The following is a 57671-nucleotide window of genomic DNA, read 5'->3' as shown; positions in this document are numbered from 1 at the left end:
GACCGCCGCCTCACCGGCATTGTAGGCGGCAAGAACATAGATCGGATTATCGTATTTCTGCTGCAGGACGCGCAAATAGCGCACGGCGCCCCGCACATTGTCTTCCGGGTCGCATGGGTCCACCGAAAACCGTTTGGCCGTTTCGGGCATGAGCTGCATCAGCCCGATGGCGCCCGCGCTTGAGACGCTGTTCATCCGGAACCCGCTTTCCCGCCTGGCGATCGCCAGCAGCAGGTCCTTGTCGAACCCCTCCTCGGCCGCGATCTTCTCGATCACGGCCCTGCCTTGCGCCGCATCGTCGTTCGGGTCGAACCGGCAAGGCTTGCCGGTCGCCGGCTCCGGGAGGGGCGCTTCCGGCATCACGGTCACCTTGATCGCCGGCCGCGCGGGTTCCGCCGCCGCGATGCCTGCGACGAACAATGCGCAGATCGGTATCAGGCTGAAGATATGACGGCAGAAGTTCATCGCTGCAGCCTCCGCCCATCGCCGAAGACTTGAACGACCGGATGCGGGCTTGCGTCGCCTTGCATGTCGGCCCAGCGCAGGAACGGCTCATAGAAAATCTCGGTGACGACGCCCGGCCGGCCGCCAACCCGCGCGATCTGAACCGTGAGCGGGAGGGCCTGCTGCAGCGCATTGATCATGTCTGTCTGATTGAGGCCTGCGCCACCGCTGGCCTGCATGATCAGCAGCGCTAGCCGCAGATAGGCGCCTTTGGGCGAATTCGCATGGACGGTCGAAAGCGAACCGGGGTGACCGGTATTGATCGCCTGCAGGAAATCCATCGCCTCGGAGCCGCGGATTTCACCCAGCAGCAAACGGTCCGGGCGCATGCGCAGCGAAGCTTCGACAAGATGGCACGGATCGACATTCGCGATGTTCTGCTGTCCGCGCGTCGCGATCAACCGCACATGATTTGGCTGGGCATGGGAAATTTCAGGCGTATCCTCGATGGTGATGAGCCGCTCGGAACGCGGAATTTCCTGCAGCAGCGCGTTGAGGAATGTGGTTTTTCCCGAACCAGTGCCCCCTGAAACGAGAATCGAGACGCGTCGCTGCACCGCTTCCGAGAAGAATCGCTCCAGGTCACCCTTGTCGAGCAGATGGCAGAGATGGGCTTCGTCCTGAGTGAGGATTTCGGCGCTGTCGATGATGCGCGCCCCGGCAAGCGCGCCGGTTCTGCCATAATCCGCGAGCGTCAGCCGCGACGAAGTCTGCCGCCTTATGACGATTGCACCGCCATCCAGCGCCGCGGGCGGCAGCACGGCCTGGACCCGCTCGCCGTCCGACAGGGACGCCGAAAGTATAGGCTCCTCATCATTGACGAATTGGTGGCTGGCGGCGGCAATGCGTTCGGCCATGAACCGGATTCGTTCGGCTGTAAGTTCCGGGATGGCGTGTTCTTCCATGCCGGTCATTTGCCCGGACGAGCGTTCCACGAACACGCAGCCGGGCCTGTTGACGCAGATTTCCACCACATCCGGTGATTGGAGGAAAGGATTGAGCGGGGCGAAAGCCATGCCGACAAGATCGGGCAGCGATGCGGCAAGCGTCATGACACGCCTCGCCATGACCTATTGGAGAGAATGCTATTCGCCATGACCGCGCCCTCCGCGCTTCAACTCGCGCAGCTTCTGTGCGACGGGGTCGGGGTATAGATCGGAGAAATCCAGATCGCGCCGAACGAAGATCGCGACGGCCGTCCCTTGGCGGATACGGATCGTCGGCTGAATGGCGATCGACGATTTCAATGCCTCTTGCGCCACATTCGATAGACCTTGTGCCAAGGCGGCGGCGCCTTTCCCGCCGAGGTCAGCGCCGATCGCGTCGTCCTTCTCGTCTGGATCGATCGTCGTCTGCGTCGTCTTACCCGTTGCAGGATCGGTGGTTATGGTGGTGATTGGGCCGGATCGCCTGCGCCTGCGCAATTCCGGCCGCGGATCGGCCGCCAGTTGCGCACCGGCGGACAGTGCAGTCAGCATGATCGCCGAACCGAACCGCTGCAGATGATGATTGTCGACCTTGCCGCCCGAACCGGAAACGCCAAGTTCGTCCGTGCCCGGCGATGCAAGGTTCAAGGAAACGCCGTCGGTGCGCAGCAGGCGCGTCCAGACGATGAATGCCCGCTTCTGGCCCTGCATCAGCCCGGCATTATACTCGCCGACGATGCGCGAGCCGGCGGGGATGAGGATTCTCCGCCCATCGAAGGACCAGATATCATCGGTGGTCACCGCCCGGACCATGCCGGGCAGATCGGTCTCGACAGCTGTTTCCAGGACGCCGCGTATCATGGTGCCCTGCGGCACCAGTGCGTCGATCCGCTCGTTCTTCTGCGCCTTGGCGACTTCCACGGCTTTGGCGGACAAGGCACCCAGGAACTGCGTGTTTGCGTTGGATTCCTGGAACGTCGCGTCGCTTTTTTCCGCCTGTTCGGCCGATTTTGTTTCACCTTGTCCGAGATCGACACCGTCAGTCGGGCTTGATTCGGAAACGACCATGGGGGAACGGTATCGCTGCCATTTCTCCTCATCCGTGCTCCCGGCATCAGCCTCGGCGCGGAGCTTCTGTGCCTCGAGATCGGCAATTCTCTGCTGCAGGGCCTGCAACTCGGCCTGATCGACGGACGAGGCATTGGTGGTGCTGGCGTCAGGTTGAGTTGCGGATGGATCAGGCAGCGCAAGCCGGACGTCCGGGACCGCCAGCGTTTCGTCGCTCCGTACCAGCTCGGCCGCCGGTGCAGGCGTGTTCGGCCGCCAGTAGGCGATAGCGAGTGCCGCTTGCACGATCAGGGCGAGGCCTATCGCAAGCGGCCAGATGCTGCGCTTGCGCTTGCTTTCGGCCAGCGCCGAATGCGCACCGGCTTCGAGCTCTCCGTGATGACGAGATGCGCTGCCGATATCACTCATGATCGGCAACCAGTTTCGGCGCTGCGCTCCGCTGCAGATTGAAGAGGCACAATGCCTGTTTTCCGCGTCGCAGCATCCATTGATCGGCGATCTTGTCGACCACGATATAATCGCGCTCACGGCGGAAATTGGCGAGGATCTCGGTCTTCCCGCCTTCGACGACGAAGATGGCCGGAATATCGCCATCGAAGCGGAACCAGGTCTTCACGCCATCGTCGAAGGCGTTTCGTGGCTTCAAGCCTGCATCGCCGCGAAACCGGTAATCCGTGTTGGATCGGGTGAAGTCGAATGCGTCGCGGTTCGGCTCGGAAACGAGCTTGCGCGCCTTGGCCAGCAATTTGGCATCGACCTCCTCTTCCGGATAGCGGAATTTGACCATGAATGTCTGCTCGCCGGCGGATTCGGGATGGGCGCGCAGGATGAATGTATAGACGTGCTTGTTGCTGACCACATTCATGTTGGTGACGGTCTTCGGCTCGACCGGCTTCAGGAAGATGATATTGCCGCGCTTGTTCGGTTCGATCTTCCAGGACATGCTGTCGCCGACGGCCACGGTCTCGATCTTCTCGTCATCGCCGAGGACGACCATCGTCGATACGCCGTAGGTTGCATCAACCGAGACGACATTGGTTGCATTATAGCTGACCGATCGCACCCGCGGATCGGCAGTGCCCGGACGTGGCGCGATTTCGGCATGCGCGCTTGCGCAGAACAGCGTTGCAAGCAGCAGCAGGACGAGGTGAAGGAGAGCATTGCGCGGGCGTATCATCCACCACCGCCTTCCGACACGAGTTCCTGGTCGCGCCGGTAGTCCGTCACCTGGAAGCCGAGCGGATTGTCGAAGCGCAGCTCGTTCGACATTGCACCCTGCGAATAGCGAAAATGCATCAGCGCCACCCAATGCGTATCGGGCGCGGCCTTCTGGCCAATATTCCGGGTGGAAAAACGTATGATCGCCGTGCGGTCGTCGGGAACCTGCACCGACTTTATGACCGGCAGGACCTTCGTATCGCGGCCGTAGAGATTGACGGGATTGGCGGGATTGGACGAACCATAGGCGGCAAGGATGTCGCGCCCGGCCTCGCCGGTGGACAGGAGCCTGGCCAGATCGAAATTCTGCTGCACGGCATTGGGATCGTAGGTTTCGCGAGCCCGCAGGAACCGGACCACATTCATCCGGGTGATCGCTTCATTCTGGGTCAGGTCGCCATCGGCCAATGGCCGTTTGATCTCCATGAAACCCGTCGTCTTGTCCACTTCGATGACATAGGCCTCGAAGCTCTTCAACGGAACCAGCATCAACAGGCAACCCATGGCCATGGCGGCGAGGGTCGCGCTGATGGCGGCGACGATCCAGGCCGTGGCACGCGATCGCTTCACCGAGCGGATGACGTCATTTTCCCAGCGCACTGCCTCGCTGAAGTAGCGGCCGTCGGTGAATTCTTCCCGCGCATCATCCTGCATATCTCAGCACCGGCCGGACTTGCGGACTTTTAACGTGATTGATGAGGAAAATGATGCGATACGCAATACAATGCTTTCAAATACTTGCAGTTGAACAATAATTCGGAAAAATATCGATGGCGCCGAGAAATAATTCGGCCTTGGTCACATAGAGCCACCGCCTCTGCCGAGTGTCAATGCTACTTAAGTTTGAGGAACGCTACGAACAGGGGACGAGTTTTCCAACGGGGCCAAACGTGATACGCCTTCGCCAACGATCGCGAGCACTCCCATGGACGATTCCAAACTGGTTGAAATTGAGGCCTGGCTCGATACGCAGGGTCTTTCGGGCACGAGCGAAACGGACCTGATGAACGGGTTCTGCGCGCGCTGTCTCGATGCGGGCATAAGGCTGGAGCGCGCGAATTGCTTCGTCGACACGTTGCATCCGATCTATGAGGGACGGGTGTTCCTCTGGCGCCGTGAAGGGCAGGTCGAGCGCGCCATCATCGAATACGGTTCGTCGCAGCAGGGTGAAAGCGCGGATAACTGGCAGAGTTCGACGTTTTATCGCATGCTTCAGCGCAACGAGGACGAGATGCGCCAGTTCATCGGGCAGATAGACACGCCGGAATTCCGCCACCTCGTGACGCTCAAATCCGAAGGCTGCACCGACTATCTCGCCTTGATACACCGCTTCTCGAGCGAGGGCAGCATCGGCGAAATGGATTGTTTTTATTCGCAATGGTCGACCGATGCGCCGGATGGCTTCAGCGAGGAGGAACTGGCCGCAATCCGGCGTCTGGTGCGAGGCCTCGGCCTCGCCATCAAGTGCACGTCGCTTTCCCGCATCGTCCAGACCCTCGCGGACGTCTATCTTGGCCATGATGCCGCGCGCAGGGTCCTCGCCGGTCGCATCAACCGCGGCGCGGCCGAGCGGATGGAAGCGGTGCTGTGGTATTCCGATCTGCGTGGCTATACGCGCATATCCGATACGGCTGCCCCGGACGAGATCATCCCGATGCTGAACGACTATGCCGAGGCCGTGATTTCTTCCATCCATGAGGCCGGTGGCGATGTGCTGAAGCTCATCGGCGACGGCACATTGGCGATCTTCACCAATCCGCGCTCGGCCGCTGCCTGCGCCGCTGCACTCAAGGCGGAGAGGCTGCTGCGCAAGAAGTTGAAGATTTTGAACCAGAGGCGCCGCGCAGCAGGCTTGCCCGCCACCGACGTCTATCTCGGCATGCATATCGGCGAAGTCTTCTACGGCAATATCGGCAGCGATACGCGGCTCGATTTCACGGTCGTCGGGCCGGCGGTCAACGAGGTGAGCCGCATCGCCTCGATGTGCCGGTCAGTCGACCAGACGGTGCTCGTATCCGATAGTTTCGCCGCAGCGCTGCCGGCGAAGAAGCGCCAGGCCCTGGTGTCGGTCGGCCGCTTCGCCCTGCGCGGCGTCGGCAGGGCCCAGGATTTGTTCACGCTCGAACGAACTGTTGCCAAGCCCGCCGGATGATGTAGCCTCGAACCGGATAGCGCGCCGCCGGCCGCCCGAAAAGGAGAGTACCATGGATGCAGTCACCGTCCTTGCAAGCATAATCGCGGCGATCGCGGTCGGGGCGATCAGTCCCGGTCCGAGCTTCGTTCTGGTGTCCAGGATGTCGCTGTCCACAACCCGCTCGCACGGCCTTGCCGCAGCGCTTGGCATGGGCACAGGCGGATTGATATTCGCCACGCTCGCGGTGCTCGGGCTCACGGCTCTGCTCATGAAGTTCGAATGGCTTTATTTCGCCTTCAAATTCGTCGGCGGCGCCTATCTGCTCTACATGGCCTACGGAATATTCCGGGGTGCGCGCCAGCCGATAGAGGCCACGGGGAGTTCTCGCGGGTGGAGCGAACTGAGCCTCGCGCGTGCGTTCGGCATCGGGCTCATGACGCAGCTCAGCAATCCCAAGACCTCGATCTTCTATGCGAGTATCTTCGCCGCGATCATGCCGCCGGCTCCGTCGCTCTGGTTGCTGCTGGTCTTGCCGCCAACGCTGTTTCTGGTCGAGGCGGGCTGGTATGCCATCGTCGCACTGGCCTTTTCCGGCGGCCGCGTGCGCCGTGTCTATGCCCGGCTGAAGCAATGGCTGGATTACACGGCGAGCGCGGTCATGGGCGCTCTCGGCGCCAAGCTGATCATGGAAGCCGTGCAGAGAAAGCTCTGATCCCCGGCCGAAACGAAAGACGGGACGGGCCGTGGCCCATCCCGTCGCCCCTCAGCGCTATCGCCGTTATTATTTGCCGCCAGCCTGTGCCGAATAGACATAGCTGTCATAGCTGTATTCGGCGACGCGGAACCATTCGAAGGATTCATCGCGGAATTTCTTCCAGGCCGGATAGATCTTCGACCAGCTCGGGTGCTTTTCGCCATATTCAGCGTAGAGCTCGAATGTCGTCTTGTAGGCGGCGTCCATCACGTCGCGCGGCAGCGGGCTGAGCTTGACGCCCTTGCCGACGAGCGAACGGATCGCCGCGGTGTTCTTGACGTCGTAGAGAGCCTGCATGTTGACGTTTGCAGCCTTGCACGCGGTGTCGAGTGCCACCTTGTACGCTTCCGGCAGGCCTTCATACTGCGCCTTGTTGATGAAGAAGTGGATCGTGAGGCCACCTTCCCAATAGGCCGGATAATAGTAATAGGGCGCGATCTGGTAGAAGCCGAGGCGTTCGTCATCATAGGGACCGACCCATTCCGCCGCGTCGATCGTGCCGCGCTCGAGCGCGGGATAGATGTCGCCGCCCGGCAATTGCTGCGGAACGACGCCGAGACGCGACATGACCTCACCGGCAACGCCGGCAATGCGCATCTTCACGCCCTTCAGATCGGCAAGGTTGGTGATCGGCTTGCGGAACCAGCCGCCCATCTGCGCGCCCGTGCCGCCGCCCGGCTTGGCCACCATTCCGTAGTCTGCAAGGAACGCGTCATAGAGTTCGTTGCCGCCGCCGTGATAGAGCCAGGCGTTCTGCTGGCGCGCATTGAGACCGAAGGGGATGGTCGAGCCGATGGCGAATGTCGGGTCCTTGCCGGTGAAATAATAGCCGCAGGTATGCGCGATCTCCACCGTGTTCGCCTTCACCGCGTCCAGGGCCTGCGGGCCCGGCAGAAGTTCGCCGGCCTGGAACACCTGGATCTGGAACTTGCCCTCGGTCATCTTCGACAGGGCCTCTGCCATGACGACCGCGCCGCCATAGATGGTGTCGAGATTGTTCGGGAAGCCCGAGGTCAGCCGCCATTTGATGGTCGGCAGTTCCTGGGCGATGGCCGGCTTGGCCAGCGCCGCGCCGGCGACTGTGGCGGCGCCGCCGATCGCCCCCTTGGTCAGGAAGTTACGTCTGTTGAGACCGTTCGTCATTATTTCTCTCCTCCGGATTATCGATTGCCCGTGCCGCTACCGGCACCGGGTTTAGTTTTTCGGTGCCTCTTGCGGTTGAGCACCAAAGCTGGGTGTCGGCGAACCGAAATCGGGGGCAGGGGGCGCGCCGAACGAGGGGGCTGCGGGCTGTCCTTCAGAGGGTTCGGGCGCTCCGAAGGGCTGTGCCGGGGTGCCAAAAGGATTGGCGCCATCCGCTCCGGGCATTGGAACATTCAATTTGATCGATGCGGGGTCGACGATGGTCTGGCCCGACTTGTAGTGGGTCACCAGCGGCGGGAAGGCGATCACCAGAGCAACCATCGCCAGCTGGATTCCAAGGAACGGCAGGGCTCCCATGTAGATCTGGCCGGAGGTCACTGGCTTGATCGTCTCGCCGGTCACGCGGTCCTTGTAGGGGCGCGTCGGAGCAACCGAACGCAGGTAGAACAGCGAGAAGCCGAAGGGCGGGTGCATGAATGACGTCTGCATGTTGATCGCCAGCATGACGCCGAACCAGATCAAGTCAATGCCGAGACTGTCGGCGACCGGCGCCAGCAGCGGAATGATGATGAAGGCGAGCTCGAAATAATCGAGGAAGAACGCCAGGAAGAACACGAGAAGGTTGGCGACGATCAGGAAGCCGACTTCGCCGCCGGGTATCGAGGTCATCAGATGCTCGACCCAGACATGCCCGTTCACGCCATAGAACGTCAGCGAGAATACACGGGCGCCGAGCAGGATGAAGATGACGAAGGAGGAAAGCCGCGCCGTGGAATAGAGGGCGGATTTCACCATGGTCAGGTCGAGGCGGCGATTGACAGCGGCGAGCACCAGCGCTCCGACCGCACCCATCGCGCCGCCTTCGGTCGGCGTGGCGAGGCCGATGAAGATCGTGCCGAGCACGAGGAAGATCAGCACCAGTGGCGGCACCAGCGAGGTCACGACCCGGCCGGCGAGTTTCCAGCCCCGCAAGGTGCGGGCCTGCGCCGGCAGTGCCGGGACGCTGGCGGGTTGCAGCATCGACATGACGATGATGTAGGCCGCATAGAGGGCAACCAGCAGCAGGCCGGGAACCAGGGCGCCCTTGTACATGTCACCGACGGAACGGCCGAGCTGGTCGGCGAGAATGATGAGGACGAGGCTTGGCGGTATGATCTGGGCGAGGGTGCCAGAAGCTGCGATCGTGCCGGCGGCGACGCGCCTGTCATAGCCGTAGCGCAGCATGATCGGCAGGGAAATCAGGCCCATCGAGATGACCGAGGCGGCAACCACGCCTGTCGTTGCCGCGAGAATGGCGCCGACGAAGATCACGGCGAATGCCAGGCCGCCCCTGATCGGGCCGAACAATTGGCCGATCGTATCGAGAAGGTCTTCCGCCATGCCGCTTCGTTCGAGCACCAGGCCCATGAAGGTGAAGAACGGAATTGCCAGCAGCGTTTCGTTCGACATCTGGCCGAAGATGCGGTCGGGTATGGCGCCGAAGAGATTGATCGGCAGCAATCCCATTTCGATGCCGATAAGGCCGAAGGAAAAGCCGACAAAGGCGAGCGCGAACGCCACCGGATAGCCGAGAAGCAGCACGACTATCAGCGAAAGGAACATGATAGGCGCAAGGTTTTCCGCGAAGAATGCGAACATGACTGGGGTTCCCGGCTTAGAGTATCTGGGCTTCGGCGTCTGCGATGGCGATCGCATCGGGCATGTCGCCCCGAAGTATCGCAACGCGTTTTATCAGTTCGGAGAGGCCCTGGAGAGCCAGCAGCCCGAAGCCGATGGGAATGCACAGCCAGACAGGCCAGAGGACCAGGCCGCCGGTATTGTTGGAGATTTCTCCGCTGACATATTTTGCGACGACGATCGGCCAGGAGAGGTAGATGGTGATGAGGCAGAACGGGAAGAGGAAGAAGATGGTGCCGAGAACCTCGATCCAGAGCTGCGTGCGGCGGCTGAGCCGGCCGTAGACAAGATCAACCTTCACGTGTTCGCTGTGCAGGAGTGTCCAGGCGGCCGCAACGAGGAACGCTGCGGAGAACAGGTACCACTGCGCCTCCAGCCAGGCATTGGAGCTGAGATTGAACAGTTTTCGCGTTGTCGCGTTGATGGCGCTGATCAATACGGCGGCCAGCAACAGCCAGGAGACGGCCTTGCCGAGAAATGTATTGATGGCGTCGATGGCGCGCGACAGGGACAACAGACCTGACAATGTGAAATCCTCCCGAGATCCAGCTGTTCGACAGCCGTGTCATTAGTTCCGCGTGTTATGGCCAAACGGCCGTTCCGCGCAAGCCCGCTCTTACGTCTATTTACAATACTCTACCCACTTGTGGGTATATGTAATTTTCAGGATTCCGGCCGTGACAGGCCCTTTTCCAGGGCGAACCGTATCAATCCGGCGGTACTTGCGATCCCGAGCTTCTTCTTGATGTTCTTGCGATGGGTTTCGGCGGTCGCTTCCGTAATGGCAAGGGAACTGGCGATGTCGCGGTTGCTCTTGCCACCGGCCAGCAGCAGCAGAACTTCCTGCTCGCGTGCGGTCAGGTGAACATCGCCCTCGCTCTCCTGGCGCTCCAGCAGCACTTCCGAGACGCCCGAGGAGAAGAAACTCTTGCCCGCGGCGACCGTTTCTATCGCCGTCACGATTTCGTTGGTGGAGACATCCTTGAGCAGGTAACCCGATGCGCCGCGCATGACCGAAGTCGAGATATATTCCTTGCTGTCATGCATGGACAACATCAGGATGCGAGAATTCGGCAATTCGTTGCGGAACAGTTCTATGGCATCGATGCCGCTGAGCTTGGGCATGTTGATGTCCATCAATATGACCGCCGGCCGGGTTTGCCTGGCGATTTCAAGCCCCGTCTGCGCCAGCGCGGCGGTTCCGACGATCTCGATGTGGCCGAAGGTTTCGAGGACGGCGCGCAGCCCGTCGAGAACCAGCGGATGGTTGTCGATCAGCAGGACCTTTATCTTGTTGCCGTCCGTCATGCCGCCTCCAGCCCGACATCCGCGCTTGCGGCCGCCGATCTTGGCAAGGTTGCGATCAGCGTCGTGCCCTGCGCTGCCGTCTTGACCACCAGCAATCCGTCGAAATGAGCCATTCGTTCCTGCATGTTGCGCAATCCGAGACCGCCGCCGGCGTTCCTGTCCTTGCCCGCAACCTCCTCGAAACCATTGCCATTGTCTTCGATGGTCATCCTGATACGGCCGCGGTCGCTCCACAGCCGGATGGCAGCGCGCGAAGCACCCGAATGCCGCTCGATATTGTTCAGCGCCTCCTGCGCAACGCGATAGAGCGCCGTGCTCGCTTCCGCCTTCGGTCGGGTGTCGAAGGCGGAAGCGTCCAGCGATGTCTCGATCCCCGTCCGCTCGGCGAAATTGCTGCTGAGCGCCTGCAGTGCGGAAGTGAGGCCGAGATCGTCGAGCACGCGCGGCCGCAAATCATGCGAAAGACGGCGAACTTCCTTGATGGCGACGTTCAGCGCATCCGCTCCCTTGTCGATGGCGCCGGCGGCATCATCGCCGCCATTCCTGACCTTGCGGCTGGCAAGATCGATCGCATAGCGGACACCGACCAGGTTCTGCGAGATGCCGTCGTGAAGTTCCCGCGCCAGTCGCGCTCGCTCTTCCTCCTGCGTGTCGATGATACGCTGCGTCAACTCCTTCAGCTTGCCATCCGCCATGCGCCGCTCCCGCAGGGTCAGCAGCATGCCCGTTGCGAAGACGATGAGCACGGCCGGGACGGCGATCATGATCACGACCTGGAACGTCTTGCGGATATTGGCGCGAAAATCGGCATTGGCGGTAGCAGTCTGGACGTAGACGTCGTCGAGATAGACGCCGGTGCCGAGCATCCAGCGCCATTTGTCGAGGCCGACGGCGAAGGAAAGCTTGTCGCCCATGGTGCCCGATGACGGCTTCTGCCATTTGTAGCGGTGCATGCCGCCGCCCTGTTTCGCCTTGTCGATCAGGTTGGCGATCACCTTGTCACCGTCAGGATCGACGAGATCGAGCCAATTGTGCCCGGGGCGGAAGGTCTGGCGCGGGTGGACGATGTTGTTGCCGTCATAATCATAGACGAAGAAATAGCCGTCCTGGCCATAGTCGAGCGAAGTGAGGATGGCCCGCACGCGTTCCTTGGCTGCTTCGTCGCCAGCCTGCGCATTCTCATAGACGTCGTGGATCGCCGAAAGCGCCAGATTGGTAAGGTTCAGCAATTCCGTTTCCTTGGCCTTGAGCATGTTCTGCTCGAACGTACCGATGCTGCTTCGAACCAATGTGGTCGATTGCCAGGTGATGAAGGCTGTCACGGTCAATATCGCCAGCACGAGCGGGACGATGGCCAAGGCTACGATCTGGTGTCTTAAATTCATCGCTGCTTTCCCGATGGCTGCCGCGCGTCAGAGGTTCAATTTCAGGCCTTCATGGCTCGCTGTAAATCCCAGCTCTTCATAAAAGCGGATGGCCTCCGGCCGGGCCTTGTCCGATGTCAGCTGAACCAGCCGGCAGTTGCGCGCCCGCGCCATGTCGATCGCATGCCGGATCATGCGCCGTCCGATCCCTGCGCCGCGATGGCTGGAGGCGATGCGCACGCTTTCGATCTGGCCACGCCACATCCCAAGGCGCGACAGGCCGGGAATGAAGGAAAGCTGCAGGCAGCCAACGATCGCGCCGGCATCATCTGCGACGACCAGGGCCTGGTTGCGATCGGCCTCGATGGCCTCGAATGCAGCCTGATAGGCTGGATCGACGGGATCGGAGACGCGCTCGCGGCTCTTTCCCAGTTCGTCATCCGCCAGCATTGCGACTATGGCCGGAAGGTCTGCTCGTTCTGCTGTCCTGAATCGCGGTTCAGTCATTTGATACTCCCCAGCCGCGCTACGAAACGCTGTTCAAAAGACGCCGCGCCTTACCACAAAAGAACGAAATGTCCTATATAGTGGCGGTTACGGTTTAAGGAGAGAGAATTGGCAAAACGATCCGGCAGTGCCGATCTGCCGCTGCATGGCGGGCGCGTGCCCCATTGGCTGGGTAACCGGATGACCCGGATCGGCACGCTCATCTGCCAGGCCATCGCGGAACATTACGGCCGGGATGAATTGCTGCGGCGGCTTTCACATCCGTTCTGGTTCCAGTCGTTCGGCGCGGTCATGGGCATGGACTGGCATTCGTCCGGTATCACCACCAGCGTCATCGGCGCGTTGAAGCGCGGGTTGAACCCGATTTCGGGCGAACTCGGGCTGCATGTCTGTGGTGGTCGCGGCTCCCATTCCCGCAAGACGCCCGACGAGCTTGCGATCATCGGCGACCGGGTCGGTATCGACGGCGTCGCGCTTGGACGCACCAGCCGGCTGGTGGCAAAGGTCGACAGCGCCGCGGTGCAGGACGGGTTCGATCTTTATCTGCACGGCTTCATCATTGCCGATGACGGCAAATGGGTGGTGGTACAGCAGGGCATGAATGGCGACAGCCGCCAGGCCAGGCGATATCACTGGTTGTCGGAAGGGCTGAGCAGTTTCCTCGACTCGCCGCATTCGGCGATCGAAGGGCAGGGCGGCGGCGAGATCGTCAACCTGGCGGACAAGCGGGCGGCGCGTTCCCGATCGGCGCAACTGGACCTGCTGGGCTCCTTTGGCCCATCGGGCGTGGTCAGGGAGCTTGCCCGGCTGAACGAAGTCGAGCCCGCGCCGTCCGATCAGCTGGTATTGCCCCATCTCGTCATGCCGGCGCATCATGATGTGCGGCAGGAGGATGTGGTGATGCGTCGCCTGCATGGCAATCTGGCGGCTGCCGCAGAAGCCGGCCCCTCGGATTTCGAGGATCTGCTGCTGGTGCCGGGCGTCGGCGGGCGTACCGTCAAGGCGCTGGCCATGGTTGCCGAGATCGTCCATGGCGCGCCCTGCAGATTTTCGGATCCCGCCCGATTCTCGCTGGCCCATGGCGGCAAGGACCGTCACCCCTTTCCCGTGCCGCTGAAAGTCTATGACGAAACGATCAACGTGCTCAAATCAGCGGTCAGGAAGCACAGGCTTGGCCAGACCGAGGAACTTGAAGCGATCAGGCGTCTCGACGTGCAGGCGCGCAAGCTCGAGGCCTATGCGACGGGACCCAATCTTGATGAATATGTGGCTGGCGAGTTCCGCGATTCAGCCGGTTTCGGCGGCCGGAGCGTCTTCGGCCCCGAATAGGACTTCGCGCTCGGCCTTTGTCCGGTCAACCGCAGCGCGGGCATCGGCGGCGCGGAACTCCAGCCTGGCAAAGAGCGGGAGATGATCCGAGGCCGTGCGGGCCAACCGGCTTTGCAGGACGCCGATTTCTCGCACATGGATGGTCCGATCGACAAAGATATGATCGAGCCGCAGGAGCGGCAGCCGCGCCGGAAACGTTCGCGCGGGCCTGGCGCCGGTGGAGCGCCAGGCGTCATCGAGCCGCGCGGTAATCTGGCGATAGGCGAGCGACGATCGCACCGCGTTGAAGTCTCCGAGCAATATTCTCGGCGAGGTGCAATCGGGGTGGCCGAGCCATGCCGGCCCCAGCAGTGCGCTCACCTGGCCGGAGCGGTCGCGCCTGGAAAGACCGAGATGCGTGTTGATGATCTGGACCGGGCGTCCATTCCATTCCACCTCGACCCAGAGCGCGCCGCGCTGCTCCGCCAGCGAAGGCAGCGGCGCCGATTTGACCAGGCGCATGTCCAGCGATGTCAGGATGGCATCGCCATATTGCTCCTCGGCGATGCGAATGGCGGGGTTGAAATACATTTCCATGCCGAGATGTATCGCGATGGATCGAGCCTGGTCGATCGCTCCTGTGCGGCGACGGCCGACATCGAGTTCCTGCAGCGCGACGACATCGGCGCCGCAGTCGGCAATCACCTCGGCGATACGCTCCGGCGATGCTTTCGCATCGCTGCCAATGCAGCTGTGAACGTTGTAGGTCAGTATCTTGATGCCGTTCTCCCTTGAATGCCTAAGGAAAGGAACTTCTGCCGACACCTTCCGTTCCATTTCTGTTGGATATGGACGAGGTTCGATGCGAATACGAAGAATTGTGCTCAATCTGCTTTTCGTCGCAGCGATCTGTCTGGCGGGCTGGCTGCTTATCCGCAATGTCGGCAGCTACAGCATGGATGAGATCGTCGAATCCCTGGCGCAGATTCCGTTCTGGCGGCTCGCCGCCGCGGTAGGCTTCGCCTTCGCCAGCTATGCCTGCCTGACTGGCTTCGATGCGCTCGGCCTGCTTTATGCCGGCAAGCCGCAGCCCTACTGGCGCGCGGCGCTCACATCCTTCGTCAGTCTTTCCATGGGCCACAATATCGGGTTGGCGGCGCTCAGCAGTGGTGCAATCCGCTACCGCTTCTATTCCCGCTGGGGACTGTACGCCGAGGACGTGGCGAAAGTGGTGCTCTTCTCAGGCATGACGGTCGTCGTCGGCCTGGTGGCGCTGTGCGCCATCGCCATGTTCATGGGACCGGACCGGGCCGCGGAAATCACCGGCATCGATGCGGGCAATGTACGGATGATCGCGCTTGCGCTGATGGCGAGCCTCGTCCTTTACGCGGTTCTGTGCTGGCTGATCCGCCGCCCGCTTGCCTTGCGGACGTGGCGATTGCGGCTGCCATCCTTTCGTATGGCGCTGGCCCAGATAGGGCTCGGGACCATCAATTTCGGCCTGATCGCCGCTTGCCTGCAGCAATTGCTGCTCGCCCATCAGCCGGTCGGATATTGGGACACGGCGGCCGTCTATGCGATCGCCAACGGAGCCGCGACGGCAAGCCATGTGCCGGGCGGTCTTGGTGTTCTCGAAGCGGCGATACAATTCCTGATGCAGGGTTCCGCCGGAATCGGGGCGATCATAGCCTTCAGATGCGTGTATTTCTTCCTGCCGCTGGCACTCGGCTTCCCCCTCTTGCTGCTGTCCGAGCACTTTTTGCGACGGGATGACAACCGATCATCCTCCGCTGCGGCGCAGGCGTCGTCGTAGCGCCCGCACGGCGCGCATGGCCCAGCGCATGGGAGCCATCGCCTTGGACGGATCGAATACCGAAGTCAGCAGCACTTCATTTTCGGCCTCGTTCCCGGCTTGTATGGGTTTCAGCCGGCGCCGGCCGGTGACGCGACTGTCGACCAGGGGCAGCAGCGAACCTGCCTTCTCGCAGGCGGTCATGACGGCAGAAGCCTCCATTCCGAGATGTTCGGCGAGCAATCTCGCCCGCAGGCGGCGTATCGCTGCTCGGGTCTGCGGTTCCACCGCCTCCACCGCGACGTCGCATTCCGTATCCATGCCGCGCGAGCGATTGTTCAGGTTGGACGATCCGACCCGGATATAGCGGTCGTCGACGATCATCACCTTCGAATGCAGGAAAATGTCGGTTTCGGGTTCGTCGCCGGAGGCAACGGCAGAATAGAGCACGCGCAGCCTGTTGAATTTGTCCGCCTGCTTGAGCCGGCTGATCAGCCGGCGGCCATTCCCGCCCATGAACATGGCCTCGAATGTGCCATGGCACTCCTTCGGCGTAAGAACCACGATCTCCGGTCCATCGGGCTCGGCAAGCCGCTGCGCCAGTAGCCTGCCCAACCTGCGGCAGGTGAAATACTGCGTCTCCACATAGACGCATCTTGCAGCAGCGGCGATGGCAGCTTCGTTGAGGCGCTCGATCTCGCGCACGCCTCGCCTCGAGAACGTGGCGGGCAGGGTGCGCGCTATGGCGACCTCCACCTCGCGCATATCCGCCTTGAGGCCGCGCGGCCAGACTTCTCCATCGGAGCGAACCGCCTGCAGCTCTTCGCCTGTGCATGTCTTCCAGCGTGCCCGGGCGAGGTCCGCGAGGGCATTGGCGGCATCGCCATCCACCGCAATCTGAACATCGTGCACCGGCGGATAGGCCTTGCCGGACGGATCGGTTCGCCTCGGATCATCGATCGTATGGAGCTGGGTATCCCAACGCTCTATCGTAAGGTCGATGCCACCGCAAAAAGCCATCCTGTCGTCGATGCAGACGATTTTCTGATGATGGCAGCCACGCAGCGGATGGCTGCGGTCATAGCAGAAACGGATGCGCGGATGTTCGGCCCACGTCTCGTGCGGGAAGAACCGCATCTGGCCGGCTGAATAGATCGGCCCGGCGGACCAGATGAGGACGTGGATGTGAAGGTCGGGCCGCTCCTCCGCCAATCGGCGCAAATAGGGCCCGAGCTGGGGTGATCTCGCCTGGTCCGGCCGCAGATGGATGCGGCCGTTGAAATCCCATCCGATGATGAATATCGATCGCCGGGCCTTCGCCAGGGCACGTTCGAGCCAGCCGTAATATTCGGCGGCATCGACAAGCATGGAGACGCGGCGGGCGTGCTCCCGGCGCCACGCGTTGACGCCGGGGACTATGATCCTTGAAAGGGCACGGCTCTTCTTCGATCCAATCCGGGCGACGGAGATATCCACCGTGACAGCTCCTTTCGGCTCACTGGTTCAAAGCATATCTCCAATGTGTCGGCGTCTTGTTTGTTCCCGAAGTGGCAGAGGGCCGTCACGTCCCAAAGGACGCATCGGCCACGCCAGCGGCTGAACTCGGTCGAGGTTCAGGAGATCGTTTCGACGTCCGGCCCGGGATCGCCTCCGGCGGCGGCTATGGACAGCCTGTGCAGATAATGGTTCCAGCCCTTCTCATGATCGGCGCGTTCCTGCTCGTTCGGCAGGCCGGCATGGGTAAAGCGTACCAGGGTTCCGCTGCCCTTTTCGACGAGGTCGATCTCGATGAGGCTCGATCCCGGCGGCACGCTGTCATTGCCCTCCCAACCGAAACTATAGGCCAGGCGGTGGATCGGAATGACTTCGGTGAACTGGCCGCGCGCCGTGTATTTGTCGTTCAGGCTGACGAGATAGATGCCGCCCGGATGCGGCTCCACCGTTGCCGACACGCCGATCCAGCGCATGATCTTCTCTGGATCGGTGAGGAAGGCGAATACGGTCGCCTGCGGGGCCGCGATCTCGATCTCACGGTGAAGAGCCTCGGTCATTGGCCAGCCTCCAAATCAGGACCATTGTCTCCGCCAGCAATCTAAGCCAATGATGCACCGGCGCAAGGAACAAATTTCATGACCGGCCCGATGCAATTGCCTTCCGCTTTGTCCTTCCTGATCGATGAGGCGATCGACCTGTCCGAGGGCGATGTTTTCCTCACCACGCTCGCTGAAAGGCTGATCGCCGACGGTGTACCGCTGATCGGGGCCATGCTGACGCAGGCAGCGCCACATCCGGTGATCGAACGGCGCGCCTGGCTCTGGCGCAGTGACACCGGAAAGGTGATCGAGGCTCTGGGTTTCGGACCGCCGATGGCCGAACCCGGCCATGGCGAAATGGCTGTCGAATGGCTCAACGGGCTGGGGGCAAGGGCGGTGCGGATAGATCAGGTGGGGAGCTTGCCCGATGCCGCCCAGCTGGGTTGGGCCACCAGCCGTTCGCTTGACGACGGGGAGTTGGCCTTGCTGGCAGATGTAGCACGCTTCGCCGCCACGCCGCTGGCCCTGCTCGCGGCGCGCTCGGCGCTGAGCGGCTTGCTCACGGCATATCTCGGCCGTCGAAGCGCCGGGCAGGTGCTGGATGGCCGATTGCGCCGGGGTCCCGGCCAGACGATCACGGCGGCCGTGCTTTTCGCCGACCTGCGAGGTTTCACCGAATTATCGGAGACGGGCGCTGCGAATGAGGTGATTACAGCGCTGGATGCGTGGTTCGACCGCATCGCCGGCGCGGTTCATGCCTTCGGCGGCGAGGTGCTGAAATTCATCGGCGACGGAGTCCTCGCCATATTCCCGATCGGCGAGCGCAATGCGGCCGCTGCATGCGACGCGGCGTTGCGGGCGGTTTCCGCCGCGTGCGCGGGCATGGAGCACCTCAATCGAACCCGGGCCACGCAAGATCTGCCATTATTGTCGTTCGGCGCCGCCCTTCACCTCGGGGACATGTTGTGGGGCAACATAGGCACGGCCGACCGACTGGATTTCACCGCGATCGGTCCCGCCGTGAATCTGGTGAGCCGTCTCGAAGGCCTGTGTCGTCCGCTGGGTCGAACGGTGCTGCTGTCCGGTGCTTTTGCGGCGGAAACGACGCAGCCGCTCGTGCCGCTGGGCGAACACAAATTGCGCGGCATTGCTATGCCCTGCCAGGTGTTCACGCTGCCCTGACGGATCTCATCGGTGCCGCAGCAACTGCTTTACCGTGTCGATGAAGGCGCGCAGCTTCGGCTGTTGCTGGGCACGTCGCGGGAAATAGAGGAAAAGCCCGGGCGTTGTGGGCGAACAGGCTTCCAGAACCCGCACCAGCGATCCGGCACGGAGCTCTGCCTCGACGGCAATGTCGGCGACATAGGAGAGGCCGAGATTGCTGACGGCGAATGACGCGAGCAGCGCGCCGTCATTGACGACGATGCTGCCCGGCGGATCGACGACGACGGACGCGCCCTCGCGCTCGAATTCCCAACGATACACGACGCCGGACGACGGAAATCGGTAGCGTATGCACTCGTGCGTTGCCAGTTCTTCAAGCGTGGCGGGCACGCCGCGGGCGGCGAGATAGGCCGGACCTGCGACCACTGACCAGCTGATATCGCGCGTGAGCTTGATGCCGACCATGTCCTGTTCGACATATTCGCCGATGCGAATGCCGGCGTCGAACCCGCGCCCGAGCAGATCGACCGTTGCGTCCTCGATGGCTATCTCGACGGCGACCTTGGGATGAGCCTGCCGGAAGGCCGGCAATACGGGATCGATGATGAGAGGCACCGCCATGCGCGGCACGGTGAGCCGGAGCAGACCCGATGGTTCCTGCTGCATCGCGGCGGCGCTCGTGATGGCGTCGCTGATCTCGGCGGCAGCGGGGCGAACGCGCATGAGCAGCGCTGCTCCGGCTTCCGTCAGGCGGACCCGCCGCGTGGTCCGGACGAATAATGGCGTGCCCAAGCGCGCCTCCAACGCCCTGATCGCCTGGCTTATAGCTGCCGGTGAAACACCGAGCCTGGCGGCGGCGGTGCTGAAACCGGTCGTTTCGGCCACGGCCAGAAAGGCATTCAGCCCGGAGAAGGGGTCGGAAGGCAGTCGCATGATTATAAACTTAGACTAATTAGTCCTGAAATCCAGACGGCATTTATCGATGGAATGAGGTGGTTATCATCCCTTGATTTCAACAGGGATCAACGCCATGACAAACGTCCACGACGAAACCCCGTCATTTCCGCGCCGGCATGTTCTCGCCGGTATGATTGCTGCTGGCGCGATGGCCGGCAACACCGCTGCCGAAGCCGCGTCGGCCGCCACGCCTGCGCTCTTCCATGGCAAGACGATCATCGTCACCGGCGGAACATCCGGCATCGGGGCAGCGACCGTCGCAGCCTTCGCCCGTGCAGGAGCCAAGGTGGCATTCAACGGTCGCAGGGACACGCTTGGCCGCGAGGTTGAAAAGGCACTGCGCGTCGAAGGGGGTGAAGTCAGTTATTTCCAGTCGGACGTGCGCGATGCCGCTCAGATGGAGCGGTTTGTGACGAATGTGGTCGAACGGTATGGCGGGCTCGACGTCGCGTTCAACAATGCCGGCATAGACCTGCCGCCGGCGCCCATCGCCGAGACTGACCCGGTGGGCTTCGACGACCAGATCGCCACCAATCTGCGCGGCGTGTTCCTGTCGATGAAGTATGAACTGCCGCATCTGGTGAAGTCGGCGGGCGCCATGATCAACATGGCGTCGATTGGCGGACGCCACGCTTTCCCGAATATCCTGGCCTATGCGGCTTCAAAGGCAGCAGTCGCTCACATGACCCGCTGTGCGGCGCAGGAATATGGCCGCAATGTCCGGATCAACGCCATCGCACCGGGCGCGATCGAAAGTCCGATGCTCGAACGCGTTCGCCGTGATTGGAAGGTAACGAACGAGCAGCTGGTTGCTCCTTACCCGATGCGCCGCGTCGGCACGCCGGAGGAGGTCGCGGCGCTCGTCATGTTCCTCGCCAGCGGCCAGAGCTCCTATATCAGCGGTCATGTCATCGGCATCGATGGCGGTGACCTCCCGTAGAGGCCTCCGCCAGTGAAGCCGATATGCCGCTTGAATCAGGCCGCCTGTTTGAGGAGATCGCGCTCCTGATTGCTCCAATCGGCGTACCATTTCTGGAACAGGTCGAGCTGAGCCTCGCAATAGCGACGCTGGCTGTCCGACAGCTTGTCGGTCTCGTTGAAATGCAGTTCATATTCCGGGTTTCCGGTCAGCACCATCATGTGCTTGTAGAAGAGCACGAGATCCGGGCCCTCGTCGAAGGAGGAGAGCACGCCCAGAGCCGCTTCAAGCTCGAGCGCGAGTTTGCGCGCCGCGGCATTGCCCGCTGCGGCAGCCTTCGACAATGAAACCAGAAGCTGCACTTCCTTGGGCAGCACGTTGCCGATGCCGGTGATCGCGCCTGTTGCACCGCAATTGACGAATCCATGGAAGACATTGGTGTCGACGCCGACCATGAGCGTGACGTTCTCATCCTTGCTGGTGATGTTCTCCGCGGCATAGCGCATGTCTGAACTGCCGCCAAACTCCTTGAAGCCGATCAGGTTCGGATGTTCGGCGCGAAGCGCGAAGAACAAGTCGGCGCGGGTTGCAAAGCCATAATACGGGCTATTGTAGATGACGGCGGGAAGGTCTGGAGCGGCCGTCAGGATCGCCTTGAAATGGGCCTTCTGCGCCGTGACGGAAGAGCCGCGCGACAGAACGCGCGGAATGACCATCAAGCCTTTCGCACCCACCTCCTGTGCGTGCCTCGCATGGGCCACTGCAACTGAAGTGTTCACAGCGCCGGTGCCGACGATCACGGGGACGCCGGCCTTGACCAGGGCCTCTACACCGGCCATGCGCTGCGCATCGGTGAGAAGCGGCCAGTCGCCCATCGAGCCGCAATAGACCACCGCGGACATGCCGCTGGCGATCAGTTCCTTGCCCTTGCGCACGAGCGCGTCGAAGTCAGGGGTGCGGTCGTTCTTGCACGGCGTCATGAGCGCTGGGATGCAACCTGAAAAGATAGTGTCGGTCATGATTTCTCCTCGTCCTGCCGCCAGTCCGCCGTGGCGGTTCCGCTGCATGATCTATCTGAACTGCAAGCAATATATAACATGTATTCTTTTTGTCGACATCTTTTATGCGCTGAGGCAGAATGATGGTGGAGGACGGGAGGCGGGCGCCGAATGCGCTTGATCCCAAGGGTGCTCTTGCCTATTCCTAGGCTTACATAGAAGGACATGCGATGAACCAGAAACAGGCGCTCCCGTCACCGGACCGGAAGAAGGGCTCGGGGGCCAAGTTCGTCTACGACATATTGCGGGACGAGATCATCAGCCTGCAATTGCCCCCTGGAAGTCCGATCGATGAAAACCAGCTGGCCGAGCGCTTCGAAATGTCCCGAACGCCGATCCGCGAAGCGCTGGTTCGGCTGGGCAGCGATGGCCTGGTGACCGCGCTTCCCAATCGGTCGACGGTGGTGTCGAACATCGATTTCCTCGGGCTTCCGGCATTCTTCGACGCGATGACATTGATGTATCGCATGACGACGCGGCTGGCCGCGCGCAATCGGACCGCCGACGACCTGCAGATCATCCGCGCGCATCAGGAAGATTTCGCACGCGCCGTTCGCGAGCAGAATGCGCTGAAGATGATCGCCACCAATCGCGACTTTCATGCTGCCATCGCCGATGCCGGCCGCAATCCCTATTATGCCAGCCTCTTTGCCCGTCTCCTCGATGAGGGGCGCCGGCTGCTCCGGCTCTATTATTCTTCGTTCGCCGACCGCCTGCCCGAACAATATGTGGTCGAGCATGAGGACATGATCCGCGCCATCGAAGAGCAGGACATCGATCTCGCCGACAGCCTCGCCAGCGGACATGCGGACCAGATCGTCAAACAGATCCGCAAGCTCATCACGGAAGACCGCCGCGAGCAGATCAGGATCTGATCACCGCCGACAACTCCAATACTGCCGATCACGCCGCGCCACGCGACAGGTGCAGGCGTGGCTTTGCCGTCACGCTGGCGGACTGACATCGCCCGGAACCCGCTTTGAACGGCTGCTTGCACGAAAACCGTTGACAGCTCCCGATTGTGTATACTTATAATATACACCAAAAATGCAAAGGGGAATGCGCATGCCTATTGTGGACGAAAGTCCGGCCCGCAGGGGCTTGGCCGACAAGATCACGGCCATATCTCAAGCGGTCCTGAGCCTGGAGAAGTTTCTCGCGGGCGTTTTCATCACCATCCTGCTCGTGCTGATCCTCACCAATGTCGTGACGCGCTTTGCCAAGATGCCGATCTACTGGATCGACGAGGCATCGATATTCTCGATGATCTGGCTGGGCTTCATCGGCGCGTCGGTCATGACGCGGCTGCGCATGGATTTCGCGGTGACGCTGCTGTCCGACAGCCTGCCGCCGGTATGGGTCGGGCGATTGCGGGCCCTGGCCACCGGGCTTTCCCTGTGTTTCGCAGTAGGCTTCATCGTGATGTGCTGGAACTGGATGGACCCGATCGGCATCGCGTCGCATGGTTTCGATCCCAGGGCCTTCGCCGCCGAAAGCTTCAATTTCCTTTACTCCGAAAGGACGCAGACGCTGGAATGGCCCACATGGGTCGTCAATCTCATCCTGCCGATCTTCTCGGTGACATTGACCCTGCACTGCCTCGCCAATCTGCTGGAAGACCTCGGCTTCGCCGAAAAGCGCAAGCAGATGGCTCTCGCCAATGCCGAAGGAGCCGCATGATGATTACCTTTTCGGCAATGGCATTGCTGATGCTGATCGGATTGCCGATCTCGATCGTGCTGTGCCTGACGGCTGTTGCCTATATCTGGCAGACCGACAATTCTGTTCTGTTCGTGTCGTTTCCGACCCAGATGTTCACCGGTCTGGACAGTTATGGGTTGATTGCCATCCCGCTCTTCATTCTCATTGGCGAAATCATGAATGGCGGCGGCATCACCCGCCGCATCATCGACATGGCCATGGCCTTTGTCGGCGCGCTGAAAGGCGGGCTGGCCTATGTCAACCTCCTCGCCAACATGTTTGTCGCCTCCATTCTCGGCTCGGCTGCGGCGCAGGTGGCCCTGATGTCGCAGATGGTCGTGCCTGAAATGGAACGGAAGGGCTACGACAAGACTTTCGCCGCAGGCCTGACCGCCTATGCGGGCATGCTCGGGCCGATCATCCCGCCATCCATCATGTTCGTCGTCTATAGCGTCATCGCGCAGGTCCCCGTCGGCACCATGCTGGCGGCAGGTATCATTCCGGGCCTGCTGCTCTCCGTCGCCTTCTGCGCGATCATCGCCCTGATGGGCTTCATCTACAATTATCCGCGCGGCGAGCGCCTGGCCTTCAGGCGCCGCGTCGAGATCGTGGTGAGCGCGCTGCCGACATTGACGATTCCGCTGATCATCGTCGGTTCCATCGTCACCGGCATTGCCAACCCCACCGAGGCGGCCGCCATGGGCGTCGTCGCTGCCATATTCGTCGGCCGCTTCGTCACCAAGGACCTCAGCCTCGACAAGCTTCCGTCCATGTTCGTCAAGGCGGGCGTGCTTTCCGCCGGCATATTGTTCCTGATCGCCGCTGCGGCGGTCTTCTCCTGGGTGCTCGTATACGGCATGGTGCCGCAGCGCGTGGCCGCATGGATACAGACCATCGCCAGCGATCCCATCATGTTCATGCTCCTGGTCAACGTCATTCTGCTCGTTATCGGCACGGTGATCGACGGGGCGCCGGGCCTGATCATGACGGTGCCGATACTGCTCCCCATCGCCACGGGTGTCTATGGCATCGACCCGGTGCATTTCGGCGTCGTCGCGGTGATCAACCTCGTGCTCGGCTTTCTGTCACCGCCTGTCGGCCTGAACTTCTTCATCGCTTCGGCGGTAACCGGCGCGAAGCCGGGCAAGATGTTCATCGTCACGCTGCCGTTCTTCTTCATCAGCTGCATCATCCTGGTGCTGCTGTCGATCTTCCCGGTTCTTTCGACCTATTTCTCATAACCACACGCGACAAGGAACAAACCAATGCCATTCACTCGGCGCTCATTCATCAAGGCAGCATCGCTCGGTTCGGCGGTGGCGCTTGCTACACCTTCATTGCTTCGTGCCCAGGAATCCAAGGTCTATCGCCTTGGCATCACCACGCCGCCCGGCCATCCCTGGAACATTGCCGCCGAGGCTGTGGGCAAGCGTCTCCAGGAAGAAAGCAATGGCCGGCTTTCCATCCAGGTCTTCCCGTCCAACCAGCTCGGCAATGAAGGCGCAATGCTGCAGCAGATGCAGTCGGGCGCGCTCGATCTCGCCTGGATCATGACCGCGGAGCTCGGCTCGCGCATTCCGCAGATTGCCGCCATCAATGCGCCCTGGCTGGTGACGAGCACCGAAAATGTCGCCAAGCTCGTCCGTCATCCCGTCGCCATGAAGCTGCTCGAGGTGCTGCCGGTCGAGACCGGAACGATCGGCCTCGGCTATGGCATCACCACGCTCCGCGTCGTGTTCACCGGCAATGTGGTCAATGGTATCGAAGACATCAACGGCATGAAGCTGCGGATCAACACCACCCCGGCCTATCGTGACTTCTACCAGCTTCTGGGTGCTGCGCCGACGCCTATTCCCACACCGCAGGTATTCGACGCGATGTCCAATGGCCAGGTGGACGGCCTCGAGGCGGATCTCGATCTGTCGTGGAACCAGCGCTACGACAAGGTGGCGAAGACCATGCTGCGCATGAACGCCATCTTCATGCCATGCGTCGCACTGGTTTCGGCACGGGTCTGGAAGAACGTACCGGAAAGCGACCGCGCGCTGATCACCCGCCTGATCCAGGAAGAACTAGCGAAACAGGTGGATGCGACGGTGGCGAACGAGGCGGCCTTGCTGCAGAACTTCAAGGATACCGGCATCAAGATCGTCGATGTCGACCTCAAGAACAGCGCCGATATCATCAAGGCATATGATGAAATCTGGCTTCCAAAAGCGCCGATCCTGAAGGAGCTTCGCGAAGTGGGCGCCTCGCTCTGATCTGAATGCGAATATCGAGGTCCCGGCGCTTCCGGACCTCGATTTCGGTTCGCCCGTGATTGGCCGTTACTGGTAGAGCGGCTTGGCGCGGCTGTTCACATTGTCGCTCTGCGGCGGGACCGGCCCATACTGGCGCACGGTTCCGTAGCGTTTATTGCGTACTTCGACGCCACCGCCTTCAAGGACCGTATAGACGACGTCGCCATTCTGCGAGGTGACGCTTTCACCGGGCGTGCCTTCGCCGCGGATGATCTTGTTTATCCTGTCGAGAGTGGAAAGTTCAGCTGAACGCTTTGGCGCCGCATGGGCATCGACGCCGGCAAGGGCGCCGTACACCAGCGACACCGCGAATATGGTACTGATCACCTGTCGCATGTCTGGTCTCTAGAATCCGGAAAGTTGCGGATACAACCATATCGTCAGCTTGGTTGCATAGCCATAGCGCAGACGTACACATGCTGCTAGCCATGGTCACCCTCCTTAATCAGTGGGCCGCAATCAGTGGGCGGCGACGCTCGCCTCGTCGATATGGGCCGTCGCATAGACCTTGCGTGCGATGGCCGCCAGTAGCAGCAATGTTATGGTTGCGACGGCGCAGCAGACGGCAAAGCCGAGCGAGAAGCCTGTCCGCGCCGTTTCCAGCCAGGCCGGAGCCACGGCGTTGCCCATGGTCTTCGCGACCTCGACCGCACCCGTCAAGGTGGTCGATACCGCCAGCGCCTGCGCGCTGCTCAGCCCCGCGAGATCGACGCCTTCCATCGTCATGCGATAGACGATGGTGCCGATGCTTCCAAGGATAGCAACACCCAGCGCGCCGCCGAATTCCGCGCCGGTTTCGGATATGGCCGAGGCAGAACCCGCACGCTCGGGCGGAGCCGTGCCGACGATCAGGCCGGTCGTGGTCAGGATCACGGGCACGAAGCCGAGGCCGACCAGCATGCTTGCACCAAGGACGCCCAGCAGGCTCTCCGAATAGGCGGCCATCGCCATGACTGCGGTGCCGAGGGCATTGACCACCAGGCCAAGCAGAATGGTCTTGACCTGCCCGAAGCGATTGACGACGCGATAGGCCTGGAGCGACATCACCGTGAATACGAGCGCCGACGGCACGGACCAGAGCGCGGCCTCCAGCGGCGACAGGCCCAGCACCAGCTGCAGGAACAGGTTCTGGAACAGGAACACGCCGAAAACGAAGAACACGCCGGCGAGATTGACCATCAACGAGGCCGTGAATGCCGGTATGCGGAATAGCGCAAGGTCGATCAGCGGATGCGCAAGCTGTTTCTGCCGGCGGACGAACCAGACGCCAACCAGCACGCCAACCGCGATCGGCACCAGCTGCGTTGGCTCGAAGCCATAGGCGGCCATGTGCTTGAAGCCGTATATGACCGGCAAGACCGTCGCCAGCGAGAGAACAACGCTGAGAAGGTCGAGCTTGCCGCCTTCGTCATTCTTGTATTCCGGCAGCAGGAACGGTGCCGCGATGAGCAGCGCGGCCATGATGGGGATATTGATCAGGAACACCGAACCCCAATGGAAATATTGCAGCAGGCCGCCGCCGATCAGGGGTCCGACCAGGCCGCCCAGGGCGAAGGCCGTGCCCCAGATGCCGATGGCGCGCGTCCGTTCGGCCTCGTTGTGGAAGAGGTTGACGACCAGCGACAGCGTCGAGGGGGCGATCGTCGCGCCGGCAATTCCGAGCAGCGCCCTCGCGATGATCAACTGCTGAGCCGTACTGGAAAACGCGGCCAATGCCGATGCCACGCCGAAGGCGAAGGCACCGACGAGCAGGACGCGCCTTCTGCCTATGCGGTCTCCGAGCGTGCCCATCGTGACGAGGAAGCCGGAGACCATGAAGCCGTATATGTCGTTGATCCAAAGCAGTTCCGACGCAGATGGATCGAGATCGGCCATGATCGCGGGCATCGCCAGGAACAGCACGGACAGGTCCATGGAATAGATCAGGCAGGCGATGGACAGCACGCAGAGGCCGATCCACTCGCGGCGCCCCGCAAGTTGTTCGCTTCTCGCTTTCAGGTTCTCATGCATGAATCGCCTCCCGATTCTCGAATATTGCGGTTCCGCGAACCGATGCCGGCATTCGGCGCAGCATGGACATGCTGATTCGCCCGGGCCGTCAATCGCTATCGCGATCCTTGTCGATTGCCAACCGGCCTATCGTGCGCGCACGAGGCCGGCAGGCTGGGCTGCCTTTGCGGAGACAGGCTGCGAGCGGAACGGAAAGACCGCCCTCAGGCCGGCATCGCGCAGCCACAGGCCGCCCCACATGAACAATCCGAGATAGAGACTGAAGAATACATGGCTGAACAGCGGGCTTTCGGCCCTGATCTGCGTTGCCATGGCTCCGCCCAGGATGCCCATCATCAGCACGGCTCCGAGAACGCTCGTGCGCGGTATGAGATAGAGCACAAGACAGCCCAATTCGATAAAACCGATCAAATAGGAATAGCCCGCCGGCCATCCGAGCTGCGCCAGCGTATCTTCGGCGACGGGCAGGCCCAGCAATTTGGGCGATATGGACGCTGCGAGCATGAACAGGGCAAAGAGCCCTGTCAGAATTCGGCCCGACCAGAGCATGGTGGATGCGTTCATGATCTTACTCCTTGAAGTGCAGTGATGCGGTCGGGCCCGTGGCTCGCGCAATGCGTGTTTCGGTTGGGTATCAGCTCGCGTCGGCAGGCATGCCCGCAGGATCCATCCAGACCAGTTCCAGGACATGGCCATCCGGGTCCTCGACGGCGCGGTTGTACATGAAACCGAGATCCATCGCGGCGCGCACGTCGATCTTGCCACCGGCGGTTTTTGCCGCCTCGACGAGCCTGTCGACGTCCTCGCGACTATCCAGGGAGAGGGCGATCATCGCCCCGACGGCGCCGCGCGGATCGGCGATGGGCTTGTGGCTGAACGATTTGAAATAGTCGCGGGTCAGCAGCTGGAACGTGATCACATCCGACCACATCATGCTCGATGCGCGCTCGTCGCTGAACTGTTCGTTCTTCTGGCAGCCCAGCATCTCGTAGAAGCGGGTTGCGGCAGCGATATCTTCAACAGGCAGGTTCAGGAAAATCATCTTCGGCACGGTAGCTACTCCATTTTGCGTTTCGTTCTGCAACCAGTGACCCGAATCTGAAGTTCACGACATTATTGCAGCAGCGTCAGGTGAACTTCAGGTTCGAGAGGGTCACTAGCAACGATATGTTTCCAGTGTGGTTTCGGAATTGAAATATGCTCCGGCACCAGCGCCTAGAGAGGCATATTTCAATTCCATCACACTAGGACGGTCGAGGGAGCGCCGATCCTACACATCTGGAAAATTATTTCGAAAGATTGCTGCCGCAGGCGGAAAAGTGCCGCGAGAAGCGTTATCCGCTGACGGAAGTCGAGCAGGGAGTGTCCGAAGCTTTCGCCTCGGAGGCCCGGGGTGCCGGTGCGGTGCCAGCCGGTCGCAGGGCGACGGTTCTGTCGGGAGCTCTTATTTCAGGCTGGGCGATGGGCTGGTCGTTGGCGATTGACCGAAACAGTTTTCTTGCCGGCGTCGCGCGCCATTCAACCCGGCCGGGCTGGACCGCCGAATAGCGCCACGGCGTGGTGATGAACTGGAAATGCTCGACCGACAGCAGGGAAAAGGCCAGCTGCCTCATCACGCCGGGGGTCATTCCGGGGTCGGTGCTGATCGAACGCGCGACGGCATTCAGGAACCCGACCAGCCGTAACGGATTGAAGAGGACGCCGCTGCGGACCCTTTTGACGATGGCGGCGCCGAAAGCGTGCTGCCGCTGTATCCTGCCGATATCGGTGCCATCGCCGATGCCATAGCGCGCCCGCACATAGCCAAGCGCCTGTTCGCCCCGGAGGGTTTGCCAACCGGCGGGCAGATCCAGCTGGCTATATTGATCCCGCACCGCTTGCGGCAGGCAGACGCTTACGCCGCCAATGGAGTCCACCACGGACTTGAATCCATTGAAATCCACCATTGCCGCATGGTCGATATAGACCCCCGTCAGCTTCTCGACCGTCTTCCAGAGGCAGCCGACGCCGCCCGAGCTGAACGAGGAGTTGATCATGCCGAGATGCTTCTTCTGCCCCGACCAGCCATCGCCTGATTGGCAGGCCGGCAGCTGGATCAGAAGATCGCGCGGAAAGCTGATCACCGTCGCCTCGCGGCGTTGGCTCGAAACATGGGCAAGCATGATCACGTCGGCGCGCTCGCCATCATAGGCGCCGTATTCGGCATTCATGCCGTCGCGTTCATCCGAGCCGATCAACAGGATGTTCAGCGAATTGGTATCGGTCTTGACCGGCCGGGCATCACCAAGGTCCTCAGACACAAGCGCGATATGACTGAGATTGGCCGTGATCGAAAGATATATGCCGCAACCGGCGAGGAATATTGCGAGCATCGCGACGCCGGCAATCGCGAGCGACAGGCGGAGCCGGCGTCTTCTTTGGCTGGAGATGGCCGGATTTGTGGATTTCGATGGTTCGCCGGTCGACTCGCTCGTCACATTGTTCTCCAGCACGGGGCCGACGACACCCGGTGCAGCAATATTCGCCGGGGGCGGTTACCCTGCCGGCTGGAATACTAAACATACCTCGATGAAAGGCAAGATCGCTGGGAAAGGCAAGATCGCTGGGAAAGGCAAGACAACCGGGAAAGGCCAGACAACCGGAAAAGGCCAGATCACCCGCAAGCCGTTACGCTTGCACTTCCCCGTCGGACAGGGTCGCACCTTGACGGTAGAGCATGACTGGACGGACCTCATAGGTTGCGGTCGGATTGGCGCGGCGAAGCTGCCGTGCCACGTCGATTGCGGCATCGAGCGACGGGCGCTCCACGACATAGAAGCCGAGAAGCTGTTCCTTGGTCTCCGCAAAGGGACCGTCGGTTATGAAACCTTCGCCCTTGCCGCGCAGCGTCGCGGCTTCGCGCGTCGGTCCGAGCCGGGCACAAGGGCCCATGGTCTTGTCGCTGATCAGGCGTTGATTGACCTCGAGCAGTTCCTCCATGAGTGCGGAATCTTCCTCTTTGGTCCAGGATGCGACTATTTCTTCCTCGTGATAGGCCAGTATCGCATAGAACATGAATTTCCTCCCTCGCGGTACGACGCTCCGCCGTCCGATATTGGCGCCGACTCCAAACTGATCCTGCCGCGACCGTCAACCCGTATTTTGGTGGCATTGATGCGCCGCACATGCGTCCGCCGCCCTCAAAGTTTCAAACATTGGTCACAATGCAGACCAACGGCTGTCATCAGCTGGCAGTAGCTTGCTGCCACACAACATGATGAAGGATAGCGACGATGGCAAATTTGGACCCGACACTGGATGAATTGCTGGACGACCCGATCATCCGCCTGGTCATGCAGAGCGACGGGGTCGCGCGCGAAGACGTGCGGCTTGCAATGAACGCGGCGAAAATCAGGTCCGCCATCGCAGACGCCGGCATATCGGACGCCGCCTTGCGCTACTCCAACAGCGCCATCGCCTCTGCCTGCTGCTCCTTCCGTTGATACAGATCCGGCGGGCATTGCGCCGGTCGTCGAGGTCCATCGCTGTCCGGCCTGAGCCCGGATAGGCCCGCTTGATCGTCGTCATGCCGGTTGACGGCTTTGTGAACGGCCGCACAGCCGGTGAAGTGCTAGGAATGCCCCCGGCGATTGCGTCGAGAGGGGGCGCCAATGATAAATAACCAGATGCACCGGCAGGTATTCCTGCTCGCCACCGCGCAAGCACTGTTCCAGACCACATCGGTGCTGGTCGTCACTGTCGGTGGTCTTGCGGGCGGAGCGATCACCGCCCGGCCGGAACTGGCGACGCTGCCGGTAGCGGCCATGTTGCTCGGCACTGCCTGTGCCACCTTTCCAGCATCGATGTGGATGGCGCGCGTAGGCCGGCGCACGGGGTTCATTACCGGCGCCGCTCTCGGTGTTGCCGGCGGCGTGCTTGCCGCACTCGGCATCTGGCTGGGCTCGCTGCTGCTGCTGTCATTCGGAACCCTGCTTGTCGGCGCCTACCAGGCCTTCGCGCAATTCTACCGCTTTGCCGCCAGCGAGGTCTCCGACGAAGCTTTCAAGTCCAGGGCGATATCGATCGTTCTCGGCGGCGGCGTAGTCGCCGCCCTGGCAGGACCGATGCTCGGCCAGATAGGCGGGCCCATCCTGCAGCCGGAATATGCCGGTTCGTTCCTCCTTCTGTCGCTTGTCTCGCTGATCGCCGCCTGCCTGTTGACGGGATTGAAGGTACCGGCGGTGCAGGCCGTGGCCGAAAACACCGGTCGTGGCCGGCCGCTGGCTCAGATCGTGTTTCAGCCCACCTATTTCGTCGCGCTGTTCGGCGCGGTCACGGGTTATGGCATCATGATCCTGGCGATGACGGCGACACCCATCGCCATGACGCATCATGATCATGACCTGGCAAGCACCGCGACGGTCATCCAGTTGCACGTGCTCGGCATGTTCCTGCCGTCCTTCGTCACCGGATCGCTGATAGCCCGGTTCGGTGTCCTGCGCATCATGCTTGCCGGCCTCGCCCTGCTTGCAGGACACGTGCTCATGTCGCTCAGCGGAACCGGCTTCAGCTCGTTTGCGGGTGCTCTCGTCCTCCTGGGGATAGGCTGGAACTTTCTCTATATCGGCGGAACGGCCCTGCTGACCGGCACCTATACGGCTGCCGAGAAAGGGCGCGCCCAGGCGACCAATGATATGACGATCTTTGTCGTTGGTCTTGCCTGTTCGTTCGGCTCCGGGGTCCTGCTGCAATATGTCGGGTGGCAGGCGCTGAACATGCTGCTCCTGCCATGGATGGCGATTGCCGCGCTGGCATTGCTCTGGCTCGGCTATCGCCAGCGCCGTGTGATGGAGCCGGCCGACGCCGGCTGAACAGAGGCAGCGATTGCTGCCGGTCGGCTTGCTGCACGCTTACAGCTGCCCTCCAGTCTCAGAACCGCACTGCAACCTCTGCGGTGATGGAATTGTCGTTGGCGCCAGTGGAATAGCGGCCGGTATAGCCAAGGCCGAGTGTCGTCCGCCTGCCTATGTTGACGTCCAGTCCCGCTTCGAGGTTGAGCGCATTCTCCGCGATTGGCAGGCCGCTGACGGTGAACGGCGCGCCCCCCGCAAAGGCGTAGCGGCCTGTTGGCACGACATCCCCCAATGAATGCTGCCAGCCGAGCATGCCATGGCCGACAATGCTGATCATTTCATTGACCGCGAAAGTCCGCGAGGCCCGGAGGCCGAGTGTCGTCGTCACGTCCGACGTGCCGGGCAGACCAGACAAGGCCGTGGGGCCGCCCTGTTCGGCAAAGCCCTCGGTCTTCATGTGCGCATGGCTGACGCCGGCAAATGGCTCGAACACGGCAAATGGCGTGGCGATCGTGTAACCGACCTCGCCGAAGAACTGAGCCGTCTGCGCACCAAAGGCGGCCTCGTTCTTGTCGATAATGCCGAACCATTGGGCCGTGCGGCTGCTCTCGATGTCATGCTGTGCCAGATTGACGCCAAAGCGAAGGCCAAGCGCGTCCCATTGGGTGCCGGCATAGACACCCATCTGGTAGCTGTCCACATTGGCATTGCCCCTGGCCGAATTCAGCGATGTGTTGCCGTATCCAGCCATGAGGCCAAGCCGCCAGGTGTCGGCCACGATGCCATCCAGACCGGTAATGAGCCCGCCGCTTCTGCCCGTTTGACCGGAAGCATTGCCGTCGCCATCGACACTGGACCAGGTTCCGTAAGCCTCTCCCCAAAGCGTGACGGTGCCAGCGGGCCTGTTCTTCGGGTCGATGCTTGCGAAAGCCTGTGCCGACGTGGCGCCTGGAACAGGCGCATAGGCGAGGGGTGCAGTTGTCGGTTGTTCTTTCGCTGCAACGCCACCGAAAGCGCCGCGGACCCGGTTCGTCACCGCGTCCGATGCGAAATGACCAGCCGTCATCACCGCCCCGCCTACCGTGGCGTTCACTTCGCCGCTGAGCAGGTCGTAATTGGCCGCATCTTCGATCTTGGAGAAGAGCAACTTGTTGAACAGCGGATTGCCGAGGCCGAGCGATTTGACGGCCTCGCCGACCGCATTCTGATTTTGGCTGTCGGCACCGGCCAAATTCAGTTCCTGCGCCCCGGCGATTTCTTCCACCGGGTTCTGTTTCTCGTTGTCTATGCCGGCCACGGCCGGTTCCTGCACCAGGTGGAATCCCAGCAGCACGTCCTTGTCGGTATAGTCGAGCTTGGCGCGGACATATCTGTATTGGGGCGTGACCGTTTCGAACGTGCCCTTCAGTTCACCCGCGGTCAGAACGGCGTACCGATTGTCGAACAGTCCCTTGATCTGGTCCTCGCTCAGCAGCGCCGGTTCATCGACCATCCGGACAGCCACCGTTCCACCGTTGATGGTGGCTGTCTTGCCGACCAGGATGCGATCGGCTGTGGTCTTGTCGGCGGCAATCTCGATATCGAGCGTGCTGCCCGAATCAAAGATGGCGTCATCCCGTACGTGGAACTCGCCGACCGAATTGCCGGGTGAAACCGTGCCGCCGCGGGAGACATGCAGTCCGGCGACAGTGCCGACGCCGTTCAAATGGCTGCGCACATCCACAAGCCCGCCGAGCGTGCCATTGACGGTAAGCATGCCATCGCCCGCGACCGTCGTGCCGGTGAAGCTCTGTGCAAAATCGCCATCAACCGTCAATCGTCCGGGTCCGGCCTTGAACAATTCTCCGCTACCGGAGAGTCCGCTGGACAGGGTGACATTGTTCGACTTGTCGCTGATATCCAGCGTCCCGCCGCCTGCTTCTATTGCCAGCTCCCGGCCGAGACGGGTAAATTCGCTACCGTCGATGCGCAACTTCCCCTTGTCCAGGCGCAGCTTGGCGCTTGATGGACCGAGGGCGGCATCCTCGGTCACAACCACGGTACCATTGTCGGCGACGAGGACTTCGTCGATGAAGCTGTGATCGTCGATGCAATAATCCTGTACGGACTTGGCGTAACGCGCATTTCCGCCGGCGCAATCGAGTAGCGTCTTCTTCTCCGCCTCTGTCAGGTCTTTCAGCTCATTCGGGATGATCGGAAGCGGCGGAGGATTCGACGAATCTTTTTCCACGATTTGCCCCAGATAGACGTCCCGGCGCAGATTGTTGCGTGTCAGATGGAAGATGCCGGCATTTTCGGCAAATGTGGAAGCATTGCCGTTCCAGGCCAGGCGAACCTTGTATTGCTCGCCTTCGGCGGTTTCGTCATATTTCTGCAGGATAGGCCCAACCCAGCGCAGATTGTGCGCGAAAAGAGCATGATCCGATAATTTACCGTCGCGTTCCGGCTTGTCGATGATGCCGACATATTGGTCGTCCGGCCGATCGTTGATGACATACCATTTGGCGAAAGGTCTCGCCGGCATGATATGGTCGATCTTCACGCGGTCCCACCCATTCCAGCCTTTTATGTCACCATCGCCCGCCATGGTTGGCCAGGTATAACGTCCATCCTGCAATGCGTGGCTCTCAAACAGCTCTCGCTCGCTGTCCGTCTGGACGAGCTGATATTGGTGCTTGAAGGTATTCAATGTTGTCGGTTCATTGCCTGCCTTGGGATAGGTGGCTCCTTGCGGCAAGCCCTGCTCTGAAACGTCACCCGCATTGAAATCGCCAACAAGAAAAGTGGGCAGTTTCCTATCGCCAGCCCACGACACGAGCTGCCTTGCCTGATCGAGGCGGCTTGTTGGTCTGCCTGGGTTGAGGTGGACCGAAACCATCGTCGTTTCCGGCCTTTCCTTGGTTCCATCAACAATAAAATGACGTCCGTCCCCAAACGTTGACGCCCCGGGCGGTGTATTGGTGCCTATGATGCCGGGCAGGCGACTGATAACAGCGTCACCCGAGGCCGGTTGCGCACCCCGATAGGTATGGACCGATTGTGCTTCGTTCAAAGCCGTTTTCATCGACGCTAAGATATATACTTCCTGCAGCGCGATCACGTCGAACTTGCCGTTGAGAAAGAAGGTCACGATCTCTTTCAACGGGGCCGTTGCGAAAAAGTCCACATTATAAGTGAGGATCTTAATCGAATCCTCGGCACTATTGCCGTGCGTTATACCTGCGAGGAATGAAAACAATATCGTCGTGCAATAAAGAATATTATTCTTTTTCATAATGAAACCTGAAAACAATAAAATATAAAAATGCAGGGAAAATCTGCCGTCGAAACTATCGCTCGTTCCTAGCGCAGGAATGTATAAGTTTAGTGACAGTCCGCTCCGACGCCGGACAAACCGCTCGGCGTTTGACGAGCGAGTGGGATTCGTCGATATGCCGCGGCGTGTCGTCCGGGCACCCTCGACGTTGCGGTCAGTTCCAGTCGCTAGTCATGCAGCCGGGCTTCGATAGGCGGCCCTATGACGAGATCGCTGAACGTGACCTCGAAACCCTCGCGCTGCGGAGAACAGCCCATGATGCCGACGCAAACCGTTGCCGACGGTGGAAAATATGCAAGGCGCACGGGCATCCAATGGCCGGTGGCGGCATCGAGATACTGCACGCGCACGGCTTCCCTGTGGCGGGTGAGCCTTATCCTGACGTCGGCGGTGCTGGCCGGGATCTGCACGAGCGACCAGTCGGAAGCATCATTGGTGACGACGACGGAGAGATACATGGTGCCGTCGGTGAACTCGATGCCGGCCTTGATCCAATGCGTCTCGCTCAGCCGCATCATCAGGCCGGCCTGATCGTAAAGGGCCTCGTACTTGCCGTTTATGGTCACTTCGGCGGTGAAGTCGCCACTCACCGCCCTATGGAGGAAATGACCATTGTCGCGCCAGAAACCATAGAAGGTCTCGCGCCAGAAATCCGTGTCCTTGCCGGTTCTCATCTCCAGTGCGTCGCCCGCGATCCGGTAATGCGGCGGTTCATTCAACCAGGTCAGTTCTTCGAAAGGGCCGGGCATTTTCATCTCCAGGGCTGCGCTCGATGCTTGCGGCCCATCTTGGATCAGCGCCTGATGGCCCGCAAGGGCGCGAAAGCCGGTCGATCACGCCCTGTCACTCTCATTAATGTGAGTTGATGCGCCATTGCCGCCCGGTCTATGGTTCTGCCTCACTTCTGGACGGCCGAATGACACTTTTTGTTATCACATTGCTGAGTTTTATCGCCCTTGTCTGGCTGGGCTCGCTCTACATGCCGAATTGACGCCGGCAACGGCTCTTCCTGCGCAAAGGCAAATCAGCGGCACAGACATCGTTGTATTCCACGATCCAATCGAGCATGATGCTGCAATGCAGCGCCGTTGCCGCCGCGATGGCAGGCGCCGGGAACCTATCGATCGGAAAGGAATGCCTGATGATGACGAATGCAGCCGGGAACAGCGCCATCGTCAAAGGGGAGGCTATCCTCACAGTTGAAAATCTGACCATCGATCTTCCGAGGGGAATGGAGCGACGCCACGCGGTCGAGGACATTTCCTTCGAGCTCCGTTCTGGGGAGATCCTGTGCATCATCGGCGAGTCGGGTTCGGGAAAGTCCGTTACCGCGAATGCCATCATGGGCCTGCTGCCGTCGTCGATCCGTCCCAGCAGGGGCGCGATCCGCTTCAAGGATATGGACATCCTCAAGGCGAGGGAGGAGGATGTGCGCGCACTGCGCGGCCGCGCCGTCTCGATCATTTTCCAGGACCCGCTCTCCGCACTCAACCCGCTGATGACCATCGGCTCGCAGATCGCCGAGGTCATGGAAGTGCATGGTGTCGGAACGCCGCAAGGCCGGGCACAGGCGGTGCTCGATCTGCTCGATGAGGTGGGGCTTCCCGATCCGCTTCTCATACAGCACCAGTATCCGTTCCGGCTGTCGGGCGGACAACGGCAGCGGGTGATGATAGCCATGGCCCTCGCGCTCGGCCCGGACGTGCTGATCGCCGACGAACCGACGACGGCGCTCGATGTGACGACGCAGGCGCAGATCCTGGAGCTGATCCGCAAGATCCAGCGCGACAAGCATATGAGCGTCATGTTCATCACGCACGATTTCGGGGTTGTCGCCGAGATTGCCGATCGGGTCGTCGTGATGGAGAAAGGCAAGATCGTCGAGCAGGGAAAGGCGGATGACGTGCTCAATCATCCAGCGCATCCCTACACGCAGCGCCTCACGGCCGCCGTTCCGCGGATGCGGGACAAGGACAGGCTCAGCGATGCGAAATCGCCCGTCGTGCTTGAGGTGCAAAAGCTCAACAAGATCTATACGAGCGGCGGCAGTTTCTTCACGAAGGGGCGCCGGGTCCATGCCGTGAACGATGTGAGCTTCAGCATCCAAAAAGGCCGCACGCTCGGCGTCGTCGGCGAGTCGGGTTCCGGAAAGTCTTCGCTCGGACGCGTCCTCCTCAAGTTGATGGACGCGGACGGCGGCAGGATATTGTTCAACGGGCAGGACATTGCCCCGCTGGACGCCAATCAATTCCGTCCGCTGCGGCCATATATACAGATGATTTTCCAGGACCCGTTCGCTTCGCTCAATCCGCGCCACACGATCGGGCAGATTCTTGTCGTCGGGCCGATGGCGCACGGCGTCAGCGCCGCGGATGCAAGAGCGAAGGCGCTTGAACTTCTCAAGCTCGTCGGTCTGGATGAAGGCGCTTACAATCGCTATCCGCATGAGTTCTCGGGCGGGCAGCGGCAACGGGTCGGCATTGCACGGGCGCTGATGTTCGATCCCGCGCTTCTCGTTGCCGATGAAGCCGTATCGGCGCTCGACGTTTCAATTCAGGCGCAGATCCTCGAATTGCTCACGAAGGTCCAGAAATTGCTCGATGTGGCGATGATCTTCATCACTCACGATCTACGCGTGGCAAGCCAGATCTGCGACGATATCGCGGTGATGTATCGCGGTCAGATAGTCGAATTCGGGCCGCCGTCGCAAATCTTCCGCAACCCCGCGCATGCCTATACCCGCCGGCTCGTCTCGGCGATACCGGGCAGCCAGTGGGAACCTGCTGCCTGATCTTTGCGCTTGGCGTGCACGTCCGGCGCGCGTTTCGCCTAACGAACGGGCAAGTCCGTTCCTGACATCATATTCCTGCTGGCTTGGGCAAAATAATAGTTGCATTTGTCCACTATTTGCCGAAGCATGCAAATTGAAAGCTGCATAACAAATTCAGAGCCCTGGAAACCCGGACGAGTGAGAGCGTGTCGGGCGCAGCGAAGGAATTTGCCCGATGCCGGAGACAGCGCGGAAACCGACGACGATTGAACATGTCGACCTCGACGTGCTCGAGAACACATTGAGCTTCTACATCCGTACGATGAATATCGCAGTGTCGCGCGACCTGGACGAGCGTCTGGAGGGATGCGATGTGGCGCGCGGCACCGGCAAGATCACCACGCTGCTTCTCGTCGACAGTCATCCCGGGATCCGGCCGTCGGTCATTGCCCAGATCATCATGAAAGACCGTTCCGCCATGGGGCGCCTTATCGATCAGATGATCGACCATGGCCTGCTGATCCGGAAAACGTCGGAACGCGAACGCCGGGCGCACGAACTGTTCGTGACGCCGAAAGGCGCCGAGCTTGCCGCGGCCATCCGGCCGATCGTCACCGAACAATCCAGACAGTTCTTCTCGTTCATTGCCGAGGACGAGCAGGCCCAGGTCATGGACATATTGCGGCGCGCATATCGGAGGATGGTCGGCATGCCGGGGGAGCAGTGATATGAGCGAAGAACGCGTCGCCCTTATATCGGGAGCGAGCAGAGGCATCGGCGATGCCATCGCCCGGGTGCTTGGCGCTGCGGGATGGCGGCTGTCGCTGGGTATGCGCAGTCCGCAATTGCCGCACTGGGCCGACGAGGACCGTGTGCACCTCTTCGAATATGATGCCAATGATCGATCGGCCGAGGCGGCATGGGTCGAGCGGGCTCTATCGAAGTTCGGACGGATCGACGCGATCGTCGCCAATGCTGGCATCATGATCCCGAAGAACGTCATCGAAGCGGATGACAGCGATCTCGATGCCATGCTGGCCGTCAACGTCAAGGCTCCGCGCCGGCTGGTTGCAGGAGCCTGGGACGCCCTTGGCAAAAGCGGCAGGGGCCGCGTGGTCATACTCGGGTCGCTCTCCGGCAAGCGCGTCAAATCCGCGGGCGCCGGGCTCTACTCCATCTCCAAGTTCGGCGCCGTGGCACTGGCCCATGGCATTCGCCACGCCGGTTGGGACCTCGGCATTCGCGCAACGGCGCTATGTCCCGGGTTCGTCGCAACGGACATGGCGCGGGCCCTGACCGATCGCGCCGACGATCTCATGACCGATCCCGAAGACATCGCCCGAATTGTCGCGATGCTGCTCGACCTGCCGAATGAGGCGAGCGTCGCCGAATTTACCGTCAATTGTCAGTTAGAGGAACTCTATTAAAATGCCCGGTCCCTATGTGGTGCGCGTTCATGGCGACGAAAACCTGCCCGAGAAAGTCGACGTCGTTGTTATTGGCGGGGGTATCATAGGCACCTCGACGGCGCTGGAACTCGCCGAGCGCGGTCAAAAGGTTGCACTGTGCGAAAAGGGCGGCATCGGTCAGGAACAGTCCAGCCGCAACTGGGGCTGGGTGCGCATCTCGCGGCGCGACCCGCGGGAAGTGCCGCTCATGGCCGAAGCGCTGCGCATCTGGTCCGGTTTCGACAAAAGGCTCGGCCGCGATACCGGCTACAAGCGCGCCGGCATCATATTCGCCTGCCCGGACGACAAGTCCTATGAAGAGCATGAGAACTGGGGCAAGAATCTGGAAGGATACCAGCTGCCCAGCCGCATGGTCAGCGGCAAGGAGCTCGACGAGCTCCTGCCGGGCGGCAACATGAAACTCAAGGGCGCGCTGTACACGCCGGCCGATGGCCGGGCGGAACCGCAAAAAGCAGCCCCCGCCGTCGCCGAAGCCGCGCGCGACAAGGGTGCGGCCATCCTCACCGAATGCGCCGTACGCGGCATCGAGACGTCGGGCGGCAAGGTTTCCGGCGTCGTTACCGAACGCGGCCGTATCGCCTGCGACGCCGTCGTACTGGCTGGCGGCGCATGGTCCAATCTCTTCTGCGGCCTGTACGGCATCGATCTGCCGCAACTCAAGGTGATGAACACGGTATTGCGGACGAAGCCGCTGGAAGGCGGACCGGAATCCGCCCTCTGGTCCAAGGATTTCGCCATTCGCAAGCGCCAGGACGGCGGCTATACCATCGCCTCCGGTCACGAGAATATCGTCGATATCGTGCCGAAATCGTTCCGCTACGCGCGGAATTTCCTTCCCGCCCTCAAAATGGAGTGGGGTTCTCTCTCGTTTCGCCTTGGCGGTCGCTTCTTCGACGAAGCGCGCATGCCCACGCGCTGGAACATGGATGAGGCGAGCCCGTTCGAATATAACAGGGTGCTCGATCCCAAGCCTTCGCTGAAAATGTCGGACAAGGCCTTCAACGGACTGAAGGCTGCCTTTCCGGTTTTCAACAAGGCCGAGATCGCCCAGCGCTGGGCGGGCTATATCGACGTGACGCCCGACGCCATTCCCGTGATTTCCGCCGTGGACCAGGTTCCGGGCTTTCACATCGCGACGGGGTTCTCAGGACATGGCTTCGGCATCGGCCCGGCGGCGGGCCGCCTGATGGCCGATATCGTCACAGGCCGCCCGCCTGTCGTCGACCCCGCGGAATTCCGCTTTTCCCGCTTCAGCGATGGCTCGAAGGTGCGACCGCTCAGCGGGTTCTAGGATCGGCGTGGTTGAGGAGCCACGCGATGACGAGAATGCTCTGCCGAAGGGCAGATGGAATGCAGACTGGAACATTGAACGAACCAATAAGAAGGGAAACACAATGTCTGACAAGCATCGAAATTCAATTCTCCATCCCAACCGACGCCAGGCGCTGGCGATGATGGGTGCCGTGGGCGCAGCCGGACTCGTCATGCCGGGCGTGCTCGGCCGCGACAAGGCTTATGCGGCTCCACCATCGACTCCCAAGGGCCAGGTCATCATCGGCTTCTCGCAGGAACCCACCGTCTTCAATCCCCACCTGCTGCATATCGAAGTGGATGAGGGTATTCACTTCAGCGTCTTCGACCCGCTGTTCAACGTGGACCCGGAAGGAAAATTCACGCCGGCCCTCGCCGTCGAGGTCCCGACAGTGGAGAATGGTGGCATCTCCGCCGATGGTCTCAACTGGAAGGTGAAGCTGCGCGAGGGCGTGAAGTGGCATGACGGCAAGCCGTTCACCGCCGAAGACGTCAAGTTCACGCTCGACCTCGTCGTCGACAAGGATTTTCGCAGCGCGCGGCGGGCAGGGCACGACCAGGTCCGCGACATCAAGGTCGTATCGCCGACGGAAATCACCTGGCGGATGGAAAAGCCATATGCGCCCTATGCCTCGATCCTGGCGGCGACCTTCATCGTTCCGAAGCATATTCTCGAACCGGAAAAAGACAGGAACACCGCACCGTTCAACAATGCGCCTGTCGGTACGGGCCCGTTCAAATGGGTCGAACGGGTCGCGGGCGACCACATCGAACTTGCCGCCAATACGGATTACTACGGCGATGGTCCCTATCTCGAGCGGGTGATCTACAAATACATTCCCGATCTCACGGTGCTCTACACCCAGTTCAAGACCGGCGATATCGACGTGACCGGCCTGCAATGGATCACGCCCGACCACTACGACGAGGCAAAGGCGCTGGAAGGAAAGACGGTCCAGACGGTGCCCGGCGGGACTGTCGAGTCCGTTACCTTCAATATGGAAAAGCCGCAGTTCAAGGACCCTGCCGTTCGTCAGGCGCTGTATTATGCGCTCGACAAGGCGACCATCATCGATGCGCTGTATTACGGGCTGCCCACCCCGACAGAAACCTACATGCCGCAGCAATCGTTCTATTTCAATCCCGATCTGCCCAAGCACGAATTCGACATCGAGAAAGCGAAGAAACTGCTCGACGATGCCGGCTGGCAACCGGGCGAAGACGGGATCCGCGCCAAGGATGGGGTGCGGCTTTCGTTCTCGAATTCGACCACGGCGGGCAACCATCTCCGCGAACAGCTGCAGCAGTTCATACAGCAATCGTTCAAGGACATCGGCGTGGAAATGACCATCTCCAATTTGCCCCCGGCAGTGATGTGGGGCGAATACTGGATGCAGTCGAAATTCGATTCCGTTGTCGTCGGTCTCGACTTTCTCACCGGGCCCGATCCCGACACGTCGGACTATTTCGCCACGGGTTCGATCAACGCCAAGGGAGGAGCGGGCCAGAACACGTGGCAATACTCCAACCCGGAAGTCGACAAGCTCTTGACGGAGGGTGGACAGGTTTTCGTGCCGGAAGAGCGCAAGAAGGCCTATCTCAAGATACAGGAGATCATCCGCGCCGAACTGCCATTCCTGCCGATCTATCAGTACGCAACGATACGCGGCCGCAAGAAGGGCATGACCGGCTTTACCCCGAATGTGAACAACCGCATCGATACCTGGAACATCGGGTCCTGGTACTGGGAAGAGGCATAGGATCGGAACGGGCCGGGCGACAGGCCCGGCCCTCAGTGCCGTCGAATCCGTATCGGAGATCGATAAAATGACACGCTACATATTGAACAGGCTTGGGCAAAGCCTCGTGCTGCTCGTGCTGGTATCCATGATCGGCTTCGCCGTGCTCAATCTCGCACCGGGCGGTCCATTATCGCAATTCGCGCTCACGCCGGGCATGACCCAGGCCGACCTCGACCGGATCTCGACGCAGATGGGCCTCGACCGGCCGTTGATCGTGCAATATGCCGACTGGTTCTGGCGGCTGCTGCGCGGCGACTGGGGCCGCTCGTTCCGCGACGGCCGCCCGGTTCTCGACGTCATCACCGGCCATTTCGGGGCGACGCTGCTGCTGATGGGAACCGCAACCGTCATCTCGGTGACGATCGGCACCTGGGTCGGAATCAAGGGGGCGACCAAGCGCTACTCCATCTTCGACTATGCCGCGACGGTCGGGGCCATGGTCGCGTTGTCGATCCCGACATTCTGGTTTGGTCTGGTCGCGATCTACATTTTCTCGCTGAAGCTGGGCTGGCTGCCGGCAGGCAACATGTACACGGTCGGCGACGGTTCGTTGCTGGACTATGCCATTCACCTCATCATGCCCGCCATGGTTCTGGCGTTGGTCGATGTGGCGGTCTGGAGCCGTTACATGCGCACGGCCACGCTCGAGGTGATCAATCAGGATTTCGTTCGCACCGCCCGCGCCAAGGGCATGACGCAGCGCCGCGTGCTGATGAAGCATGTGGTGGGCAATGCCTTGCTGCCGATGATTACGCTGGCCGGGCTGCAGGTGCCGACGCTGCTCGGCGGCGCTCTCGTCACCGAAACAGTCTTCACCTGGCCGGGGATGGGCCGGCTTTTTCTCGACAGCCTCGGCTATCAGGATTATCCGGTGGTGATGGGCCTGCTGATGTTTTCGGCCATTCTCGTACTTCTCGGCAATCTTGCGGCAGACTTGCTCACGGCGCTCGTCGATCCGCGCATCCGATTGACATAGGGAGGGAGAGCAATGTCCGTTTCTGCAACACCCGCCACCCGTCCCGCCCGGTCCCACTGGTGGAACAGCCGTACCTTCCGGCGTTTCGCCCGGCACAGGCTTGCTGTCCTTGGCGTCGTAATGGTCGTCATTCTGACGCTTGCCTGCATCGTGGGGCCCTACCTGCTGCCCTACACCGACCTCTACATCGATCTTCGCGCGCGTTTTTCACCGCCGCTGACGGGATATCATTTTCTTGGCACCGATCCGCTCGGACGCGATCTTGCCGCCCGCCTGTTGATGGCGGGCCGAATCTCGATGCTCGTAGGGTTCGCCGCCATGGTCCTGAGCACGCTGATCGGCACGACGATCGGCGTCGTCGCGGGCTATTATGGCGGAAGGATCGGCACCGTCCTCATGCGCTTCGTCGATTCCGTCCTGTCGTTTCCCAGCATCTTCCTGCTGCTTGCCCTGGCCGCATTCATCAAGCCCAGCCCGATCATGATCACGGTCATCATCGCGATCACCAGCTGGATGGAGGTCGCGCGTATCGTCGAGACCGAGGTGCGTTCGCTGCGCGAGCGGGATTTTATCGTGGCAGCGCGCATGCTTGGCCTCAGCCACCGCTGGATCATGTTTCGCGAACTTCTGCCCAACGCCATGGGCCCCATCATCGTCGCGGCGACGCTGACCGTGGCAAGGGCCATACTGCTCGAAGCCTATGTGAGCTTTCTCGGCTACGGCATTCAACCGCCGCTGCCGAGCTGGGGCAACATGCTCAACGGCGCGCAGCAATATCTGCAATCGGCGCCGTGGCTGGCCATTGTTCCGGGCGTGGCGATCGCGCTTGCGGTGACCAGCGTCAATTTCATCGGCGACGGCCTGCGCGATGCGCTGGATGCCCGCAGCGATCTGAACTAGGGGAGGCGGCATTGCCGAAATTCTCCCCATTCGACGCTACGCTCTGGTACGCGACGGCGGCACCTGCGCCGGATACCTCGCCCTTGGCCGGCACGATCACGGCGGACGTGTGCATCGCCGGCGGCGGTTATACGGGTTTGACGACCGCGCTGGAACTTGCGCGTTCGGGTGTGAAGGTCGTTCTGCTGGAGGCGCAGGAGGTCGGGTTCGGCGGTTCGGGCCGCAATGCCGGGCACTGCACCCCGACATTCACGCATTACGCCCTGCCGGAGCTTCGCAAGATGCTGGGCGAGCCATGGGCCGAGCGGCTGATACAGCGTCAAACCCGCGCCAATGACCGCGTCTCCGCGATGATTTCGCGTTATGGGATCGATTGCGAATGGCATCAGAACGGCTATGTGATGGGCGCGCACACCCCGAGTGCGATGGGCGGCATCGAAAAGAAGGCGCGCGAATACAATGCAGTCGGTGCGAGGACGCGCGTCCTGGACAGGCGCGAAGTCGAGGCGATGACCGGCAGCCCTCGCTTCCACGGCGGCTGGTTCCACTCCGAGGCCGGACATCTCAATGCGCTCGGCTATGCGCGCGGACTTGCGCGCGCCGTCATTTCGGAGGGCGGTGCGATCCACACGCAATCGGCGGTGACAAAGGTCGAGCGGCAAGGCGGGGGATGGGCGGTCAAAACGCCGGCGGGCCAGGTGATTGCCGACAAGGCGATCTTTTGCACCGGCGCCTATACCGTCGGCGGCTGGCCGGGCCTCGACAGGACGTTCAAGATACAGCGCGTCTTCGTCGCGGCAACGGAGCCGCTGCCGGACGATCTGCGATCGAGCGTGCTGCCGCAAAACACCACGATCCATGACGGGCGCGGAGACATCTTCGTCTACAAATACGATGCCGATGGACGCATAGTGGCATCGATGTTCCCGATGGGGTCGCGGGGCAGGGATATCTCCTATACGAAGCAGGTGATGACCGACCGGCTGAAGTGGCTTCATCCGCAAATCCGCCACGACCTGCGCTGGGACTTCTTCTGGTTCGGCGAACTGGACATGCAATACCGGACCATCCCGAGATTGTACGACCTGGCGCCCGGCATCGTCGCTCTCACCGGGCTCTCCGGACGTGGCGTCCCGACGGGGAGCATGCTTGGCGGCGTGTTGTCGGAATGGGCACTGGGCGTGCCTGAAAACGAGCTGGCGCTCAAGCTCGAACCCTTGACGGCGGCGCCCTCCTACATGAGCTTCGGCCCGCAATTGATGCTTCGCTACTACCGCGTGAGAGATTGGCTGGCTGCCAGGCGGGATGGCGCGGAACTGCCCCCGCACGCCTGATCCATCTGCGAGGAACAGGCAGGCCAGCCCGGCCCGCCTGATCTTGCAACCCGTCAGATGCAGTTGCCCTTGTAGAGATATTTGACGATACCCGGCTCGCCGATGTTCGCCTTGGTGGCGGTCACGGTGCCCGTGCTGATCGGCGTGGTGATCGGCTCGCCCTTGACGGCCGCAACCGCCTGTTTGAAGCCCATGTAACCCATTTCATAGGGTTGCTGGATCACCAACGCGTCGAGCAGTCCTTCGTTCAGGGCCTCGATCTCGCTATCGTCGGCATCGACCGCTATGGCGGCTACGGTCTCGGCCGTCTGGGTGGAGCGTATGCCGCCTGCGACACCGATCGCCGGATTGTTGGATTGGGAAACCACGCCGATCAGGTCGGGATTGGCGCTCATCAGAGAGACGAAGGCCTGCTGCGCCTTGGGTATATCCTCGCTGGCAAACTGATTGCCGATATAGGTGAGGTTGGGATAGTTCTTGATCTCCTCCTCGAAACCCTTGATGCGGGCATCGACGGTGGAGATGCCGGGAATGCTGTTGATCTGGGCGACCTTGCCCGACTTGCCCTCCAGCGCCTTGGCGAGCGCCTTTGCCGTTTCGCGGCCGACAAGTTCATTGTCGGTGCCGACGACGGCCGAAAGTACCGACGGATCATCGAGCGTGGTATCGACGGCGACGATCTTTGCGCCATTGGCGGCGGCTTCCATCAGGGGCGCGATAAGGGCGGTGGAGCTTGTCGGATCCAGTACTATCGCCGACGGGCTCGTTGCCATCACGGAGTTCAGGACCGGGATCTGCTCGGAGGCCGAATAAGTCGGCGCAGCCTGGATCTTGACTGCCACGCCGAGTTCCGTTGCGGCAGCGCGCGCGCCGCAGGCAATTGCTTCGTGGAAGCCGCTGTTGCGCTGGCCGAGAACCAGCGAGATGCTGACGTCGTCCGCCGCCCTGGCAACACCTGCCGTCAGGGCGGTGGCAGCGAGAAGAAGCCCAAGTTTCTGCATTGTTTTCGTCATTGTTCCCTCATTATGGTTGGTGTTCGGTAATCAGGATGAGCGCGAGCGTCGGCGGTACTGATCGAGCAGGACGGCAGCGAGAAGAACCATTCCGACGGCTACTTCCTGCCAGAAGCTCGGCAGTCCGACGATGATCAGGCCGGAAGCGAGCACGACGGGGATGAACACGCCTGCGGCAGTGCCATACATCGAGCCGATGCCGCCAAAGAGGCTCGCGCCACCCAGCACAACGGCGGTGATCGCTTTCAGATTATCCATCGAATGGCCGGAAATCGTCGTCGAGGAAAAGCGGGCGAGGGTAAGGTATCCGGCCAGACCGGCGCACAGGCCCGAAATCACATAAACGATGATCAGGTGTCGCTGGAGTTTGACGCCGGCGCGCCGCGCGCCCTGTTCGTTGGAGCCTATCGCATAGGTGTAGAGCCCGAAGCGGGTCATGTGGAGTACGACGCCGCCAATGATCGCAAAAATGCACGCAATCAGCACGATGACGGGAATGCCGCCAATGCGGCCGATGCCGATCGAGTTGACGATCGAGCGGGGAACGCCGGTGAGGTCGATGCCGCCGGTCAGCAGACGGGCAAGGCCAAGCGCAACGCCCATGGTGGCGAGCGTTACGATCAGCGGCGTCAGGCGTGCGCGTGCAATCAGGATACCGTTGATCAGGCCCCAGGCTGCGCCCGACAGGAGCGAAACGACCAGGCCGAGAACAGGTACCCAGGCCGCATCGGAACCCGTGGCGCGCATGGTGATGACGGAGACGACACTGGAGAAGACGAGAACCGCGCCAACCGAGAGGTCGATGCCGGAGGTGACGATCACATAGGTCATGCCGACCGCCAGGATCATCATCATGGATGCTTCGATCGCCATGTTGCGCAGGTTGATGCCGCTGAGAAACGCGGCCGGCGCCATTATCATGAAAATAACGATGATCAGGATCAGCGAGCCGAAGATCATCAGTTCCGGACTGTCGAGGAGCTTGCGCAGGAATGGCGCCGGCGGCGGGGTGTCATGCTGCATCGGAGATTGTTCCCTGGTCATTTTGGCAGAAGTCGCAGCGTGGATCGTCATGCGGCGGCCCCTTCAGGTTCGAGGGCGCCGGTCATCGCGCCGACGAGATCGTCGGATGTGATGGCGCTCGTGGTATAGGTGGCGACGCGGCGGCCATGGCGAAGCACGGTGACGCGATCGGAAACGGCAAGCACGTCCGGCATGCTGTGGCTGATGAGGACGACGGAAACCCCGGTGTCGCGAACGCGGCGAATGAGCTCGAGCACGTTCCGCGTCTGGGCGACGCCGAGCGCGGCAGTCGGCTCATCCATGAATACCACTCGCTTTGCCCACATCAGCGCACGGGCAACCGCAATGCCCTGCCGCTGGCCACCGGAGAAATTTGCAACGGCGGCACGAATGTCGGGCACGCGGACACCCAGTCGGCTGAACGATTCCTGCGCGTTGATGCGCATTCGCGACTTGTCGAGAAAACCAAGGCGGCCAAGGACCCCGGGCGCCGCAATTTCGCGGCCCAGATAAAGGTTCTGGACCGCATTGAGGTCCAGCGCCAGAGACAGATCCTGGTACACGGTTTCGATGCCGTGGGACCGGGCATCGAGTGGGCTGCCAAAACTGACGAGCTTGCCATCCACGTAGATCTCGCCACTATCGGGCGCGAGCACGCCGGACAGAATTTTGGTCAGGGTGGATTTGCCGGCGCCATTGTCGCCGATCAGCGCGACGACTTCACCCTTGTGGATATCGAAACTGGCGCCCTGCATGGCGCGCATCTGCCCGAAACTCTTTTCGATGTTGCGGGCAGAAAGGATGGGGATGGTCATACAAGTCTCCAAGACGCTTGGTGATCAGGGCGATGAACTGACGAATATCGGGCCGGGCTTGTTGCCCGCCGATGGGCGGGCGGCATTGCAGGCCGCCATCAATCGGCGACGCCGCACCATTCGATGATCGCACGGGCATAGATGCGCGCGCATTCGCGCCACTCGCGCAAGTTGATGCGTTCGTCGACGGCATGGGCGTAGCGAATATTGCCGGGTCCGAGCACGACGGCCGGAATGCCCTGGGCCTGAAGGAACGATGCGTCGCTTACCGCATTGAACGAAGCCGTCGGCGCGCGCCCCGATGGTGTCCGGCCAAGCACCGCCGCACGGGCATTGATAAGCACGCCGACAAGTGGGTGGTCGCTGGGCACGTCTGCGGCCGGCCAATTGCTGTGCCAGGCAAACGTCGGCGGATTTTCGCGAAGCCAGGGATCGAGTTGGGCGGCATGGTGCACATGGCGCTCGATCTCGGTCTTGACCGTTTCCGGGTCTTCCTGCGGCGCGTACCAGACGAGATAACCGACATAGGCGTGGTCTGCCATATAACCCACGCTCGGAACGCCGACATCGCCGTGAAAGACGCCGGGAACGAGGGAGAACAGGCCAGCCGGGAAGGCGGGATGGCTCTTGGTGATACCCCATTCATGCTCGAGTTCCTGCAATGCCTGCACTATCTTGATCAGTTTCTCGACGGCATTGACGCCGGCGCTCGGGCCTTCACCACCAGCGCGAATAGCAGCGCCCCGGTTGCCGGCGTGGGTTCCATGACCCTTGACCGAAATCTCCAGATTGAAATTGCCGGCTGATACCGGCGCGATCGTCAGTGGTTCGGGCTGGGAGGAGGGCTCGGCGACGATGGCGGCATCCGCGCGAAAACCAGCCTTGACGACGGCGGTCGTGCCGTTCTCGTGATCCATCGTTTCTTCACCGACGACGGCATGGAGCTGCAAGTCTCCCTTGAGCCGGATGCCTGCTTCGTTCAGTGCCGCAATGGCAAGGCAGGCGGCGGCAAGGCCGCCTTTCATGTCGGTTGAGCCGAGGCCGAACAATTCCTCGCCCTGACGGATCGGTTTCCATGGGTCGCCCGAAGCCCAGGTGTCGGGCTTGAAGGGTGCGACTGTGTCCACATGACCATTGAGAAGCAGGGAACGACCGCCGCCGGCACCTTTCAGCACCGCTGCCAGGTTGCTGCGTTCAGGATCGATCGCGACTTCGTTGAGTTCGAAGCCCAGCTTCGAGAGGTAGCTGCCGATCCGGCGCGTGCAGGCGCTTTCTCCGCCGATCACGTCCTTGCGGGCAATGCCGGGGAAGTTGGGATTGATGCTGTTGGTGGCAACAAGCTCTTCAAGCAGCTGTTCCGCTGCCGGAGCAAGGCTTTCGATCGCAGCATCGATTTCAGCCGAAAGGCGAGAAGTCCGTCCGTCTCTTGCGGGTGTATCCATATTCGTTCCCAAGCTTTGTTCCCCCCGGCCGCTCTTTGTCGGCCGGCGCCATATGGCTGTCGCCCAGGCAGGCAACATTCACGTCTCCAAAAATGTGAGATATTGTCAGACATCTGTCAACTATCTAATCAAAAAATTGTCCATTCACCACATCCATGCCGGTTACGTTGTAAATGACAGGCATGTGCATGGTTCGGAGCAAGGCCTGCTTGCGCGTCAAATTGGCGGAAAACGCCGTATCGGTCCGGCGTCGTCACGCGGGATATCTGCAACGCGGTGAGGGAAGTCTATAACAGCTATATGCGCCGCGAATGGGCCCGCCTAGGACATTGCATCCTGATGGTGGCTTGATGGGGCTACTTGTCTGACAAATGCCGGAAGGCTTGAGCCTTATACCGCGTCGCCTCCGGAATTGGCCGAGGCGCGGCGAAGGCGCGGCACGATCAACGGTGTATCCGTTACCGGATCGGGGATGACGACACAGGGGAGGCCGAATACGTCCTCGACCAGCCTTTCGGAAATGATCTCCTTCGGCGTTCCCTGGGCAACGACAGCGCCGTCGCGCATGGTGATCAAGTGGGTGGCATAGCGGCAGGCATGATTGAGATCGTGCAGGACTGCAACCACCGTGCGGCCATCGGCATTGATGTCGGCGAGAAGATCGAGCAGTTCCATCTGGTGGGTTATGTCGAGAAACGTCGTTGGTTCGTCGAGCAGAAGGATCGGGGTCTGCTGCGCCAGAACCATGGCAATCCAGACCCGCTGTCTCTGTCCGCCGGAAAGCTCGTCGACGAGGCGTCCGGCAAGCTCGGTAATGTTGGTTGCCGCCATCGCTGCGGCGACGGCATCCTGGTCCGCTGCAGACCATTGGCGGAACATCGACTGGTGGGGATAGCGCCCCCGCGCAACGAGATCGCCAACAGCAATTCCATCCGGGGCGAGCGAGCTCTGCGGCAGCAGTCCCAGCCGACGCGCCACCTCCCGTGCCGGCAACCTGTCTATGCTGCCGCCATCCAGGACGACATCCCCCCGCGAGGGCGGCAGCAAGCGCGACAAGGCCCTGAGGAGGGTCGACTTGCCACAGGCGTTCGGCCCGACGATGATCGTGAATGAACCGTCCGGGATTGCGACAGACAGATCCCGGGCGATGACGTTATCCCGGTATTGCAATGTCACTGCATCCGCATGAAGACGCGACTTCGTCATTTGCGTCCCTCCCTGGTGAGCAGCCAGATGAAATACAGACCGCCAATATTGAACGTCATCACGCCCACGGGCAGTTCGAAGCCAAGCGCATGCTGGGCGGCCCAATCGCCCGCAAGCAGCAGAAGTCCGCCCATGAGGGCCGAAGGCATGAGCGCGATGCCCGCCGTTCGGGCCGAGCGCCTGGCGAGCTGCGGCGCTGCAAGGGCAATGAATGCGATAGGGCCGGCGGCGGCGGTGGCGAGAGCAATCAGGGCTACGCCGACAATCGCCAGCAAGAGGCGAACATGATTGGGCGAAACGCCCGATGCGGTGGCGGCATCATCACCGAGTTCGAGCTGGCGGAGCGGGCGCGACAGAGCGAGCGCCGACGGCACGAGCAGCGACAGGGCAAGGCCAACCGGGAGCAGCCGTTCCCATCCGAGACCGTTCAGGGAACCGGCCGCCCACATTGCTGCGGACATTGCCACCTGAAGCTCGGCCTGGCGGATCATCCATACGTTTGCCGCTGAAAGCATCGCGGCAATTGCGATACCGACGACGATCAGGCGGAATCCCTCGACGCCTTGCCTGTAGGTCAGCAGGTAGACGGCGATGGCGGTGGCCATGCCGCCGATCAGCGCGCCGGTCGCCGTTTCATAATATCCACCGGACATCGCCAGCATGGCGACGAGCGCGCCCGTATGGGCTCCAGTGGAGAACCCGATGATATCCGGCGAGCCGAGGGGATTGCGCGTCAGCGACTGGAAGATCGCGCCGCTGATCCCAAGCGCCGCACCAAGGAGGACGGCGAGAAGCGCCCGGGGCAAGCGCCACTCCAGAACGATCATCTTCAACGTCTCGTCGCCCTGGCCGGTCAGCGCGCGCGCCACGTCGGAGAGGGGAATGCCGTAATCGCCGCTCGTCATGGACATGACGACAAACAGCAGGATGAGCAGAAGCATGGACATACAGGCAGCGAGCGTACGCCGGCTTACCCGCATGGAAAGTCCGCCCCCCGGGCCGTCCCTCGGCACGCGGACGACCAGAAACCTGTCTCCGAAGTCTGTCGGCCGATTCACAGACCGCTCGCTTTTGCCCGCCGCACGAGCAGGATCAGAATCGGAGCGCCGAGAAAGGCAGTGACGATACCCACCTCAAGCTCACCGGTTTGCAGCAGAAAGCGCCCCATGATATCGGCTGCCAGCAGCAGGATCGGAGCGAAGACCATGGTTCCCGCAACGATCAGCCGCTGGTCCGGTCCGAGCAGCCAGCGCGCGACATGCGGCGCCATCAGGCCGATGAAACCGATCGGGCCGGCGGCAGCCGTTCCCGCGCCGGCAAGCAGGGTGACGGAGATCGCAGCCAGCAGCCGGGTGCGATTGATGTCGGTGCCGAGCGCACGCGCATTGTCGTCGCCAAGCGCGATCGAGTTCAGGGCCGGAGAAATGAGCGCTGCGATGACAAGCCCCGCGACGATGAAAGGCGCAACGGTCAGCACGACATTCATGTCGCGTCCAGCCAGCGTACCAAGCAACCAGACGCGCATGCTGTCGAAGGCGACGGGATCGAGAAGCGTGATGGCGGAGCCAATGCCGCTGAGTATAGACGTTACCGCGACGCCCGCCAGCAGCAGCCTGATCGGCGTCGATCCCTGCCGCCCGCCCGATCCGATGGCATAGACCAGCACCGTTACGACGATGGCGCCGAGAAAGGCGAACCAGAGCTGGGCGCCGGTCGACTGCAGGCCGAGAAAACCCGCGGCAAGCGTCACGAAAAATGCGGCTCCCGCATTCACGCCGAGAAGACCCGGATCGGCAAGCGGATTACGGGTGGTGGCCTGAATCAGCGCTCCCGACACACCAAAGGCCGCGCCGCAAAGAAGCCCGAGCAGGGTACGAGGCAGCCGATAGTCGCGAACGGCGATATGTTCGGCGGAACCTGCATCATAGGCGATCAGCGCATGGAAGACCGTTGGGACGGAGACAGGGCGCGTGCCCGCGGCGAGGCTGAGCAGAACGAGCAGGACGAGGGCCAGGCAACTTGCCATGAGGATGGCGCGTCGGCGCAAAGGCCAATGATCTCCTGCCCCTTTGACCACGTTCGCAAGCATCAAGGGACAAGTCCCGCGCGGAGCGCCGATTGTACCTGCGTCACCGGATCGCCATCGATGGCGGCCGCGATGTCGGCTTCAAGTTCGGATGCGGCGAAGGGCAGCGACAGAGCGCTGCCAAACGATATTGCCGCTGCCAGAACTCCGCTTGCGAATACCTCGCGTCCTTCACTGTGTGCCTTCAATGTGCGCCGCATCGGAAGATTGACGAGATCCGGCGCCTGGTCGAATGAAGATACCCAGAAAAGCAGATCGGCTTCCAGCGCCGAGAGGTCTTCCGGGGAAAGTTTCTGGTAGAAGCTCTTGGCCTTGTCCAGACGCGCGGTTTCGGCCGTCGGTTGAAAGCCGAGTTCCTTGAGGAAGCGGCCCCGCGCATCGGCAGAAGCGAATATTCCGGTCTCGCCACCATAGTGGTAGGCCGCCACGGCCGTGCGGCCGGCCCAGTCCGGATGCCGCTGGCGCAAGGCGGCAAGGTTCCGGCTGGTCTTGACGATGAGTTCGTTGGCAAGCTGGTCCTTGCCGACCGCACGGCCGATCAGGCGCATCAGCGGTTCCCACGGCATTCCATAGGCGGGAAATTCCGGCGGACTCATCAGGACCGGCGCAATGCGGGAAAGAGCGGCATATTCGGCCTCTGTTATTGCCGAGCCGACGCCGACGATCAGGTCCGGCTTGAGCGTAGCGACCATCTCGAGACTGATGGTTCCCTTGATCAGCGCGGGTTTGGCGTCCTTGAGGTAGGGCGTCGCCCATGGCCAGACACCATAGGGCTGATCGCCGAACCAATAGCGTATGCCGACCGGGACGACGCCGAGCGCCAGGAGGGTGTCCTGTGTCGAGAAGCCGAGCGACACGACGCGCTCGGCAGGACGCGGCAGCTCGGTCACGCCGAACATATGGGGAAAGCGCAACGGGTCTTCGGCTGCCGCTGCGGTTGGGCGGATTACCGCCGGGGCGAACAGAGCGCAGGCCAAGCCGAGCAGAACTTCACGACGGGGGGCGAATAAAGCCAAGGAACTCTCCTAAAAATCCTTCGAAGTCCACGCATGCGCGGCGAATTGCCGGCAGGATTACCACGTGGCGCGCAAGGTGGCCTTCACCGTGCGGCGGTCGCCGTAATAGGCCGTTCTGCTGAAATCGTCGACGCTGGTGATATATTCCTTGTCGAAGAGGTTCGTTGCGTTGACGGCGAGGGCGAGGTGATCGCTGATCTTGTAGTTGATCGCAGCATCGACCACGGTCCTCGACGGCAGTTCGATCGCATTGGCCACGTCTCCGAAGAGTTTGCCGACATGGCGGGCACCGAGGCCAAGGGTCAGGTCGCCGCGTATGCCATTGCCGGGAATGGTATAATCGACCCAAAGCGACGCCAGATGGTTCGGAACGAGCTCCGGCATGTTGCCGATCAGGGTGGGATCCGCGTCGTCCTTGATCTCCGCGTCCAGGTAGGAATAGGCGGCGGTCAGGTTGAGGCGGTTCGTCAACGCCACCTTGGCCTCCAGCTCGATGCCGCGCACATTGACCTCGCCGACCTGAGTCTGGAACGAATAATCCGACGACCACTGCGCCACATTGGTCTGGGTAAGATCGAACAGCGCCACGGTGAACAGCGCGTCCATGCCTTCCGGCTGGTACTTGGCGCCGATTTCATATTGCCTTCCCTCCTGTGGCTCCGGCTCACCCGTGAAGAAGGCGCGATTGGCCGATACCGGCAGAAAAGATTCCGAATAATTGGCATATAGCGACAATTCGTCGGTTGCCTTGAAGGTCAGGCCGGCACGCTTGGAAAAATTCTCGTCGACGGCATCGTAATAGGTACCGCTGGAAACCGCCTCGGATTCGGCATGATCGTAACGGCCGCCGAGCGTCAGGATCCAGCGATCGTCAAATGTCAGCTCTTCCTGGAGATAGACGCCCTTGGTTGTCAGATCTTCCTCGGAGATCAGCGCTCGGGGAAACGAGACACAGCTGCGACCGCAATAGACCGGATTGCGCATATCACGGAGGCCGCCAGCCGTTCCATCGCGCCGCGTTTCATCGCTGCTATCATGGCCATAGTCGAAACCGACCAGGGTGCGGCTGTCAAGGCGGCCCAGGCTGACATCATACTGCAACTGATTGTCGATGTGGAAACGCGTGGACTCGCCGTCGACCGCAAGCGCGCTGCGACTTAAACCCGGGTCGCCAACGCCGGGATAGACCGATTCATAGGTCAGTTCGAGCTCGGTGTAGCGGGCGTTCTGGCGGAACTCCAGGCCATTGCCGAAATTATGGCGAAACTGATAGCCGATGCTCTTCTCGATCGTGTCCATCTTGTCGAAGTCCGGCTCGCCAAGATAGCTCTCCGAATCGATGCCGGATCCGAGCGGAATTCCGTGCGAGGTGCTGCCATTGCGCTTGTTGTAGTCCATGAGCAGGGTGAAGGAGGTGTCTTCATCCGGCGACCAGGTCAATGCCGGAGCGATATAGAGCCTGTCGTCATTGGTGTGATCGATGCCGGCATCGGCATTCTGCCACTTGCCGGTAAGACGATAGCTCCAGACGCCTTCCTTATCGATGGGCCCGCCAAAATCGACGCCGGTTTCCGCGTGCTCGTCGCCGAGGGTCGTATAGACCTCGCCGAATTTCTGATCCTGCGGCAGCTTCGTGACGGCATTGACGATGCCGCCAGGACCGGAGAGACCGAACAGGGAGGAATTCGAGCCTTTCAACACTTCGATCCGCTGCATGCCATAGGGCTCGAGGCGGCTCGTCGTAAAATCGCCGGTCACGTAGACCGGCAGACCATCGCGATAGCTCCCGTTCGTCGTCTGGTAGAAGCCGCGGATCATATAGAAGTCGTAGCGGTTGTCGGAGCCGTAAATGTCGCTGTAGACGCTCGGCGTATAGGCCAGTGCCTCGTCGAGCGTTGCGACACCGCGCTGCTTCAGTTCCTCCTCTGTTATGACGGAGATGGAAGCAGGTGCGTCGAGCAACGGCGTGTCGGTCTTGCTGCTGGTGCGTGAGCTCTTGGCCACGATGGAATCATCCGGTCCAACGGCAGAATCGCCGGAGATCGTGATCGTGTCGAGCGCGATGTCGGCGCTTTGGCTGGTAGCCGATTGCGCCAAGGCGTATGAGGCGGCAAATAGCGATGAACTTGCGAGAAGGGCGACCAGCAAGCGCTTTTCACCGGCAGTTCGCGCTCCGGTGGCGTTGACCGATGTCGTGTCGGGTCTGTTTGATCGAGGCGCCACTGCATGCTTCCTTTCGTCCATGGTCGCGCTGTTCAAGCGCGCAATCCGGCTGCTCATGTTTGGGAGGTAGTCTGTATAAAGATGACTTTACTAGTCATCTTTGGGCCGAGCGCCAAGTCCAAAGTCGATTCCGCAACGGTTTTTCCCCGACAAGAACCCTGCAATGCCCGCCGCCCTCATGCTGAGCTGTTGAGCTTGTCGTACAACGAAGCACGCGGGAGATTATTTGCACCTCATGGCCCACGAGGTGGGATAGATTTTCGGCCTCAAAAAATGTTTTGCCCTGCAAGCT

At 61.3% G+C, this 57671-nt stretch carries 53 protein-coding genes (1 of these 53 running past the window's edge); 20 read left to right on the top strand and 33 right to left on the bottom strand.

Going from position 1 to position 57671, the window contains the following annotated elements; translation table 11 throughout:
- The 5 genes in view from OSJ75_RS22295 to OSJ75_RS22275 are tightly spaced (at most 33 nt apart) and all read right to left on the bottom strand, a layout consistent with a single transcriptional unit that may run on beyond the window.
- A protein-coding gene (locus OSJ75_RS22295; protein WP_267229589.1) for a lytic transglycosylase domain-containing protein crosses the window boundary here: on the bottom strand, window positions 1–465 show its 5' portion. Its footprint begins 186 nt before the window's first position; only the first 465 of its 651 coding nucleotides appear in the window; the start codon lies at window positions 463–465; its stop codon lies beyond the left edge, outside the window.
- Entirely contained in the window at window positions 462–1556 is a 1095-nt protein-coding gene (gene virB11 / locus OSJ75_RS22290) for a P-type DNA transfer ATPase VirB11 (RefSeq protein ID WP_250017600.1), read from the bottom strand. Before virB11 ends, OSJ75_RS22295 begins: the two co-directional genes overlap by 4 nt.
- A gap of 33 nt (window positions 1557–1589) precedes the next feature.
- Complete coding sequence (gene virB10 / locus OSJ75_RS22285; protein WP_250017602.1) at window positions 1590–2906, bottom strand: type IV secretion system protein VirB10; 1317 nt, start codon at window positions 2904–2906, stop codon at window positions 1590–1592.
- Window positions 2899–3675 carry a P-type conjugative transfer protein VirB9 gene (virB9, locus tag OSJ75_RS22280; protein ID WP_267229588.1) on the bottom strand — a complete coding sequence of 259 codons (777 nt, stop codon included), beginning with the start codon at window positions 3673–3675 and terminating at the stop codon, window positions 2899–2901. The genes virB10 and virB9 overlap by 8 nt, the downstream gene beginning before the upstream one ends.
- Window positions 3672–4370, bottom strand: coding sequence for a virB8 family protein (locus OSJ75_RS22275; protein WP_267229587.1), 699 nt, complete (start codon window positions 4368–4370; stop codon window positions 3672–3674). Before OSJ75_RS22275 ends, virB9 begins: the two co-directional genes overlap by 4 nt.
- Window positions 4371–4641: 271 nt before the next feature.
- Between OSJ75_RS22275 and OSJ75_RS22270 the strand changes: the two genes are divergently transcribed.
- Together OSJ75_RS22270 and OSJ75_RS22265 are read left to right on the top strand one after the other, a co-directional pair.
- Complete coding sequence (locus OSJ75_RS22270) at window positions 4642–5868, top strand: adenylate/guanylate cyclase domain-containing protein (protein WP_267229585.1); 1227 nt, start codon at window positions 4642–4644, stop codon at window positions 5866–5868.
- A 52-nt stretch (window positions 5869–5920) separates the two neighbouring features.
- Entirely contained in the window at window positions 5921–6562 is a 642-nt protein-coding gene (locus OSJ75_RS22265) for a LysE family translocator (RefSeq protein WP_267229584.1), read from the top strand.
- A gap of 69 nt (window positions 6563–6631) precedes the next feature.
- On the opposite strand, the gene OSJ75_RS22260 is transcribed toward OSJ75_RS22265, so the two are convergent.
- The 6 genes from OSJ75_RS22260 to OSJ75_RS22235 form a co-directional block, all read right to left on the bottom strand.
- Window positions 6632–7747, bottom strand: coding sequence for a TRAP transporter substrate-binding protein (locus OSJ75_RS22260; protein WP_267229582.1), 1116 nt, complete (start codon window positions 7745–7747; stop codon window positions 6632–6634).
- A gap of 51 nt (window positions 7748–7798) precedes the next feature.
- A complete protein-coding gene (locus OSJ75_RS22255) occupies window positions 7799–9385 on the bottom strand; it encodes a TRAP transporter large permease (RefSeq protein ID WP_267229581.1) in 1587 nt (528 codons plus the stop codon).
- Window positions 9386–9401: 16 nt separating this feature from the next.
- Window positions 9402–9950 carry a TRAP transporter small permease subunit gene (locus tag OSJ75_RS22250; protein ID WP_250017634.1) on the bottom strand — a complete coding sequence of 183 codons (549 nt, stop codon included), beginning with the start codon at window positions 9948–9950 and terminating at the stop codon, window positions 9402–9404.
- A gap of 137 nt (window positions 9951–10087) precedes the next feature.
- Window positions 10088–10732 (bottom strand): response regulator transcription factor, encoded by a 645-nt coding sequence (locus OSJ75_RS22245; RefSeq protein ID WP_250017637.1) that lies wholly within the window; start codon window positions 10730–10732, stop codon window positions 10088–10090.
- Entirely contained in the window at window positions 10729–12117 is a 1389-nt protein-coding gene (locus tag OSJ75_RS22240) for a cache domain-containing protein (RefSeq protein ID WP_267229578.1), read from the bottom strand. The genes OSJ75_RS22245 and OSJ75_RS22240 overlap by 4 nt, the downstream gene beginning before the upstream one ends.
- 27 nt (window positions 12118–12144) lie before the next feature.
- Window positions 12145–12603, bottom strand: coding sequence for a GNAT family N-acetyltransferase (locus tag OSJ75_RS22235; protein ID WP_267229577.1), 459 nt, complete (start codon window positions 12601–12603; stop codon window positions 12145–12147).
- Window positions 12604–12711: 108 nt separating this feature from the next.
- Between OSJ75_RS22235 and OSJ75_RS22230 the strand changes: the two genes are divergently transcribed.
- On the top strand, window positions 12712–13932 hold the full coding sequence (locus tag OSJ75_RS22230; RefSeq protein WP_267229576.1) for a DUF763 domain-containing protein: 1221 nt from the start codon (window positions 12712–12714) through the stop codon (window positions 13930–13932).
- On the opposite strand, the gene OSJ75_RS22225 is transcribed toward OSJ75_RS22230, so the two are convergent.
- Window positions 13891–14748, bottom strand: a complete 858-nt coding sequence (locus tag OSJ75_RS22225) for an endonuclease/exonuclease/phosphatase family protein (protein WP_416362601.1) — start codon at window positions 14746–14748, stop codon at window positions 13891–13893. The two genes, OSJ75_RS22230 and OSJ75_RS22225, sit on opposite strands and share 42 nt — an antisense overlap.
- 25 nt (window positions 14749–14773) lie before the next feature.
- Between OSJ75_RS22225 and OSJ75_RS22220 the strand changes: the two genes are divergently transcribed.
- Entirely contained in the window at window positions 14774–15724 is a 951-nt protein-coding gene (locus OSJ75_RS22220) for a lysylphosphatidylglycerol synthase domain-containing protein (protein ID WP_267229573.1), read from the top strand.
- On the opposite strand, the gene OSJ75_RS22215 is transcribed toward OSJ75_RS22220, so the two are convergent.
- Together OSJ75_RS22215 and OSJ75_RS22210 are read right to left on the bottom strand one after the other, a co-directional pair.
- On the bottom strand, window positions 15692–17179 hold the full coding sequence (locus OSJ75_RS22215) for a phospholipase D-like domain-containing protein (RefSeq protein ID WP_267229572.1): 1488 nt from the start codon (window positions 17177–17179) through the stop codon (window positions 15692–15694). The genes OSJ75_RS22220 and OSJ75_RS22215 overlap by 33 nt on opposite strands.
- A gap of 137 nt (window positions 17180–17316) precedes the next feature.
- Window positions 17317–17754, bottom strand: a complete 438-nt coding sequence (locus OSJ75_RS22210) for an SRPBCC family protein (RefSeq protein ID WP_250017664.1) — start codon at window positions 17752–17754, stop codon at window positions 17317–17319.
- Window positions 17755–17844: 90 nt separating this feature from the next.
- Between OSJ75_RS22210 and OSJ75_RS22205 the strand changes: the two genes are divergently transcribed.
- A complete protein-coding gene (locus OSJ75_RS22205) occupies window positions 17845–18918 on the top strand; it encodes an adenylate/guanylate cyclase domain-containing protein (RefSeq protein ID WP_267229611.1) in 1074 nt (357 codons plus the stop codon).
- A gap of 6 nt (window positions 18919–18924) precedes the next feature.
- On the opposite strand, the gene OSJ75_RS22200 is transcribed toward OSJ75_RS22205, so the two are convergent.
- Window positions 18925–19833: a LysR family transcriptional regulator gene (locus OSJ75_RS22200; RefSeq protein WP_267229571.1), complete on the bottom strand. Its 909-nt coding sequence runs from the start codon at window positions 19831–19833 to the stop codon at window positions 18925–18927.
- 97 nt (window positions 19834–19930) lie between these two features.
- Between OSJ75_RS22200 and OSJ75_RS22195 the strand changes: the two genes are divergently transcribed.
- Window positions 19931–20797, top strand: a complete 867-nt coding sequence (locus OSJ75_RS22195) for an SDR family NAD(P)-dependent oxidoreductase (RefSeq protein ID WP_267229570.1) — start codon at window positions 19931–19933, stop codon at window positions 20795–20797.
- 35 nt (window positions 20798–20832) lie between these two features.
- Here the strand turns inward: OSJ75_RS22195 and OSJ75_RS22190 are convergent, their stop codons facing one another.
- Window positions 20833–21795: a dihydrodipicolinate synthase family protein gene (locus tag OSJ75_RS22190; protein WP_250017670.1), complete on the bottom strand. Its 963-nt coding sequence runs from the start codon at window positions 21793–21795 to the stop codon at window positions 20833–20835.
- 209 nt (window positions 21796–22004) lie between these two features.
- Here OSJ75_RS22190 and OSJ75_RS22185 point away from each other — a divergent pair, with 209 nt between their 5' ends.
- From OSJ75_RS22185 to OSJ75_RS22170, 4 genes are all read left to right on the top strand, one after another.
- A complete protein-coding gene (locus OSJ75_RS22185) occupies window positions 22005–22709 on the top strand; it encodes a GntR family transcriptional regulator (RefSeq protein WP_267229569.1) in 705 nt (234 codons plus the stop codon).
- Between the two features lie 190 nt (window positions 22710–22899).
- A complete protein-coding gene (locus OSJ75_RS22180) occupies window positions 22900–23514 on the top strand; it encodes a TRAP transporter small permease (protein ID WP_267229568.1) in 615 nt (204 codons plus the stop codon).
- Window positions 23514–24776 carry a TRAP transporter large permease gene (locus OSJ75_RS22175; RefSeq protein ID WP_267229610.1) on the top strand — a complete coding sequence of 421 codons (1263 nt, stop codon included), beginning with the start codon at window positions 23514–23516 and terminating at the stop codon, window positions 24774–24776. The genes OSJ75_RS22180 and OSJ75_RS22175 overlap by 1 nt, the downstream gene beginning before the upstream one ends.
- 24 nt (window positions 24777–24800) lie before the next feature.
- The gene (locus tag OSJ75_RS22170) at window positions 24801–25796 is read left to right on the top strand and encodes a TRAP transporter substrate-binding protein (RefSeq protein ID WP_267229567.1); all 996 of its coding nucleotides are present in this window, start codon (window positions 24801–24803) and stop codon (window positions 25794–25796) included.
- Window positions 25797–25862: 66 nt separating this feature from the next.
- On the opposite strand, the gene OSJ75_RS22165 is transcribed toward OSJ75_RS22170, so the two are convergent.
- The 6 genes from OSJ75_RS22165 to OSJ75_RS22140 form a co-directional block, all read right to left on the bottom strand.
- Complete coding sequence (locus OSJ75_RS22165; RefSeq protein WP_250017687.1) at window positions 25863–26171, bottom strand: hypothetical protein; 309 nt, start codon at window positions 26169–26171, stop codon at window positions 25863–25865.
- Between the two features lie 123 nt (window positions 26172–26294).
- Complete coding sequence (locus OSJ75_RS22160) at window positions 26295–27845, bottom strand: MFS transporter (protein ID WP_267229566.1); 1551 nt, start codon at window positions 27843–27845, stop codon at window positions 26295–26297.
- A gap of 126 nt (window positions 27846–27971) precedes the next feature.
- Window positions 27972–28409 (bottom strand): DoxX family protein, encoded by a 438-nt coding sequence (locus OSJ75_RS22155; RefSeq protein ID WP_267229565.1) that lies wholly within the window; start codon window positions 28407–28409, stop codon window positions 27972–27974.
- Window positions 28410–28479: 70 nt separating this feature from the next.
- Window positions 28480–28896 (bottom strand): VOC family protein, encoded by a 417-nt coding sequence (locus OSJ75_RS22150; RefSeq protein ID WP_267229563.1) that lies wholly within the window; start codon window positions 28894–28896, stop codon window positions 28480–28482.
- Window positions 28897–29179: 283 nt separating this feature from the next.
- Complete coding sequence (locus OSJ75_RS22145; protein WP_267229562.1) at window positions 29180–30322, bottom strand: LCP family protein; 1143 nt, start codon at window positions 30320–30322, stop codon at window positions 29180–29182.
- Window positions 30323–30512: 190 nt separating this feature from the next.
- A complete protein-coding gene (locus tag OSJ75_RS22140) occupies window positions 30513–30899 on the bottom strand; it encodes a YciI family protein (protein ID WP_267229561.1) in 387 nt (128 codons plus the stop codon).
- Window positions 30900–31117: 218 nt separating this feature from the next.
- Here OSJ75_RS22140 and OSJ75_RS22135 point away from each other — a divergent pair, with 218 nt between their 5' ends.
- Window positions 31118–31327, top strand: coding sequence for a hypothetical protein (locus OSJ75_RS22135; RefSeq protein ID WP_267229560.1), 210 nt, complete (start codon window positions 31118–31120; stop codon window positions 31325–31327).
- A 168-nt stretch (window positions 31328–31495) separates the two neighbouring features.
- Complete coding sequence (locus tag OSJ75_RS22130; RefSeq protein WP_267229559.1) at window positions 31496–32695, top strand: MFS transporter; 1200 nt, start codon at window positions 31496–31498, stop codon at window positions 32693–32695.
- Between the two features lie 58 nt (window positions 32696–32753).
- Here the strand turns inward: OSJ75_RS22130 and OSJ75_RS22125 are convergent, their stop codons facing one another.
- Together OSJ75_RS22125 and OSJ75_RS22120 are read right to left on the bottom strand one after the other, a co-directional pair.
- The gene (locus OSJ75_RS22125; RefSeq protein ID WP_267229557.1) at window positions 32754–35951 is read right to left on the bottom strand and encodes an autotransporter domain-containing protein; all 3198 of its coding nucleotides are present in this window, start codon (window positions 35949–35951) and stop codon (window positions 32754–32756) included.
- A gap of 209 nt (window positions 35952–36160) precedes the next feature.
- Window positions 36161–36742 carry a DUF1349 domain-containing protein gene (locus tag OSJ75_RS22120; protein WP_250017708.1) on the bottom strand — a complete coding sequence of 194 codons (582 nt, stop codon included), beginning with the start codon at window positions 36740–36742 and terminating at the stop codon, window positions 36161–36163.
- 392 nt (window positions 36743–37134) lie between these two features.
- On the opposite strand from OSJ75_RS22120, the gene OSJ75_RS22115 reads away from it, so the two are divergent.
- The 8 genes from OSJ75_RS22115 to OSJ75_RS22080 all read left to right on the top strand — a co-directional run bounded on the left by OSJ75_RS22115 (window position 37135) and on the right by OSJ75_RS22080 (window position 46555).
- Entirely contained in the window at window positions 37135–38784 is a 1650-nt protein-coding gene (locus OSJ75_RS22115) for an ABC transporter ATP-binding protein (RefSeq protein ID WP_250017710.1), read from the top strand.
- A gap of 214 nt (window positions 38785–38998) precedes the next feature.
- Window positions 38999–39490: a MarR family winged helix-turn-helix transcriptional regulator gene (locus OSJ75_RS22110; protein WP_250017713.1), complete on the top strand. Its 492-nt coding sequence runs from the start codon at window positions 38999–39001 to the stop codon at window positions 39488–39490.
- Between the two features lies 1 nt (window position 39491).
- Entirely contained in the window at window positions 39492–40190 is a 699-nt protein-coding gene (locus OSJ75_RS22105) for an SDR family NAD(P)-dependent oxidoreductase (protein ID WP_267229556.1), read from the top strand.
- 1 nt (window position 40191) lies between these two features.
- Complete coding sequence (locus OSJ75_RS22100) at window positions 40192–41523, top strand: NAD(P)/FAD-dependent oxidoreductase (protein ID WP_250017727.1); 1332 nt, start codon at window positions 40192–40194, stop codon at window positions 41521–41523.
- Between the two features lie 103 nt (window positions 41524–41626).
- The gene (locus OSJ75_RS22095) at window positions 41627–43303 is read left to right on the top strand and encodes a peptide ABC transporter substrate-binding protein (protein WP_267229555.1); all 1677 of its coding nucleotides are present in this window, start codon (window positions 41627–41629) and stop codon (window positions 43301–43303) included.
- Window positions 43304–43370: 67 nt separating this feature from the next.
- Window positions 43371–44321: an ABC transporter permease gene (locus OSJ75_RS22090; RefSeq protein ID WP_267229554.1), complete on the top strand. Its 951-nt coding sequence runs from the start codon at window positions 43371–43373 to the stop codon at window positions 44319–44321.
- A 12-nt stretch (window positions 44322–44333) separates the two neighbouring features.
- Complete coding sequence (locus OSJ75_RS22085) at window positions 44334–45221, top strand: ABC transporter permease (protein WP_250017734.1); 888 nt, start codon at window positions 44334–44336, stop codon at window positions 45219–45221.
- A gap of 11 nt (window positions 45222–45232) precedes the next feature.
- Entirely contained in the window at window positions 45233–46555 is a 1323-nt protein-coding gene (locus OSJ75_RS22080) for an NAD(P)/FAD-dependent oxidoreductase (RefSeq protein ID WP_267229553.1), read from the top strand.
- A gap of 53 nt (window positions 46556–46608) precedes the next feature.
- Here OSJ75_RS22080 and OSJ75_RS22075 read toward each other — a convergent pair whose 3' ends face one another.
- The 9 genes from OSJ75_RS22075 to OSJ75_RS22035 form a co-directional block, all read right to left on the bottom strand.
- A complete protein-coding gene (locus OSJ75_RS22075) occupies window positions 46609–47568 on the bottom strand; it encodes a substrate-binding domain-containing protein (RefSeq protein ID WP_250017738.1) in 960 nt (319 codons plus the stop codon).
- Window positions 47569–47598: 30 nt separating this feature from the next.
- On the bottom strand, window positions 47599–48591 hold the full coding sequence (locus OSJ75_RS22070) for an ABC transporter permease (RefSeq protein ID WP_250017740.1): 993 nt from the start codon (window positions 48589–48591) through the stop codon (window positions 47599–47601).
- A gap of 47 nt (window positions 48592–48638) precedes the next feature.
- Window positions 48639–49406, bottom strand: a complete 768-nt coding sequence (locus OSJ75_RS22065; RefSeq protein WP_250017743.1) for an ATP-binding cassette domain-containing protein — start codon at window positions 49404–49406, stop codon at window positions 48639–48641.
- Window positions 49407–49504: 98 nt separating this feature from the next.
- Window positions 49505–50848, bottom strand: a complete 1344-nt coding sequence (locus OSJ75_RS22060) for an ArgE/DapE family deacylase (protein WP_267229551.1) — start codon at window positions 50846–50848, stop codon at window positions 49505–49507.
- Between the two features lie 390 nt (window positions 50849–51238).
- A complete protein-coding gene (locus OSJ75_RS22055) occupies window positions 51239–52054 on the bottom strand; it encodes an ABC transporter ATP-binding protein (protein WP_267229550.1) in 816 nt (271 codons plus the stop codon).
- Window positions 52051–53112: a FecCD family ABC transporter permease gene (locus tag OSJ75_RS22050; protein ID WP_267229549.1), complete on the bottom strand. Its 1062-nt coding sequence runs from the start codon at window positions 53110–53112 to the stop codon at window positions 52051–52053. The genes OSJ75_RS22055 and OSJ75_RS22050 overlap by 4 nt, the downstream gene beginning before the upstream one ends.
- Window positions 53109–54080, bottom strand: a complete 972-nt coding sequence (locus OSJ75_RS22045) for a FecCD family ABC transporter permease (RefSeq protein ID WP_267229548.1) — start codon at window positions 54078–54080, stop codon at window positions 53109–53111. Before OSJ75_RS22045 ends, OSJ75_RS22050 begins: the two co-directional genes overlap by 4 nt.
- Before the next feature lie 62 nt (window positions 54081–54142).
- Window positions 54143–55156 (bottom strand): ABC transporter substrate-binding protein, encoded by a 1014-nt coding sequence (locus OSJ75_RS22040; protein WP_267229547.1) that lies wholly within the window; start codon window positions 55154–55156, stop codon window positions 54143–54145.
- 57 nt (window positions 55157–55213) lie between these two features.
- A complete protein-coding gene (locus OSJ75_RS22035; RefSeq protein WP_250017759.1) occupies window positions 55214–57379 on the bottom strand; it encodes a TonB-dependent siderophore receptor in 2166 nt (721 codons plus the stop codon).
- Between the last annotated feature and the right edge of the window lie 292 nt (window positions 57380–57671).

The organism is Phyllobacterium sp. 0TCS1.6A, from assembly GCF_026420825.1.
Taxonomy (GTDB): Bacteria; Pseudomonadota; Alphaproteobacteria; order Rhizobiales; family Rhizobiaceae; genus Phyllobacterium.
Note: the sequence above shows the minus strand (reverse complement) of the source record. Positions and strands in the feature narration are given on the sequence as shown.

Excerpts from the sequence above, each read along its gene's own strand:
- OSJ75_RS22115 (WP_250017710.1), top strand. The coding sequence starts at position 37,135 with ATGATGACGAATGCAGCCGGGAACAGCGCCATCGTCAAAGGGGAGGCT.
- OSJ75_RS22155 (WP_267229565.1), bottom strand. The coding sequence starts at position 28,409 with ATGAACGCATCCACCATGCTCTGGTCGGGCCGAATTCTGACAGGGCTC.
- OSJ75_RS22255 (WP_267229581.1), bottom strand. The coding sequence starts at position 9,385 with ATGTTCGCATTCTTCGCGGAAAACCTTGCGCCTATCATGTTCCTTTCG.
- OSJ75_RS22200 (WP_267229571.1), bottom strand. The coding sequence starts at position 19,833 with ATGCGACTGCCTTCCGACCCCTTCTCCGGGCTGAATGCCTTTCTGGCC.
- OSJ75_RS22090 (WP_267229554.1), top strand. The coding sequence starts at position 43,371 with ATGACACGCTACATATTGAACAGGCTTGGGCAAAGCCTCGTGCTGCTC.
- OSJ75_RS22120 (WP_250017708.1), bottom strand. The coding sequence starts at position 36,742 with ATGCCCGGCCCTTTCGAAGAACTGACCTGGTTGAATGAACCGCCGCAT.
- OSJ75_RS22270 (WP_267229585.1), top strand. The coding sequence starts at position 4,642 with ATGGACGATTCCAAACTGGTTGAAATTGAGGCCTGGCTCGATACGCAG.
- OSJ75_RS22195 (WP_267229570.1), top strand. The coding sequence starts at position 19,931 with ATGACAAACGTCCACGACGAAACCCCGTCATTTCCGCGCCGGCATGTT.
- virB10 (WP_250017602.1), bottom strand. The coding sequence starts at position 2,906 with ATGAGTGATATCGGCAGCGCATCTCGTCATCACGGAGAGCTCGAAGCC.
- OSJ75_RS22100 (WP_250017727.1), top strand. The coding sequence starts at position 40,192 with ATGCCCGGTCCCTATGTGGTGCGCGTTCATGGCGACGAAAACCTGCCC.
- OSJ75_RS22275 (WP_267229587.1), bottom strand. The coding sequence starts at position 4,370 with ATGCAGGATGATGCGCGGGAAGAATTCACCGACGGCCGCTACTTCAGC.
- OSJ75_RS22170 (WP_267229567.1), top strand. The coding sequence starts at position 24,801 with ATGCCATTCACTCGGCGCTCATTCATCAAGGCAGCATCGCTCGGTTCG.
- OSJ75_RS22060 (WP_267229551.1), bottom strand. The coding sequence starts at position 50,848 with ATGGATACACCCGCAAGAGACGGACGGACTTCTCGCCTTTCGGCTGAA.
- OSJ75_RS22160 (WP_267229566.1), bottom strand. The coding sequence starts at position 27,845 with ATGCATGAGAACCTGAAAGCGAGAAGCGAACAACTTGCGGGGCGCCGC.
- OSJ75_RS22175 (WP_267229610.1), top strand. The coding sequence starts at position 23,514 with ATGATTACCTTTTCGGCAATGGCATTGCTGATGCTGATCGGATTGCCG.
- OSJ75_RS22205 (WP_267229611.1), top strand. The coding sequence starts at position 17,845 with ATGCAATTGCCTTCCGCTTTGTCCTTCCTGATCGATGAGGCGATCGAC.
- OSJ75_RS22095 (WP_267229555.1), top strand. The coding sequence starts at position 41,627 with ATGTCTGACAAGCATCGAAATTCAATTCTCCATCCCAACCGACGCCAG.
- virB9 (WP_267229588.1), bottom strand. The coding sequence starts at position 3,675 with ATGATACGCCCGCGCAATGCTCTCCTTCACCTCGTCCTGCTGCTGCTT.
- OSJ75_RS22260 (WP_267229582.1), bottom strand. The coding sequence starts at position 7,747 with ATGACGAACGGTCTCAACAGACGTAACTTCCTGACCAAGGGGGCGATC.
- OSJ75_RS22225 (WP_416362601.1), bottom strand. The coding sequence starts at position 14,748 with ATGGAACGGAAGGTGTCGGCAGAAGTTCCTTTCCTTAGGCATTCAAGG.
- OSJ75_RS22085 (WP_250017734.1), top strand. The coding sequence starts at position 44,334 with ATGTCCGTTTCTGCAACACCCGCCACCCGTCCCGCCCGGTCCCACTGG.
- OSJ75_RS22190 (WP_250017670.1), bottom strand. The coding sequence starts at position 21,795 with ATGACCGACACTATCTTTTCAGGTTGCATCCCAGCGCTCATGACGCCG.
- OSJ75_RS22045 (WP_267229548.1), bottom strand. The coding sequence starts at position 54,080 with ATGGCAAGTTGCCTGGCCCTCGTCCTGCTCGTTCTGCTCAGCCTCGCC.
- OSJ75_RS22055 (WP_267229550.1), bottom strand. The coding sequence starts at position 52,054 with ATGACGAAGTCGCGTCTTCATGCGGATGCAGTGACATTGCAATACCGG.
- OSJ75_RS22065 (WP_250017743.1), bottom strand. The coding sequence starts at position 49,406 with ATGACCATCCCCATCCTTTCTGCCCGCAACATCGAAAAGAGTTTCGGG.
- OSJ75_RS22165 (WP_250017687.1), bottom strand. The coding sequence starts at position 26,171 with ATGCGACAGGTGATCAGTACCATATTCGCGGTGTCGCTGGTGTACGGC.
- OSJ75_RS22245 (WP_250017637.1), bottom strand. The coding sequence starts at position 10,732 with ATGACGGACGGCAACAAGATAAAGGTCCTGCTGATCGACAACCATCCG.
- virB11 (WP_250017600.1), bottom strand. The coding sequence starts at position 1,556 with ATGACGCTTGCCGCATCGCTGCCCGATCTTGTCGGCATGGCTTTCGCC.
- OSJ75_RS22140 (WP_267229561.1), bottom strand. The coding sequence starts at position 30,899 with ATGTTCTATGCGATACTGGCCTATCACGAGGAAGAAATAGTCGCATCC.
- OSJ75_RS22220 (WP_267229573.1), top strand. The coding sequence starts at position 14,774 with ATGCGAATACGAAGAATTGTGCTCAATCTGCTTTTCGTCGCAGCGATC.
- OSJ75_RS22130 (WP_267229559.1), top strand. The coding sequence starts at position 31,496 with ATGATAAATAACCAGATGCACCGGCAGGTATTCCTGCTCGCCACCGCG.
- OSJ75_RS22105 (WP_267229556.1), top strand. The coding sequence starts at position 39,492 with ATGAGCGAAGAACGCGTCGCCCTTATATCGGGAGCGAGCAGAGGCATC.
- OSJ75_RS22075 (WP_250017738.1), bottom strand. The coding sequence starts at position 47,568 with ATGACGAAAACAATGCAGAAACTTGGGCTTCTTCTCGCTGCCACCGCC.
- OSJ75_RS22185 (WP_267229569.1), top strand. The coding sequence starts at position 22,005 with ATGAACCAGAAACAGGCGCTCCCGTCACCGGACCGGAAGAAGGGCTCG.
- OSJ75_RS22110 (WP_250017713.1), top strand. The coding sequence starts at position 38,999 with ATGCCGGAGACAGCGCGGAAACCGACGACGATTGAACATGTCGACCTC.
- OSJ75_RS22240 (WP_267229578.1), bottom strand. The coding sequence starts at position 12,117 with ATGAATTTAAGACACCAGATCGTAGCCTTGGCCATCGTCCCGCTCGTG.
- OSJ75_RS22180 (WP_267229568.1), top strand. The coding sequence starts at position 22,900 with ATGCCTATTGTGGACGAAAGTCCGGCCCGCAGGGGCTTGGCCGACAAG.
- OSJ75_RS22135 (WP_267229560.1), top strand. The coding sequence starts at position 31,118 with ATGGCAAATTTGGACCCGACACTGGATGAATTGCTGGACGACCCGATC.
- OSJ75_RS22070 (WP_250017740.1), bottom strand. The coding sequence starts at position 48,591 with ATGCAGCATGACACCCCGCCGCCGGCGCCATTCCTGCGCAAGCTCCTC.
- OSJ75_RS22235 (WP_267229577.1), bottom strand. The coding sequence starts at position 12,603 with ATGACTGAACCGCGATTCAGGACAGCAGAACGAGCAGACCTTCCGGCC.
- OSJ75_RS22125 (WP_267229557.1), bottom strand. The coding sequence starts at position 35,951 with ATGAAAAAGAATAATATTCTTTATTGCACGACGATATTGTTTTCATTC.
- OSJ75_RS22210 (WP_250017664.1), bottom strand. The coding sequence starts at position 17,754 with ATGACCGAGGCTCTTCACCGTGAGATCGAGATCGCGGCCCCGCAGGCG.
- OSJ75_RS22265 (WP_267229584.1), top strand. The coding sequence starts at position 5,921 with ATGGATGCAGTCACCGTCCTTGCAAGCATAATCGCGGCGATCGCGGTC.